Source organism: Actinomyces sp., assembly GCF_030530635.1.
GTDB lineage: Bacteria > Actinomycetota > Actinomycetes > Actinomycetales > Actinomycetaceae > Actinomyces.
This window is the reverse complement of sequence record NZ_JAUMUL010000002.1, coordinates 11488-69158: the sequence shown is the minus strand read 5'-3', so window position 1 is coordinate 69158 and position 57671 is coordinate 11488. Positions and strand designations below refer to the sequence as shown.

Annotated in this window: 46 protein-coding genes and 1 pseudogene (1 of these 47 running past the window's edge); 15 read left to right on the top strand and 32 right to left on the bottom strand. The window is 65.1% G+C overall.

Translation table 11 applies throughout. The features are described from left to right. The 7 genes from Q4A20_RS01030 to Q4A20_RS01000 all read right to left on the bottom strand — a co-directional run. On the bottom strand, nt 1-15 hold the 5' portion of the coding sequence (locus Q4A20_RS01030; RefSeq protein WP_303119175.1) for an ABC transporter ATP-binding protein. 1044 nt of this gene lie to the left of the window's left edge; only the first 15 of its 1059 coding nucleotides appear in the window; it begins with the start codon at nt 13-15; its stop codon lies off the left edge, out of view. Further along, nucleotides 12-1052: an ABC transporter ATP-binding protein gene (locus tag Q4A20_RS01025; RefSeq protein ID WP_303119173.1), complete on the bottom strand. Its 1041-nt coding sequence runs from the start codon at nt 1050-1052 to the stop codon at nt 12-14. Before Q4A20_RS01025 ends, Q4A20_RS01030 begins: the two co-directional genes overlap by 4 nt. 1 nt (nt 1053) lies before the next feature. Then, on the bottom strand, nt 1054-1986 hold the full coding sequence (locus Q4A20_RS01020; protein ID WP_303119171.1) for an ABC transporter permease: 933 nt from the start codon (nt 1984-1986) through the stop codon (nt 1054-1056). Nucleotides 1987-1999: 13 nt separating this feature from the next. Continuing rightward, nucleotides 2000-2980: an ABC transporter permease gene (locus tag Q4A20_RS01015; RefSeq protein WP_303119169.1), complete on the bottom strand. Its 981-nt coding sequence runs from the start codon at nt 2978-2980 to the stop codon at nt 2000-2002. 51 nt (nt 2981-3031) lie between these two features. After that, nucleotides 3032-4687: an ABC transporter substrate-binding protein gene (locus Q4A20_RS01010; RefSeq protein WP_303119166.1), complete on the bottom strand. Its 1656-nt coding sequence runs from the start codon at nt 4685-4687 to the stop codon at nt 3032-3034. Nucleotides 4688-4785: 98 nt separating this feature from the next. Next, nucleotides 4786-5796 (bottom strand): LacI family DNA-binding transcriptional regulator, encoded by a 1011-nt coding sequence (locus Q4A20_RS01005; protein WP_303119163.1) that lies wholly within the window; start codon nt 5794-5796, stop codon nt 4786-4788. Between the two features lie 250 nt (nt 5797-6046). Continuing rightward, nucleotides 6047-6898, bottom strand: a complete 852-nt coding sequence (locus Q4A20_RS01000) for a class I SAM-dependent methyltransferase (RefSeq protein ID WP_303119161.1) — start codon at nt 6896-6898, stop codon at nt 6047-6049. Nucleotides 6899-7132: 234 nt separating this feature from the next. On the opposite strand from Q4A20_RS01000, the gene Q4A20_RS00995 reads away from it, so the two are divergent. Then, entirely contained in the window at nt 7133-7903 is a 771-nt protein-coding gene (locus Q4A20_RS00995; RefSeq protein ID WP_303119160.1) for an SDR family NAD(P)-dependent oxidoreductase, read from the top strand. A 21-nt stretch (nt 7904-7924) separates the two neighbouring features. Here Q4A20_RS00995 and Q4A20_RS00990 read toward each other — a convergent pair whose 3' ends face one another. The 6 genes from Q4A20_RS00990 to Q4A20_RS00965 all read right to left on the bottom strand — a co-directional run bounded on the left by Q4A20_RS00990 (nt 7925) and on the right by Q4A20_RS00965 (nt 16405). Continuing rightward, nucleotides 7925-8701, bottom strand: a complete 777-nt coding sequence (locus Q4A20_RS00990) for an SDR family oxidoreductase (RefSeq protein WP_303119158.1) — start codon at nt 8699-8701, stop codon at nt 7925-7927. A 128-nt stretch (nt 8702-8829) separates the two neighbouring features. Continuing rightward, nucleotides 8830-10146, bottom strand: a complete 1317-nt coding sequence (locus Q4A20_RS00985; protein ID WP_303119155.1) for a DUF3322 domain-containing protein — start codon at nt 10144-10146, stop codon at nt 8830-8832. Between the two features lies 1 nt (nt 10147). After that, on the bottom strand, nt 10148-13618 hold the full coding sequence (locus Q4A20_RS00980) for an ATP-binding protein (protein WP_303119153.1): 3471 nt from the start codon (nt 13616-13618) through the stop codon (nt 10148-10150). Next, nucleotides 13611-14387 carry a DUF4194 domain-containing protein gene (locus Q4A20_RS00975; protein WP_303119150.1) on the bottom strand — a complete coding sequence of 259 codons (777 nt, stop codon included), beginning with the start codon at nt 14385-14387 and terminating at the stop codon, nt 13611-13613. Before Q4A20_RS00975 ends, Q4A20_RS00980 begins: the two co-directional genes overlap by 8 nt. Further along, nucleotides 14387-15850: a DUF3375 domain-containing protein gene (locus Q4A20_RS00970; RefSeq protein ID WP_303119149.1), complete on the bottom strand. Its 1464-nt coding sequence runs from the start codon at nt 15848-15850 to the stop codon at nt 14387-14389. The genes Q4A20_RS00975 and Q4A20_RS00970 overlap by 1 nt, the downstream gene beginning before the upstream one ends. A 72-nt stretch (nt 15851-15922) precedes the next feature. Next, a complete protein-coding gene (locus tag Q4A20_RS00965) occupies nt 15923-16405 on the bottom strand; it encodes a MerR family transcriptional regulator (protein ID WP_303119146.1) in 483 nt (160 codons plus the stop codon). Between the two features lie 188 nt (nt 16406-16593). On the opposite strand from Q4A20_RS00965, the gene Q4A20_RS00960 reads away from it, so the two are divergent. Next, nucleotides 16594-16890 (top strand): YciI family protein, encoded by a 297-nt coding sequence (locus Q4A20_RS00960; protein ID WP_303119143.1) that lies wholly within the window; start codon nt 16594-16596, stop codon nt 16888-16890. 155 nt (nt 16891-17045) lie between these two features. After that, nucleotides 17046-17606 (top strand): NAD(P)H-dependent oxidoreductase, encoded by a 561-nt coding sequence (locus Q4A20_RS00955; RefSeq protein WP_303119140.1) that lies wholly within the window; start codon nt 17046-17048, stop codon nt 17604-17606. 70 nt (nt 17607-17676) lie between these two features. Here the strand turns inward: Q4A20_RS00955 and Q4A20_RS00950 are convergent, their stop codons facing one another. The 3 genes from Q4A20_RS00950 to Q4A20_RS00940 are packed head-to-tail and all read right to left on the bottom strand — an operon-like array spanning nt 17677 to nt 19441. Continuing rightward, on the bottom strand, nt 17677-18315 hold the full coding sequence (locus tag Q4A20_RS00950; RefSeq protein WP_303119138.1) for a response regulator transcription factor: 639 nt from the start codon (nt 18313-18315) through the stop codon (nt 17677-17679). Further along, on the bottom strand, nt 18312-19151 hold the full coding sequence (locus tag Q4A20_RS00945) for a sensor histidine kinase (protein WP_303119135.1): 840 nt from the start codon (nt 19149-19151) through the stop codon (nt 18312-18314). The genes Q4A20_RS00950 and Q4A20_RS00945 overlap by 4 nt, the downstream gene beginning before the upstream one ends. Nucleotides 19152-19156: 5 nt before the next feature. Next, nucleotides 19157-19441: a hypothetical protein gene (locus Q4A20_RS00940; RefSeq protein WP_303119132.1), complete on the bottom strand. Its 285-nt coding sequence runs from the start codon at nt 19439-19441 to the stop codon at nt 19157-19159. A gap of 160 nt (nt 19442-19601) precedes the next feature. Between Q4A20_RS00940 and Q4A20_RS00935 the strand changes: the two genes are divergently transcribed. From Q4A20_RS00935 to Q4A20_RS00925, 3 genes are read left to right on the top strand one after another with little or no spacing between them, the layout of a single operon-like run. Next, nucleotides 19602-20561, top strand: a complete 960-nt coding sequence (locus Q4A20_RS00935; protein ID WP_303119130.1) for an ABC transporter ATP-binding protein — start codon at nt 19602-19604, stop codon at nt 20559-20561. A gap of 1 nt (nt 20562) precedes the next feature. Beyond that, the gene (locus Q4A20_RS00930) at nt 20563-21711 is read left to right on the top strand and encodes an ABC transporter permease (RefSeq protein WP_303119127.1); all 1149 of its coding nucleotides are present in this window, start codon (nt 20563-20565) and stop codon (nt 21709-21711) included. Beyond that, complete coding sequence (locus Q4A20_RS00925) at nt 21698-22912, top strand: ABC transporter permease (protein ID WP_303119124.1); 1215 nt, start codon at nt 21698-21700, stop codon at nt 22910-22912. The genes Q4A20_RS00930 and Q4A20_RS00925 overlap by 14 nt, the downstream gene beginning before the upstream one ends. A 724-nt stretch (nt 22913-23636) precedes the next feature. Here Q4A20_RS00925 and Q4A20_RS00920 read toward each other — a convergent pair. Beyond that, nucleotides 23637-24620: an alpha/beta hydrolase gene (locus Q4A20_RS00920; RefSeq protein WP_303119122.1), complete on the bottom strand. Its 984-nt coding sequence runs from the start codon at nt 24618-24620 to the stop codon at nt 23637-23639. A 174-nt stretch (nt 24621-24794) separates the two neighbouring features. Here Q4A20_RS00920 and Q4A20_RS00915 point away from each other — a divergent pair, with 174 nt between their 5' ends. Further along, nucleotides 24795-25703, top strand: a complete 909-nt coding sequence (locus tag Q4A20_RS00915; protein ID WP_303119120.1) for a LysR family transcriptional regulator — start codon at nt 24795-24797, stop codon at nt 25701-25703. A 92-nt stretch (nt 25704-25795) separates the two neighbouring features. Here the strand turns inward: Q4A20_RS00915 and Q4A20_RS00910 are convergent, their stop codons facing one another. Continuing rightward, nucleotides 25796-26848 (bottom strand): LacI family DNA-binding transcriptional regulator, encoded by a 1053-nt coding sequence (locus Q4A20_RS00910; protein WP_303119118.1) that lies wholly within the window; start codon nt 26846-26848, stop codon nt 25796-25798. A 201-nt stretch (nt 26849-27049) separates the two neighbouring features. On the opposite strand from Q4A20_RS00910, the gene Q4A20_RS00905 reads away from it, so the two are divergent. Genes Q4A20_RS00905 through Q4A20_RS00895 form a run of 3 tightly spaced genes read left to right on the top strand, consistent with a single transcriptional unit; the run spans nt 27050 to nt 30708 of the window. Beyond that, a complete protein-coding gene (locus Q4A20_RS00905; RefSeq protein WP_303119116.1) occupies nt 27050-28564 on the top strand; it encodes a sugar ABC transporter ATP-binding protein in 1515 nt (504 codons plus the stop codon). Continuing rightward, complete coding sequence (locus Q4A20_RS00900) at nt 28561-29544, top strand: ABC transporter permease (RefSeq protein ID WP_303119113.1); 984 nt, start codon at nt 28561-28563, stop codon at nt 29542-29544. The genes Q4A20_RS00905 and Q4A20_RS00900 overlap by 4 nt, the downstream gene beginning before the upstream one ends. 48 nt (nt 29545-29592) lie before the next feature. Beyond that, nucleotides 29593-30708, top strand: a complete 1116-nt coding sequence (locus tag Q4A20_RS00895; RefSeq protein WP_303119110.1) for a substrate-binding domain-containing protein — start codon at nt 29593-29595, stop codon at nt 30706-30708. Between the two features lie 110 nt (nt 30709-30818). On the opposite strand, the gene Q4A20_RS00890 is transcribed toward Q4A20_RS00895, so the two are convergent. Continuing rightward, nucleotides 30819-32399 (bottom strand): ATP-binding cassette domain-containing protein, encoded by a 1581-nt coding sequence (locus Q4A20_RS00890; protein WP_303119107.1) that lies wholly within the window; start codon nt 32397-32399, stop codon nt 30819-30821. A gap of 332 nt (nt 32400-32731) precedes the next feature. Beyond that, the gene (locus Q4A20_RS00885; protein ID WP_303119105.1) at nt 32732-33742 is read right to left on the bottom strand and encodes an aldo/keto reductase; all 1011 of its coding nucleotides are present in this window, start codon (nt 33740-33742) and stop codon (nt 32732-32734) included. A gap of 368 nt (nt 33743-34110) precedes the next feature. Here Q4A20_RS00885 and Q4A20_RS00880 point away from each other — a divergent pair, with 368 nt between their 5' ends. Continuing rightward, entirely contained in the window at nt 34111-34686 is a 576-nt protein-coding gene (locus tag Q4A20_RS00880; RefSeq protein ID WP_303119102.1) for a DUF4143 domain-containing protein, read from the top strand. A gap of 21 nt (nt 34687-34707) precedes the next feature. Here Q4A20_RS00880 and Q4A20_RS00875 read toward each other — a convergent pair whose 3' ends face one another. Further along, nucleotides 34708-35967, bottom strand: a complete 1260-nt coding sequence (locus Q4A20_RS00875; RefSeq protein WP_303119099.1) for an ATP-binding protein — start codon at nt 35965-35967, stop codon at nt 34708-34710. Nucleotides 35968-36463: 496 nt separating this feature from the next. Between Q4A20_RS00875 and Q4A20_RS00870 the strand changes: the two genes are divergently transcribed. After that, on the top strand, nt 36464-37303 hold the full coding sequence (locus tag Q4A20_RS00870) for a hypothetical protein (RefSeq protein ID WP_303119096.1): 840 nt from the start codon (nt 36464-36466) through the stop codon (nt 37301-37303). A 200-nt stretch (nt 37304-37503) separates the two neighbouring features. Here the strand turns inward: Q4A20_RS00870 and Q4A20_RS00865 are convergent, their stop codons facing one another. Both Q4A20_RS00865 and Q4A20_RS00860 read right to left on the bottom strand, forming a co-directional pair. Then, a complete protein-coding gene (locus Q4A20_RS00865) occupies nt 37504-37956 on the bottom strand; it encodes a zinc ribbon domain-containing protein (protein ID WP_303119093.1) in 453 nt (150 codons plus the stop codon). Nucleotides 37957-38065: 109 nt separating this feature from the next. Next, a complete protein-coding gene (locus tag Q4A20_RS00860) occupies nt 38066-39328 on the bottom strand; it encodes an ATP-binding protein (RefSeq protein ID WP_303119089.1) in 1263 nt (420 codons plus the stop codon). A gap of 347 nt (nt 39329-39675) precedes the next feature. Between Q4A20_RS00860 and Q4A20_RS00855 the strand changes: the two genes are divergently transcribed. Both Q4A20_RS00855 and Q4A20_RS00850 read left to right on the top strand, forming a co-directional pair. Continuing rightward, nucleotides 39676-40551, top strand: coding sequence for an aldo/keto reductase (locus tag Q4A20_RS00855; protein WP_303119087.1), 876 nt, complete (start codon nt 39676-39678; stop codon nt 40549-40551). 49 nt (nt 40552-40600) lie between these two features. Then, a complete protein-coding gene (locus Q4A20_RS00850; RefSeq protein ID WP_303119084.1) occupies nt 40601-41449 on the top strand; it encodes an SDR family oxidoreductase in 849 nt (282 codons plus the stop codon). Between the two features lie 87 nt (nt 41450-41536). Here Q4A20_RS00850 and Q4A20_RS00845 read toward each other — a convergent pair whose 3' ends face one another. Continuing rightward, the gene (locus Q4A20_RS00845) at nt 41537-42061 is read right to left on the bottom strand and encodes a GNAT family N-acetyltransferase (RefSeq protein WP_303119081.1); all 525 of its coding nucleotides are present in this window, start codon (nt 42059-42061) and stop codon (nt 41537-41539) included. A 313-nt stretch (nt 42062-42374) separates the two neighbouring features. Here Q4A20_RS00845 and Q4A20_RS00840 point away from each other — a divergent pair, with 313 nt between their 5' ends. Continuing rightward, complete coding sequence (locus Q4A20_RS00840) at nt 42375-42995, top strand: aldo/keto reductase (protein WP_303119078.1); 621 nt, start codon at nt 42375-42377, stop codon at nt 42993-42995. Nucleotides 42996-43945: 950 nt separating this feature from the next. On the opposite strand, the gene guaA is transcribed toward Q4A20_RS00840, so the two are convergent. From guaA to Q4A20_RS00800, 8 genes and pseudogenes are all read right to left on the bottom strand, one after another. Continuing rightward, nucleotides 43946-45034 carry a glutamine-hydrolyzing GMP synthase gene (guaA, locus tag Q4A20_RS00835; protein ID WP_303119075.1) on the bottom strand — a complete coding sequence of 363 codons (1089 nt, stop codon included), beginning with the start codon at nt 45032-45034 and terminating at the stop codon, nt 43946-43948. Nucleotides 45035-45326: 292 nt separating this feature from the next. After that, a pseudogene (locus Q4A20_RS00830) lies at nt 45327-45464 on the bottom strand (GMP synthase); the annotation flags it as partial. Between the two features lie 9 nt (nt 45465-45473). Next, on the bottom strand, nt 45474-48602 hold the full coding sequence (locus Q4A20_RS00825) for a DEAD/DEAH box helicase family protein (protein ID WP_303119072.1): 3129 nt from the start codon (nt 48600-48602) through the stop codon (nt 45474-45476). Nucleotides 48603-48612: 10 nt separating this feature from the next. Further along, nucleotides 48613-50655, bottom strand: a complete 2043-nt coding sequence (locus Q4A20_RS00820; protein WP_303119069.1) for a site-specific DNA-methyltransferase — start codon at nt 50653-50655, stop codon at nt 48613-48615. 2 nt (nt 50656-50657) lie between these two features. After that, entirely contained in the window at nt 50658-52439 is a 1782-nt protein-coding gene (locus Q4A20_RS00815) for an ATP-binding protein (RefSeq protein ID WP_303119067.1), read from the bottom strand. Further along, nucleotides 52436-53371 carry an SIR2 family protein gene (locus Q4A20_RS00810; RefSeq protein WP_303119064.1) on the bottom strand — a complete coding sequence of 312 codons (936 nt, stop codon included), beginning with the start codon at nt 53369-53371 and terminating at the stop codon, nt 52436-52438. Before Q4A20_RS00810 ends, Q4A20_RS00815 begins: the two co-directional genes overlap by 4 nt. Further along, nucleotides 53372-53950 (bottom strand): DUF4391 domain-containing protein, encoded by a 579-nt coding sequence (locus tag Q4A20_RS00805; RefSeq protein WP_303119062.1) that lies wholly within the window; start codon nt 53948-53950, stop codon nt 53372-53374. A 20-nt stretch (nt 53951-53970) separates the two neighbouring features. Continuing rightward, entirely contained in the window at nt 53971-57153 is a 3183-nt protein-coding gene (locus Q4A20_RS00800; RefSeq protein ID WP_303119059.1) for a helicase-related protein, read from the bottom strand. Between the last annotated feature and the right edge of the window lie 518 nt (nt 57154-57671).

Here is a 57671-nt window from a genome sequence, read left to right as displayed (position 1 = left end):
CAGCTGCTCACTCATGACAATTCCTTGTTGGCGTGGTCGGTCTGCGAAGGCTCATCACGACGGCGGGGGGAGGCGGACGGCGACTGCTCTGCGTGCACCGGTGCCATCCACCGCCCGGGGGCGGCCTCCACCAGGTCCGCGATGGCACGGGCCCAGGGACGATCCGCGCCGTCGCGGGAATCGGACAGTCCGGTGCGGCGCACCCGCGGGCCGCTGATGGGAGGGAAGGCCCCCATGAGGGCGCGGGTGTAGGGGTGGAGCGGATCGGAGAAGATCTCCTTCGACGGCCCCATCTCCACCAGACGCCCGCCATACATGACTCCCATACGGTCCGATATATCAACCATCAGGGAGATGTCATGGGTGATGAACAGGATCGAGAATCCCAGGCGGTCCTTGAGCTCAATCACCTGCTCCATGATCTCCTGCTGGACCACCACATCGAGTGCGGTAGTCGGCTCGTCCATGATGAGCAGCGACGGATTGAGCGCAAGCCCGATGGCGATCACCGCGCGCTGCCGCATACCGCCGGACAGCTGGTGGGGGTAGCTTCTGAGACGATCCGTCGGGATGCCCACGACCCCCAGTAGTTCGGCGGCCCGGTCCCGTGCCTCCCGCTTGGAGATGTGCTCATGGGTGGTCAGGACGTCAATGATCTGATCGCCAACCGTCATCACCGGGTTGAGCGCATTCATCGCGGATTGGAATACCATCGCCACCTCACGCCACCGGAACTGTCGGAGCTCCTCGGCGGACATGGCCAGTACGTCACGCCCGTCGAAGGTGATGGTCCCATGGGTGATCTCAGCGGGAGGCTTGAGCAGCCGCATGATCGCATTGGCGGTGGTGGACTTCCCGCAGCCGGACTCGCCGGCCAGCCCCAGGACCTCTCCCCTGCCGATGGTGAAGCTCACCCGGTCTGCTCCGATCACGGAGCGGGCCTCACCGCTGTACTCGACTCTGAGGCCGTCCACGATCAGCAGCGGGTTCTCGCCCCCGTGCCGACGGCGGGCCATCCTGGAGTCCGTCGAGGCGCCTTTTATTTCACTCATCTCAGACCTCCACCGCGGTCGCGCCCTCGCGCAGCGCCTTGCGGGCTCGCTTGGAGGGCTTGCGCAGGCGGGGGTTGGTGACCTCGTCCACGCCGAAGTTGATCATTGCCAGTGCGAACGCCACCAGGGCGATGCACAGACCGGACGGCAGGAAGGTCCACCAGCGACCGGTCATGAGGGCGCCGTCGTTAGATGCCCAGTAGAGGTTCGTTCCCCAGGAGACCACCGAGGAGTCACCCAGACCGAGGAACTCCAGTCCGGCCTGGCTGCCGATGGCGGCGTTCACGCAACCGAGGATCGTCGACATCACTATCGATGCCATGTTGGGCAGGATTTCGCCGAACATGATTCGCAGGGGTCGTTCACCCGTGACCAGGGCGGCGGCCACGAAGTCCTTGCCCCTAACCGACATGGCCTGGCTACGCATCACCCGGGCGGCGCCCGCCCAGCCGGTGACCACCAGGACGATGATGATCGTCCCCTGCCCCGGAGGCATGAAGCCGGCCAGGACCACCAGGAGCGGAAGCCCCGGGAGCAGCAGGAACACATTGGTGACGACGGCGAGGATGCCGTCCACTGCTCGGCCGAAGTAGGCCGAGGCCAGGCCGATCAGCAGCGCCACGAAGGTGGCGACGACGCCGACGCTGAGTCCTACCGCCAACGACGAGCGCGCTCCCCACAGGGTCATCGCGAACACGTCCTGCCCCTTCGGGGTGACGCCCAGCCAGTGCGCGCCACTGGGCGGCGCCGCCGTGGAGGAGGTGATCCGGGCCGGGTCACCAGGACTGATAACAGGCGCCAGCAGCGCCAGGGCGATGAAGACGAGTAGCACGACCACCCCGAACAGCGCCTTACGGGAGTTCAGAAGGCTGCGCACAAGCCCGGTCTGGCGCCGACTGCGTGCAGAAGGCATGGCTACCAGCGGATTTCCCATGAGTGATCTCCTTTCAGGCGGTCCGCACGCGCGGGTCGAGACGGACGTAGACAATGTCAACCAGGAAGTTGGCGGCCAGAACCGCCGCGGTGATCGTGAAGAAGATCCCCTGCATCAGCGGGTAGTCGAGCGCGTTGACGGCGCTGAGCAGCTGATATCCGACGCCCGGATAGGCGAAGACCGCCTCGGTGAGCATGGAGCCGCCGACAATGAATCCCAGGGACATGCCGAAGCTGGTCACCGAGGGGAGCATTGCATTGCGGGCGGCGTACCGGAGCATGATGCGGGAGCGTTTGAGCCCCTTCGCCTCGGCCATGATGATGTAGTCCTCGGAATTGGTCGAGATCATCGTGTTGCGCATTCCCAGCGCCCAACCGCCGAGTGACACCAGGACAATGGTGGTGGCCGGCAGCACCAGGTGGTAGGCGACATCCCCGAGGAAGGCGATGCTCCCCCAGTCCGCGACGACGCCCGCGGTGAAGGCGTGACGCAACGGGAACCAGCCCAGGCCCGTGCCGAAGACGTACAGCCCCGCCATGGCCAGCCAGAAGTAGGGGAACGATCCCAGAAACACCAGGAGCGGCGGAAAGACGGAGTCGACGATGCCTCCGCGGTACCAGGCGGCTATGATCCCCAGGAGATTGCCGAGCAGCACGGCAATTATGAGGGAGACGGCGCCCAGGAGGATGGTCCATCCGATCTGACTGCCGATGACCTCGGAGACCGGAGTCGGGAACCGCGATATGGACACTCCCATGTCACCGGTGAGCATCGCCTTGATGTAGGAGATGTACTGCTGCCACATGGGGCGGTCATCCAGCCCGAACAGCTGTTGGAGCTGGAGGGCCTGTTCCTCGGTGAGTTTGGCGCCGCCCTTGGAGAACATGCGGGACACCGGATCCCCGGGCATCAGTCGGGGCAGCAGGAAATTGAGGGTGATGGAGGCCCAGAAGGCGAGCAGGTAGAACCCCAGCCGCTTCAAGACGTAAGACATGAATCAGTCTCCTTGCACGAGCATCGCGTGTACGAGTCCACCGGCTGCGCTTCAGGCACGCGGTTCGAGGCTCGTCAGGATCAGTACCGTGGTCGTCGACCTGGTGGCCAGGGAGGCGTAGTCGTTATCCTCAGTGGGCCAGCCGATGAAGTTGACATCGGTGTAGGCACCCCATTCCGGCCCGGGGAACAGTGGGATGACGGGCCAGGTCTCGAGGAAACGCGCCTGGATCCGCTTGCAGATCTCCTTCTGCTCGGCCTCGTCGAAGGTCGCCGCGAACTCGGCCAGCAGCGCGGTGGCCTCGGCGTCGCCGAAACGGTGGTAGTTCTCAAATGCCTGCTCGCCGACCGGCCTCACCTTCTCCTCAGACAGGGCGGACTGGTAGTAGGTGTAGGGCGTGGCGCCGACGGAGGACCAGCACACGGCGGTGTCGAAGGAGCCGTTCTCCAGCACGGAGGTGACCTCGGACCAGTCCGGGGAATCGACCGTGGCCGTGATACCGACATCGGCGAGGTTCTGCACGATGATCTGCGCGACGCTCAGCCAGTCGGAGGAGGTCGAGCCGACGGAGATGGAGAAGCTGAGCTCACTGCCGTCCGGATTACTGCGCCTGCCATCGGCGCCCTTCACATAGCCGGCCGCATCAAGTGCCTTCTCGGCGGCGGACACGTCGTATGTGCAAAGCGGAGAGGCGAGGCTTTCCGGGTCCTTCCAGTCGGCGAATCCATCACCCATTCCGGTGGGGTCTATGGGGCTGGCGTAGCCGCTCATCCCCGTCTGGCACACCGCCTCCCGATCGACGGCCTGACTCACGGCCTTGCGGAATGCCGGGTCGTTGAAGGGCGCCTTGGTGGTGTTCAGCGTCCACTGAATGGTCGAACCGATGCCGGGGAACCAGTAGTGACGGTGTTCGGGGTCCTTGTCCACGTAGGCCGTCTGGATGTCGGCCATGTACTGGGGCGCCCAGTCGACGTCACCGTTGACGGCGGCGAGGTTGGCACCGTCATTGCCGGCGAAGGCGAGCATGCGGATGCCGGGGATCTTGACCTTTTCCTTCTGCCAGTAGTTCGGGTTGGGCATCAGATCGTAGGACTGGGCCTGGAAATTGGCTATCTCCGTGAACGGACCGGTGCCGACCGGGTTCTCGTTGGTGTCCTTGGCGGGGTCGGCGATCTTCGACCAGACATGATCGGGGGTGACAAGCTGCTGGCCGAGTTCGTACAGTGCCACAGAGTACGGGCGGGAGAACTTGAATACGACGGTGTGGTCATCCCCGGCCGAGACCGTGTCCAGGTAGTCGTAGCCGCCGAGCGTCTTGAGCTGTACGTCGAAGGTGGTGACCACATCCTGGGCGATCAGAGGGTTCCCATCGGACCAGGTGACGTCCTGGCGCAGATGGAAGGTGATGGACATGCCGTCTTCGGCGGTCTCCCACGACTCGGCGAGCCAGGGCACGGTGTCGCCCCGGACCGGGTTGAAGATCAGCATCGGCTCATAGACGGCCTGTGCGGTCATGGGGGCGTTGTTCGGGGAGAAGGGATTGAAGTTACGGGTAAAGGTACCCATGTCCTCACGAGGGATCGTGAGGAGACGGCCGGAGGCATCGGCGGAGTCGGTTGAGCAGCCGGCCAGCGCTAACAGCGCGGCGACGGAGCCGATCGCTCCTCCAGCCAGAGCCTGACGACGGGAAAGGGAAATAGGGGACATGGCAATAGTCCTTTCATCTTTGAAGGGGACGGTCGAGTGTTCAGAGCGGATGCGGCCGCGGCGCAGGTGCGACCGAGAAGCCGGCGTAAGAGGTTCAATCAGATGGATTGGCGCGTCACGAGCGTGCAGTCCAGGACCTGGCGGCGAGGCACCTCCTTCCCGCGGGCGATGGTGTCCAGGGCGTCCACGCCGTACCTGCCCAGAGCGTCGAAGGGAAGCGCCACCGTGGTTAGTCCGGGATGCAGCCCTCCGGCGACGATCTCCTGGTTGTCGACACCCACCACCGCGATGTCTTCGCCAATGCTCAGGCCGCGCTCCTTGACCGCGTCATAGGCACCCATTGCCATACGGTCGTTGGCGCAGAACACGGCGGTGGGCGGCTCACCGTGATCCAGCAGCCGGCAGGCGGCGTCGTATCCGCCCTGGGAGGTAGCGCCGCCCACGACGATGAGCGACTCGTCCATCTCCACTCCGCACTCCGACAGGACCCGCTCATAGCCCCGGCGGCGTCCCACGGCCGCGGGAATGGTGGGATCGAGACCGATAAGACCAATGCGACGATGCCCCGCATCGGTCAGGGCCCGGGTGGCCAGCACTCCGGCCTGCTCTTCATCTGGGAGCACGGCAGGAAGCTCGGTATCGGCATCGAAGCAGTGCACCAGCACCGTCGGCAGCTCCGCCGCCTCGTCAGGAAGACGCACCGCCCGGTGTGATCCGGTGGCGTAAATGACTCCCTCGACCCGATGCTCGAGCATAGTGGCGAATGCCTGCTGGTCAACTTCCGGCTCACCGGTGGAGGCCATTATGAAGATGGTCATCCCGAGTTCGGATGCGCGCCGCTGCGCCCCGACCACGGTCTCGACGGCGAAGGGGCCGGTGACGATCTCGGTGACCATGCCCAGGATGCCGGTGCGCCGTTTCGCGAGGGCGCGCGCACCGGCGTTCGGCCGATAGCCGACCGCCTTCGCCGCGGCGAGCACCTTGCGACGGGTCTCGTCCGGAATGGCACTGCCGGGCCGGTCGTTCAACACGAAGGACACCGTCGTGCGCGAGACTTCAGCAACCCGCGCAACATCGGCCATCGTCGCGCTACGCCGCCCTGCAGCCATGAGTCTCCCTCGATTCTCGGCGAACAACATTGTCACCACCTCCAGTTACTCGCGTTACTAACGCGCGTAACTGGAATGCACGCAAATGTTATTAGTCAGTACGGGAGGCCTGTCAAGGCGCTATGTGCACAACTAATGTGACTCTCGCCACATATCTCTCCGGCCGGACGAATCCCTTTGAAGCAGCCCGGCTCGCGCTCGCCCGGGTTCGCGGCTGACAACGGTTCCGGTCGAGACGCGACGAGGCGTTCTACTCGGGCTTGTGAGCCACCAGGGCGATCCCCACCATGTCCTTCTCGTAGCGTTTGAAGGTGCGACGCATGAGCATTATGCGGCGGCGCAGTTCCTTGTCGGAGATGACATTGCGGGCGATGCGCACGAAGCCGCCCAGACCCTCATCGCGGAGGTTCCTACCGAGTTTGAGCAGGGCCATGGGAGCGGTCTCCACCCAGTCGACCACAAGTCCGGCGTCCTGGAGCAGTTGCCGCCAGGCGGCCGCCGTCATGGGGCGGGCATTGACGTGGATGGCGCGCGCCAGGTCCTTACGCAGATCGGTGTAGTGGGCGTCGTCAATGTCGTCCGGGACCACAGCCAGCTCATGGATGGCGTAACGCCCGCCCGGACGCAGCACTCTGGTCGCCTCCGCGGCGATCGCGGCCTTCACCTTGTCGCCCTGCATGGTGAGCATGGCCTCACCGATAACCACGTCCGCACTCGCGTCCGACAGGCCGGTGTGCGCAGCCTCCCCCTGGCGGACGCTACCGCGCTCACCCACCACCGCGGCCACCCGACGGGCGGCGTCGGGATCCCGATCGATGGCGATGTAGGAGGCCGGGGCCGCGGCAATCACCTCCGCCGCCGTGCGCCCCAGCCCGGGAGCGAGTTCGACGACGTCGGCGCCTGCCAGATGGGCGCGGTCCAGCATGGCAGTGGACAGCGCGGCGCCGCCGGGGCGTAGAACGCGCTTACCGGCGCGGGCCAGCACCCAGTGGCCGGGGGCGGCGTCCATGGGGCGATCGGCGTAGGGCAGGGGCGGTTCGGAGGAGTCGGTGGGCGCGGCCACCGACTTGCCGCCGTCAGAAGTATGACGTTGGTCTGTCATGTATCACAGTTTATCCTCTCCTCACACTGTCCTCAGAGTGGGGCACTACACACACGGCTCGTAAACATCTCCGGCACAGGTCCGATGGGTCTTCCACTCACCCACCGGGGAGCACTCCCAGGGCCATGCAGTATTCGCCCCATGCCGCCTACCATCGATCCTGATGCCGGGCATTCGGCTAACCCTTAGGCGAGACACGCCAGCCGCACCCGGCGCGAAGGAGACAGAGCAGTCATGGACGCACAGATGCTCAAAGGGCAGGTCGCGCTGATAACCGGGGCCAGCTACGGGATGGGCCGCACGATGGCCGAGCTGTTCGCCGACGAGGGGGCCGCCGTCGCTATAACCGCCCGCCACGCCGAGCAGCTCGATGAGGTCGTCGACGCCATCCGCGCCAAGGGCGGTCGAGCCATCGGCATCGTCGCTGACGTCACCAGCCTGGAGGACACCGAGCGGGTCTTCGCCCGCGTGCTGGAGGAGTTCGGCGACCTGGACGTCCTGATCAACAACGCCGGCATCGGTGAGCAGAAGACGATCGATGAGACCGATGACGACTGGATGCTCTACGTCATGAACACCAACCTGGCCGGCCCCATGCGCTACATCCGCGAGGCGCTGAAGATCTTCCGGCCCAAGAACGAGGGCTGCATCATCAATATCTCCTCGGTCAACGGGGAGCGTCCCTTCTGCGGCGCCGCCTACACCTCCACCAAGGGCGGACTTAACACGCTGACGAAGAACGTCGCCATGCTACTGAACGACACGAACATCCGCTGCAACGCCGTCGCCCCCGGAGCCACTGTCACTCCGGCCCACCTGGCCAACAAGGCCGGCGAGCAGCCCGGGGGGCAGAAGATGCTGGAGCACTCCCAGCACTACGTCTACTTCCCGGGGCCGGAGTGCGACCCCATGGATCAGGCCTATGCCTGCCTGTATCTGGCCTCGAAGATGGGGCGGGCCGTACGCGGCCAGGTGCTCCAGGTGTGCAACGGCGCCTTCCTCTGACCCTCACCCACTTCAGCACGGTCAGATGGCGGTGTATCCGCCGTCCACGGGGAGGGCCGTGCCGGTCACGTACGCGGAGGCGGGCGAGGCCAGGAACAGGGCGGCAGTATCAAGCTCACCCTCCGCGCCGTAGCGGCCCAGCGGGATGCTGCGCCGGGCGTGCTCCTGGAAGAAGTCGGAGTCCAGAGTCTGCGTGGTCAGCTCCGTGTAGAAATAGCCCGGGCAGATCGCGTTGACGGTGATGCCGTACTTTCCCCACTCGGCGGCCAGCGCCCGCGTCAGGTTGACCACCCCGCCCTTGGCGGCGTGATACGGGGCGGAGCCGGCCACCATGTTTCCCACCAGCCCGTACATGGAGGAGATGTTGATGATGCGGCCGTAGCCGGCGGGGATCATGGCCTTCTTCGCCGCGGCCCGCGCCACCCGGAATGATCCCAATAGGTCGATGTCGAACTCCTGCTGAAACTGGTCATCGGTGATGTCCTCCGCCGGGCCGATGGCGCCGGTGCCCGCATTGTTGACCACGACGTCCAGACGACCGAAGCTCTCCAGGACGGCATCAACGACCGCTTCGACGTTAGCGGTGTCGGTGATGTCGCAGCGGATCGCCCGGGTCTGTACGCCGAACTCCTCGGAGACTTCGGCGGCCACCGCCTCGATACGCTCCACGCGGCGGGCGACGGCGACGATGCCGGCACCGGCGGACGCGAGCGCCTTGGCCATCTGTACCCCCAGTCCGGAGGAGCATCCGGTGATGAGGGCTACCTGTCCGGTCAGATCGAAGTAGTTGCGGTCCATGGCGTCCGAAAGGCCTTTCTATCGGGAATCGGCAGGTGTGGATCTTCTTGGTGGGTGCGGTGAGCATCCTCGACATCACCGGCTCGGTCGACGCCGACCGGTCCGGGTGATGCGGTGAGCCTATGTGCTCAAGGCGCCGTCCGGGAAGACATGTCGCAACCATCCGCTCGGCCGGCGCGCGCCGTCGCACCCGCGGCGGCGTGTACGGCGGCGCGCAGCCGCGGCTCAGCCCAGTCCCAGGCGATGCGCTCCTGCTCCAGACGCACTCCTCCGCCATCGAGCAGAGCGGTCCGGGTATCCTCCTCCGCCGCCGTGAGCAATGTCAGCCGTCCCACCTGCGGGTGCGGATCGGGAACACACAGGGTGCGGTGGCGCTCCAGGGTGGCGGCATCCATGAGTACGGAGGTCACATTGCCGTGGTGGTGGCGCAGCCGGTCGAGGATGGCGAAGCCGTCCTGGTCCAGGTCGCCCCAGTACACCAGTGGCAGCCCGCGCGCCCAGGGCAGCATGCCCAGAGCGTCGACGGCGTAGCCGCCTCCGTGGATGGCGATCACGCCGTCCAGGTCGGGCAGCGACAGCAGTGACTGCCGGTTCTCGCATACGACGACCACACCGGGGGCCGGGCGGGTGCCCGCCGTCCACATGGTGGTCAGTTGCTTGGTGTCCAGGCGCAAATGCCGGATGCCAGCGGTGATAGGCACGCCTGGGGCGCGCGGGCGCAACACCGGGTCGAGTACAACCACGTCACGTGGCCGTTCCTCCCGGCGCAGGCCCAGCTCCCGCCCGCCGGGCAGGTCGCCCAGATGCCGGCGCGCCTCCAGGAGCGTCTGCACCAGGGCGCGGTGATGCTCCAGCCATTTGGTGTCCATACCCTCTACCGGAACCTGCCGCAGCAACAGGCCGGAATCGGGGTTGTCAGCCAGCCAGTTGACGGCGCGCAGGGCACGATCGAAATCCTCCGCGTCGCACTGGCGCACCGCCGCCAGTACCCGGCCAATGGCGCTGGCACAGACTTGCCGCGCGGCCTCGGCGCCCGCGCCCCAGCGGCGAGTCAGGTGGTCCACACGGCCGTCGAGCAGGTTCCAGTCCTCCAGGTTCCCGGTCAACCGGGCCACCGCGCGGGGGCCGTCGACCACCACCCGCACCGGCACGCGCTGCCGACCGAAGCCGGACCAGGCGCGCTCCTCGATGCTCACGCGCCACGGCAGGGCGCCGGAGGCGACCCTCTCCCAGGCGGCGATCCAGTCGGCGACGTCGGCCGGACCCCTGCGGGCCTGCGCCGCGGTGGGCGGGTGCAGCGGCAGCGTCAACGGCCACTCGAAGTCGGCCCCGGCCAGCCAGTTCACGACGCCACGCCGGTAGCGCACGGCGAGCAACTCGCGCACCTGCTGCGGGGAGCGCATACGGCTGCCGGTCGTCCCGGCTGAGCCGGCTGTGCGAGCCACCTCAGCCCGCCTCGCCGTCGGCAATCCCGGCCGACTCGCTGGAGCCCGCGTCCCCTGCATCCGACGCGGCGTCCGCGGGCACCGCGGCGCCGTCGTCGGCGACTCCGCGCCCGTCCTCAATGAGGATCTGCCCGATCTGTGAATCCTGCCCCGTCGGGTTGGAGACGGTGGCCGCGCCACCCACATACGGGCCGATCACCTGCAGCATCTTCAGCGGGGTGGCCAGCACCAGCTGGAAGCGGAAGGAGTCGAAGACCTCCAGGCTCGCCCGGGTGAAGTTCACGTCGGTCTTGTCAAACGCCTCATCCAGGGCAACGGTCCCGTAGCGGGGCACCTCGGTGCCGGCGTCAGCGAGCTGGTAGCGCAGCGCCGCCGCCAGACAGAAGGTGACGAGCTTCTGCCCCTGCCCGCCGGAGCGGCCGCCGCTGCCCTCGTAGACGTCGATCATGGCGTCGGAGGCGTCGTACTCGACGGCCACGAAGGTGATGTGCAGGCGCGTGTCCAGTACGCGGCGCCGCCAGCTGCGGTCCGTGGTCTCGGCGGAGCCGAGCCGCTCAAGCAGGGCGTTCATCCTTTCGAAGCGCGCCTCGGCTCCGGCGGCGTCATCCCGGTTGAATGCGCCCTCGGTGATGGCCTTGATGTCAGTCAGGAAGTCCGTCACCTCTCCGGACCGGCACGAGCGCGTCTCGATGCGCAGCCAGTGCTGCTTCTCGTGGTCGAAGGGTGTGGCGGCCAGCGACTCGTTGACCGCCATGATGCGCTTGCGCACCTGCCGGTCGGCCCCCTGGATTCGGAAGGCCAGCTGCCCCAGGTTGTTTTGCGACTGCTCCGCCAGCAGCTTGTGGAAGCGCTCCTCGAACTCCGGCAGCCGGTCGGAGCGCAGCTGGTCAAGCAGCAGTAGAAAGTCGGGCGCCGAAGCCACGTCGTCGGGCACCAGGTTGACGGCACGGCCGGGCCACTGCTGGGCGTACAGACGCTGCTGGCGCAACAGCCGATTCTCGGCGGCGCCGAGGGCGCCTTGCGCGCGCCTCTCCTCGGTTTGCAGCTCCTGGCGGACGAGGCCGACGAGCCTACCGATGCTCGCCCGGTTCAGGGTGCGTCCGTGTGCGCGCAGTCGCTCCTGCAGCTCCTGCGCCTCCGTCTCGGTCAGCTCGCGCCCGGCCAGCAGCTGCTCGGCGTCAGCGATGGTCTGCTCACAGCGGCGGGCCGCCTCTTCCAGGCGGCCCCGCTCCGCCTGGCTGCTGTCCAGTTGGGCGCGCAGGATCCGCCCCTGCTCACGCAACTCCTCGTGGCGTCGACGCAGTGGTGTCAGATCCGCATGTGTCGTCTCCAGGGCCTGCCGGAGTATGTCCAGTTCGGCTCGCAGGCGGGCAGTGCGCTCCTGGGCAAAGGCTACGTCGATCTCCTCCCAGGTGACCGCGGCCACGCGCGTGTAGGCGTTGGCGCGCCGCACCCGTTCACGGCGCTCGCCCTCCAGGGCGTCGATCTGCCGCTGGGCCTGTTCCCGGTCCCGCTCGGTCCCTTTCAGACGCTCGCGCAGGGCCTCAACCAGCTCATCGTTGCGGGTGCCGATGACCCAACGGGAGGTGTCGTCGATGCGGTAGCGATCGTCCTTTACGTGCCGGGCGCCGCCCTTGACGAGCCCCTGCATGGTCAGGGCCCGGCCATGTTCGGAGAGTTCGGCGACGTCGTCTACACATACATGCGGGAAGCGCCGAGACAGCTCGGCGCGCATCCAGTCCTCGAAGCGTCCCGGGGCGACGGCGAGCTTGCGTGCCGCCGCCCGAGGGTCGGTCGCCTCCACACGAGTATCGGTCAGGTCGGCGCGCAGGAACTCCAGGCGCAGCCCCAGGTGCTGGTCGTTGATGAGCCGCGCGACCTGTCCGAAGAGTGCTTCGGGCACCACCAGGGTGCGGGCGAAGCCGCCCATGAGGCGTTCCAGGGCTCCGGCCCATTCCGGCGCGGTGATGTCGGCTAGCTCACCGGCATAAGGCAGGGCAGCGGGCGGCTGCCCGACGGCGTCGGCGAGACGGTCGCGCAGTTCGCTGCGGCGGGAGTCGATTCGGGAGCGGCGGCGGGCCAAAGAGGCGAGTTCCTGCCTGAGTGCGGTCAGCCTGGCGTCGGCCTCGGTGCGCCGGGCAATGGGTTCGGCCAGGCGGTCCGCGTCCTGTACGGCGGCCAGCCGCTCGGCCTCCTCCTGCAGGGCCCGGGTGACGCGGGCATGCTCGGCACGGCCGGTGGGCGGGGCCACGTCCAGCTGGGCCAGTTCCTTGAGGTACTCCCGGTGGGCGCGCCGGGTGTGCTCGCCGGCACTCTCCGCTTCCCGCAGCGCCTTCTCCGCATCGGTGAGCCGCCCACCGCCGCCCTGGATGATCGCGTCCCGGACGGCCTGCCGGTCCGCCTCATTAGCCTCCAGGGACGTGTGCAACTGCGCCTGCTGGGCGTCCAGGTCGATGCGCCGGTTGCCGATGCGCTCCAGCTCACGCTGCGCCTCATCCCGGTTGACGCGGGCCTCGTAGACGGGCAGCAGGTCCTGGTGACGGCGGGCCAGGTCACGGGTGCGCTGGGCGGCCTCACGCCGCTTCCAGTCCTGGCGCAGCGGATCAAGCACCTCCACCTGCTCGCGGGCGTCGACGACGGCGGCGTGGGCCGCCCGCAGCTGCACGAACTGCTCCACGGCGGTGTCTGCGAGCTGGAAGGTGTCGGGCTCGTCCAGCATGAAGGTGCGCAGCAGCGCATCCAGTGAATTCAAGGACTTGGCGGCCAGGGTGCGGTGAAGGAGCCGCTGGGCGGTGAGCGTGCCGATGCCCAGCCGGCGGCGCAGTGCGTTGCCGAAGTTGGGGTAGCGGCCGTACACCTGGGCGCCGGGGAAGGCACCGGTGATGCGCCGGGCGTTGATGCCCCGGTGAATCAGCGGCACCCACTCGGTCAGGTCTACCGGGCCGTCCATCAGCACGAAGGCGCTGGATAAGTCCTGAGCGGCCAGGGAGTTGCCCTTTACATGGAAGACGCGTACGGCGCTGACAGTGGTGACGGGCGCACGCACGCCGCCGTCGGCATCGCGGCCCGGTACACCGTTGGTCCAGGTCATTGAGATGGCCGAGCTGGTGGGGCCCGTGCGCAGGTGGGCGGTGCGGATCTCCTGGGTCTCGTCGTCGGACTGCTTGCGGTAGGCGCCGCGCACGTAGGACATGAGGCTGCGTTCGCGGTCACCGGCGGTGGTGCCGGAAGCGGCGGCGTTGAAGCGGGCCTCGCCGGGCGGCACCATGATCGCGGTCATGGCGTCGAGGACGGAGGACTTGCCCGATCCGGACTCGCCGGTCAGCAGCAGGCCGCGGCGTGGCACGGTGATCGGGTGACGTTCGGTGAAGGTGCCCCAATTGACCAGCTGTATTTCAGCGAGTCGGAACTGGCCGGGCGCCGGGTCTCCGGCCGCACCGGCGGTCTCGAGGGAGTCGAAGAGGTCAGGCATCGGGCAACCTCTTCTCGGCGTCGGCACCCACGACGGCTTCGGGGGCCCCGGGCTCCTCCACCTCTGCGAGATCCTCGACGTCCTCGGAGTTGTCGCCGCGGGCCGCCCTGTACTCGGCCTCCAGGCCGGCCACGACGTCCGAGGTGACGATCAGGGCGAGGATGGGCATGATCTCGTAGCGGTCGTCCGCCTCCAGCGGGGTGAGGATCTTGTAGTCGACCATGCGTTTGACGGCGGCACGGGCGCGCCTGGCCACCAGGGCCAGGTCGGTGTCGCCCGGGTCGCGGTACTGGGACAGGTTGTCGACCATCTCCTCCAGGCCGACGTAGGCGCGCTCCCCCGCGGCCGCGGCGCGAAGCAGCAAGTGACGCAGGTGCAACAGCAGGGCGGTGTCGGCAAAACTGAGCGTCACCTTGCGCATGAGCCCGGGTCCGGCGCCGTCGGTGTCGGCATTGCGGGCAAAGGCGATCTCCTCATCCAGATCCACGGCGAGGTCCAGGAAGAGGTCGGCCAGACGGGAGCGGATGATGCGCTCATGGGCTACCAGGGCGGCCCACAGGTTCGGGGCTGTAGTCTGGGAGACGTAGGGCCCCTGCACCAGGCGCACCAGCACGGCACGAACCTCGGCCGGAAGAGTTCCCGTGTCCCCGGGCCACAGCGCATCAGCGCTCTGGTCTGCGGCCGTCGCAGGCACATCGGGGATGCTGGTGTCAGGCGCCGCAGCGTATGCGGTTGCCGGGGCGTCGGCGGCGTCCGGGAACGTGGTCATCACGGCTCCTCGAAGGGGTCGGGCTGCTCGAAACGGTAGGTGCTGGTTACCCGGGCCGCAACGGTCACGTCCCCCTGCTCCCAAGAGACGCGCTCGGACTGACCGGTCGGCCGCCCGTGGCGGGTACCGAGCACGTACAGGCCGACGACGGAGGCGAGCCCCTGGGTGGCGGGACGGTGCCCCAGCACTTGGGCGATGGTGACCGGACCCAGGTCGCGCACGGTCCGGGCCACGTTGGTGCGCAGCTCCTCGAAGTCGATCTCGGACTCGCGTACCAGGGCGTGCAGCGTCTGCCAGTCCACGGCGGTCCCGCGGCGGGTGGTGACCTGCCGGGGCGCCTCCACCTCGGAGGGCACGTGCAGGGCCAGGCGCCCCACGGAGCGCAGGCTCGCCGTCGTCAGCTCCATCTGCCATTCCATGCGGTCCAGCAGCCGCAGGGCGCCGGCCGCCTCCACGCCGGCGTGCTGGGCGGCGCGCAGCTTCTCCCCCAGCTCCCGGTAGGCCTCGAATTGACGGGACTGGACGAACTGGCGCAGGGAGCGAGAGAAGTCACCCATGGTGCGGGACACGTCCAGGGACTCCTCCTGCAGCCGCAGCAGGTAGTCACTCAGGTAGGCCATGGTGCCTGCGGGCACGTGCTCCGTCAGCTCCCGCGCCGCCAGGGCGTCGACGGCGTCGGTGAAGCGGCTGCCCGATTCGGTGTCCATGACCAGGGCGTGGAAGGCGTCGAAGGAACGACCCTCGGGACTGTCGTGGATGCGGTCCACGCCCAGGAAGACATCCTCGAGGACGTCTCCCTGGGGGGAATCGTCCTCAATGAGGTCCTGACGCAAGCGCCGGTTGAGGGAGGCCATCGACTGACGCACACGTGCGAAATCAGCGGGGACGTCGCGGGCATCGCGCATGACATCCATCAGCCGGGCGGCGGCGACCTGCGGGTCGGCGGGATGGATGTCGCCGGCCCGAGTGCGGGCGATGCGTTCTTCAATGCGTTCACGCTCCGCCTCCAGGGCGGCGATCCGGGAGCCGAGGGAGTCGTCGGTGTCGTGTGCGAGGCGCTCCAGCTCGTTCATGATCATGGTCAGGCGCGACTCGGTGACGGTGGTGCGCGGCTCGGCCAGCTTCTCCAGGAAGCGGATGGCGTCGTGTCCGGCAGGCGACAGTTCGAAGACCTCTCCGCGTCCGGCCGGTGCCGGGTGCCGTACCAGCAGGCCTGCGCGTAGCCAGTCGGCGCAGTAGGCGCGGGCTGTGCGATCAAGTTCGAAGCCCTGGCGGCGCAGCTCGTCCAGATCGGCATCTATGAGTTCATAGAGTTCGGCGGCGGGCAGGCTGCGGTCGTCGCCACCCAGATGAGCGGCCAACTCCGCAGCGACGAAGGGCATGGTCTCCTGCCGCATGAGGGCCAGAATCGGGGACTCCTCACGCAGACGTCGCAGCGCCAGCGCCATGGTCACCGCCGACATCGGTCCCCTCCCCTCGGTACGCGGCCGCCGAGTTCGGCCGGAACCGCCTTCAGGATAACGACGCCCGCAACATCAGTAACGGTGAATCCCACAGCTCTCCTTGATGCGCCGGATCCGCGGTGGGAGCTGCTCCAACGGCATGGTGCGCGGGGCGTCGCAGGAGCCCGCCGCCGCGGCAACCTCGTAGAACCAGCACTTGTAGTCTATGAAGTCGAGAGTCGTCTGCAGCTCCTCAAGCTGGCGCAGCACTTCGCGGCGGCGGGCCTGGACCATGCGACGGCGCGCTTCGATCGTGGAGTCCCCCTCGAAGTACAGCCGCACATATTCCCGGATCTCCTTGATGGGCATGCCGGACATCTTCAATCGCTCCACATAACGGACCCACTCCAGATCGTCCTCGGTGAAACGCCGCGTTCCCCCGCCCGTGCGGGCAACGCCCGGAATGAGGCCTTCCCGGTCGTAGAAGCGCAGGGCCGACGTCGTCAGGCCGGTCTCCCGGGCGGCCTCCCCGATCGTGTAGGTCCGTTCCGCGGCGGCTGTGGCCGGAGCACTCATGACGATGCATCCCTTCAAGTGTGACAACGGTCTCTGAGCGATCGCTTGATCTGAAGTTCACTTCAACTTAAAGACTATCCCCATCGGCGATGTGCGCGGCTGCGGCTCCGCCGGGCCGAGCGCGACCGCCGCTCTGGCGCAGTCCCGTGAAAACGGGCCTGCCGACTCATGTTGTTCAAGGAGCACTCGTGTTCGTCATTGATCTGACCATCACCGAAAAGGTCGACGACGCCGTCGCGGCCGAGCACCTGGCCGCCCACCGGCGCTGGTTCACCTCCCACGTCGAGTCCGGGGACTTCCTCCTGCTCGGCCCGCGCCGGGACCGCTCCGGAGCCGGGATCATCCTCGCCCGCGCCGAGTCCCGGGCGGAGTTCGAAGAGATCCTCGCCGGCGACGTCTACCACCCGGAAGGCGCCACCTACGAGGTCGCCGAGTTCAAGGCGACCATGGGAGCACCGGCCCTGGCCGACCTGCTTGAATCCTGAGACCACGCCGGGCTCCGCCGGTACCTGGCAGTCAGTGCCAGACCCGCCTATGTTCGGGACCGGGTCATCCGAGCCTGCCGTCCCGAGCAGACCTGCCCCGCCCGGGAAGCTTCCGCCTAACCAACCAAACTCATCCGCTCTTCGAAGGAGTCCTCTTGAAGACAACCGTCCTCGTCTTCCACCCCCGCCTCGCCTCCGGCTCGCGCGTCAACGCACGTCTGGTGCAGGCCGCCCGGGCTGTCGGCACCCCCGATGCGCCCGTCGAGGTCCGGGACCTGTACGCCCTGTACCCGGACTTCCACATCGACGTCGAAACCGAGAAGGCCGTCCTGACCGCCGCGGACCGCATAGTATGGCAGTTCCCCATGTATTGGTACTCAACCCCCGCATTGCTCAAACAGTGGGAGGACGATGTCCTGGAGCACGGCTGGGCCTACGGCTCCACCGGCACCGCCCTGCACGGCAAGGAGCTCGGCGTGGCCGTCTCCCCCGGCGCCCCCGCCGAGCGCTACGACCACGACGGCACCTTCCACTACACGGTCACCGACCTGCTGCGCCCGCTGCAGGCGACCAGCAACCTGATCGGCACCCGCTTCCTGCAGCCCTTCGTCACCACCGGCGCCATGTCCATCTCCGACGCCGACCTGGAGACGCAGGCCGATGCCTACGCGGCTTGGCTGACCGGCGAGGTACCCGCGCTCGGCGACTTCGAGTAGATCCGCCCATTCCCCTGCTGAAAGGCCCTGGCCGACGTCCGCCACAACTGCTCACCGTCGGTCAGGGCCCTTAGGAACCGCGGTAGTACAGCACCGCGATCTGGGTGCGGTTGCGCAGCCCGAGCTTGGCCAGAATGGCGCTGATGTGGTTGCGCACGGTGCCCTCACTCAGGTGCAGCCGACCCGCTGTCTCGGCGTTGTCCAGCCCCTCGCTTACGGCCTGAACCACCTCGTATTCGCGCTCCGTCAGGGCGGCAAAGGCGGGCGGGCGCACCTCCCCCGACCTGGCCATGCCCGCCGCACCCCCTATCGCGGCGGTGCGCTCGAGTACTCGTCCCTCCAGGACGCTCATCCCGGTCATGACGCTGCGCAGCGCCGGGGCTATCTGTGCCACGTCCTGTTTGATCAGATACCCGCACGCCCCCATGCGCAGCGCCCGTGCAATGTACTCGTCGTCAGCGAAGGTGGTCAGGAAGACCACCCGCGCATCCGGGTCCAGGGCAAGAATCCGTTCGGCCGCATCCAGGCCGTCATCTCCGGGCATCTGTATGTCCAGCAGCACCACGTCGGGGTGTGCGTGTGCGAAACCGGATACCGCCTCACTGCCGTCGGCTCCCACACCGACCACCTCGATATCCGGCTCCGCCGCCAGGATTGTGGCCAGGGAGCGGGCGAGTAGGCGATCGTCGTCGACAATCAGTACCTTCACGGGGTCTCCTTCGGGATGGTGGCCAGCACCGTTAGTCTCGGTCGAGTCACTACGCGCAGCGTCCCGTCCAGGGCCTCGACCCTATCGGTCATAGAGCGCATGCCGAGCCCGCCTCCAAGCCCATTCGCGGCCGGCGCCTGCGCCGGGAGCCCGGACCGCCCCCATTCGGGAACGACGCCGTCATTGGCCACCGTCAGCCGCCAGAATCCGGGGAAGTCGGTAACCGTCACCCAGGCGGCGCCCGCCCTGCCGTGGCGGGCGGCATTAGTCAGGGCCTCACGTGCCACCGCCACCAGGCAGCGCGTCACCGGCGCCGGTGGCGACGCGGCCGGGGCGCAGTCGACCCGCACCTGCTTGATGCCGCAACCGGCGGCCAGCCGGTTCAGTGCCACGGCCAGGTCCTCACCCGCGTCGTCCAGGGCATGGACCCCGGCGCGCATCGCCGACATGGCCTCGTCCGCAGTATGCGATATCTGCTGCAGGGCGCCCACCACCTCCGAGTCATCTCCGTGAGCGACCTGGGCGGCGTGTACCTGGAACAGCAGCCGGGTGAGCAGGTGCCCGACGCCGTCGTGGATCTCCCGCGCTATCCGGGTGCGCTCAGACAGCGCAGCGGCCCGCGTCTCGTACTCCTGGGCCTGCTCCAGTCGCATCTGCGTCTCCTGCAACACGCCGACCCGGTACTGCAGATCATCCCGGACGGCATGCAATGCGCTACGGGCACGGCCCACCTGCCCGGTGCGCACCGCCAGCAGGCCCGCCAGTACAGACAGGACCACGGCCACCACCGCACCGCTACTCGGATCTCGCCGCAGCGCCAACGCCAGCGGCGCCATGCACGCTACCGCCCCACCCCAGACCCAGCGGCGCTGATCCAGACCGCTCCGGCCAACTCATAGACGGCGAGCGGCACCCCCACGACCGCCGTCGAGTCCACACATCCCACCAGCAGGTAGGCGGCCGGCAGGACACCCCCGGCCGGCCAACGGCCCCAGGCGGCACAGGTCCCGCTGCAGACGACGGCAACCAGGAGCCACACAACCGTCGGTGTGGTGGGCATACCGGAACCCAGCGCCAGAAACACGCAGGCGCCCAGCACCGCGGCCCGGTCCGTCAGTTCCCTCACGGCTTGATTATCGACTACGTCGGCACGGCCAACAGGTCAACTTTGCTCCCCTGACTTTTGTCATGTCCGATCCGCCACTTGATGACAGCAGGCACTTCCGACGCCGCCCGCTTGCCGGAACCATGGCACCAAACGCAACAAACAGGCGGAAGGAGCCGGCGTGGCCGATACGGCGGTGGTCGTTGATGACCTGGTCAAACGTTACGGGGAGTTGGTAGCTGTGGACGGGCTGTCGCTTGAGGTCGCCTCGGGCGAGGTCCTCGGCCTGCTCGGCCCCAACGGCTCGGGCAAGACCACAGTCATCAACTGCATCCTGCAGCTGCTGACGTACAACCGCGGCGAGATCCGCGTATTCGGCGAGCCGATGTCTGCCACCGCCTACGAACTCAAGCGGCGAATTGGGGTGGTACCGCAGGATGTGGCCGTATTCGAGGAACTCACTGTTCGGGAGAACATCGACGCCTTCTGCGCCCTGTACGTCTCCGACCGCGCTCGCCGCCGCGAGCTGGTGCAGGAGGCGATCGACTTCGTAGACCTGGAGAAATTCGCGAAGTTCCGTCCCAAGAAGCTCTCCGGCGGCCTGCTGCGCCGCCTGAACATCGCCTGCGGCATCGTCCATCGGCCTGAACTGGTCATCCTTGACGAGCCCACCGTAGCCGTGGACCCGCAGAGTCGCAGCGCCATCCTCGACGGCATCAAACGTCTCAACGCCCGCGGTGCCACCATCGTCTACACCAGTCACTACATGGAGGAGGTGGAGCAGCTTTGCACGCGGATCATCATCATGGATCGGGGCAAGCAGATAGCCTCCGGCACCGCGAGTGAGCTGAAGGCGATGATCGGCACCGGCGAACGCATCCGCGCCGAGATTCTGTCCCCCGCCGAACTCGGCGACCGCGAGTTGGAGCAGCTGCGCCGAGCAGAGCACGTCCGTTCCGCCACCTACGAGGCGCCCGAGCTGGTCATCGAGTGCAGGCCGGGGGCGCACAACCTCGCCGACGTGCTGGCGGCGCTCGCAGCCGCGGAGGTGACCTGCGGCCGGGTGACCTCCGAGCCGCCGACCCTGAACGACGTGTTCCTGGAGATCACCGGCCGGGCGCTGCGCGACGAGGCGGCCTGATATGCGCACCGTCTTCCGTTACCAGGTCCTACGACTCCTGCGCGACAAGATTCTGCTGCTGTGGACGCTGGGCCTGCCGATCGCGCTCTCGCTGATTTTCATGACCATGTTCGCCGGGCTGGAGGCGGGTTACGCCGTCGACCCCATCCGGGTCGGGATCGTTCATGATGATGCCTACGCTTCCGAAGCGGGCCTCGAAGCCGCGCTTGATGCCGTCTCGGCCGCCGAGTCCGAGCCGCAGCTACTCGATCCGGTGGCCTACGACACCGCGGAACAGGCCGAGGCGGCCGTTCGCGACGGAGAAGCCGTCGGCTACATCGCGGTACAGGACGGCACGCCCGTGCTGCACCTATCCCCGGAGGGAAATGAGCTGTCCACCACCCCGGTACTGCGCGCCATGCTGGACACCTACGTGCACAGCCGCGAAGAGATCACCTCGCTGATCGCCGCGGGAATGCCGCCCGCAGAAGCCGCCGTGGCGGTCCAGGACCACCACGCATTCACCACCGAGATTCAAGTCACCCGCGTGCCCGGAAAACCCGAAGTGCCGTACTACTTCGCACTACTGGCCTTCACCAGCGGCATGGGCATGACAATCGCCGTCCTTGCCGTACAGGAGATCATCGCCCCCTGGGGGCCCTTGGCGGCGCGCCGAAATCTGGGTGCGCTGCCGCGGTGGAGGCTGCTGCTCGGGACGCTGTCCGCAGCCTGGGTGTGTACCTGGGCATGTCTGATTATCGCCTTCGCCTTCATGAGATTCGTGGTGGGTGTTGACTTCGGCCCGCACGCAGCGCTGTGCCTGGTGGCCATCGGCGTCTCCAGCCTGATGTCCTGTGCCGCCGGCTCTGCCCTGGGAACCTTCCCCCGGATGCCGTTGGGCGGAGTGTCGGCAATCAGCTGCCTGCTGGCGCTGTTCTGCGGCCTGTACGGAACCGCCTCCCAGGAGCTGGCCAACAGCATCGAGCTCAGCGCTCCGCTGCTGGCTCAGCTCAACCCGCTATGGCAGGCGACCCGGTGCTTCTACGCGCTGCTGTACTACGACACCCTGAGCCCGTTCGTCCGTAGTTGCGCCGTACTCACCGGCATGACCGTCGTGTTCTTCATTATCGCCATGATCCGGATGCGGAGGACCAACCATGAGCACCTTTAGAACCTCGCTGCGTATCCTGACCGCGCACCGCCTCTACATCCTGGTTTATTTGGTACTGATGAGCACGGGGGCCTTGTTCATCGGAGTCGGCTCCGGCAATGACACCACCGACGGCGTCACTCAGGTGACGGCGAAGGTGGCCGTGATCGACCGCGATGACTCCGCGGCGTCCCGGGCGCTGGCCGAGTACGTGAACTCCGTGGGCGAGCCCCAACAACTGGATGACACCCGGCAGGCCCTCCAGGACGCCACCGCCAAGGACCGTATCCAGTACATCCTGATCATCCCCGCCGATTTCGGCCAGGATCTGTTGGCGGCCGCCCAGGACGGAACCGCGCCTCCCACGGTGCAGACCGTCATCAGTTACCGGTCCTACATCGGCTCGCTCATGGATGTGCGCACCAATGCCTACCTGAACCAGGTCTACGATTATCTGCGCGCTCCGAGCACAAAGGCCACTGGAACCGCGTCCCCGGAAGAATCCGTGGAATTGGCTGTGCGCCTGGCCGATAGGTCGATGGAAGGCGGCGCCGCTGCAAAACTCATCACCGACGGCGCCCTCCCCCTGCCGGATTCCCTGAGGCTGTACGTGCTCTTCTCGGTGTTCCCGCTGCTGGCGTTCTGCGTAGTGGCGATCGCAGTGCTCATGGCCTCCCTCAACCGGTCTGCCGTGCACTCACGCGTATCGGCTGCACCCGTGACCGCCCGCTCGCGCGGCCTGGGGCTGCTGGGGGCCTGTCTTGTGGTGGGTCTGGTCGCGTGGACGTGGTTCTTCTGCCTGGGTACTGGGGCCTTCGCCGCCGATCGCATCGTGGATGCAGCACCACGGCTGGGGGTGATCGGTCTCGCGCTGGCCGCCTATACCCTGAATGGGGTAGCCGCGGGCTTCCTCGTGGGGCAGCTGCATCTGGGAGAGAACGCCGCTAACGCCATCGCGGTAATCGGCGGCATGGCGCTTTCCGCCCTGGCAGGTGCGTGGGCGCCCCTGGACATGCTGCCCAGCGAGGTGGTCGCAGTATCTCGGCTCACTCCCGGTTACTGGGCGGCACAGGCCATCAGCGGCGCATTCAACGCCGGCTCCACCTCTATGCAGGCGCTGATGCCACTTCTAGGGTATTGCGGGGTGTGCGCCCTGTTCGCCATCGCCATCGGAGCCGTCGGCCTGGGCGTCGGCCGCTCACGGGCACGTGCGGCACTTTAGCCAGACATCGAGTCATCGGCAGAAATGTCCATCGGTGCCCACTTTCACCGCAACCAGCCCATAGTTTCATTATGAAACCGAAACAAAATGGCGTAACCATGCGGGCCTCCGCAACGAACCTCCGACCCTCCACCGTCAAAGTGGCTACGGATGGACACTTTTCCGGCTCCTTCGGTTTGAGGGTGTGGTGGTTGCGACGTGGTGGCTTAGGCCCGGGCTGCGGTGTGGGGATCGCGTTCGGGGCGGATGAGGTCGTGCTCAGGCTGACGAGGTCGTACTCGGGCGGATAGGGACGTGCTCGGTAGGTGCTGGTTTGCCGACAACGTCCTCGTGCGCCCCAAAGCCTCCACATTCGGTAGGGTTTCAGGCTCATGAGGACGTGTTCGACCAGCGCAGGTCGTTCTCGGGCGTATAAGGACGTGTTCGGGCCGACCACCCCGGTGCCCGGAAGCGGGTCCGTCTGCAACGCCGCTTCCCGGTCTGCTACGCCACTTCGGGGTTAACAACGCCGGTTAACCGTCTGCTGAAGGCCCCCGAGGAATACAGCAGAACGTTAAGTAGCGTTGTTAACGCCCAACCGGACGAGCCACTTTTCCCCTCGGCACATCACCCCGGACAAGCTCCGCTACGGCATCGGCGGCCGAAACCAGCCTTCGGGGCGGCCCACCAACGGCGGGCCGCCCCAAACGCCATGTCGCTCCCGACCCCGGGCCGCGAGCGTCGCTCAGCCGAGGTTCGCGTGCAGGAACTCGGTGATCTTCTCCCACGGGATGGCGCCGTTCTCGCCGCCGTCGTACAGATCGGTGTGGGAGGCGCCGGGGATGGAGACGAATTCCTTGTTGTCCCCCTGCAGCCGGACGAAGGCGTCCTTACCCATGTAGTAGGAGTGAGCCGCCTCCCCGTGGACGATCATGACGGCGTTCTCAATCTCCTCGATGTATCCGAGCAGGGTCGCGTTCATCAGCGAGGAGCCGCCGATGACGGTCCACCCGTCGTTGGAGTTCACGGAGCGGGGGTGGTAGCCGCGGGGCGTCTTGTAGTAGGCGTAGTAGTCCTTGACGAAACCGGGGGCGTCGTCGGGCAGCGGGTCCACCACCCCGCCGGCCAGGGCGTAGGTGCCGGAGCGATAGTCGGCGGTGCGCTGGGCAGCCACGGAGGCGCGCGTCTGGTTGCGGGCCTCGGCGGAGTCGGCGGAGTCGAAGTAGCCGTTGGCGGCCACCCGGCTCAGGTCGTACATGGTGGAGACCACGGCGGCCTTGATCCGCGGGTCGGCGGCCGCGGCGGCCAGCGCCATGCCGCCCCAGCCGCAGATGCCGATGATGCCGACGCACTCGGGGTCGACGTCCTCGCGCACGGACAGGAAGTCGACGGCGGCCTGGAAGTCCTCGATGTTGATGTCCGGGGAGTTCATGTAGCGGGGCGTGCCGCCGGACTCACCGGTGAAGCTGGGGTCGAAGGCGATCGCGAGGAAGCCGCGCTCGGCCACGGTCTGGGCGTACAGGCCGGAAGACTGCTCCTTGACGGCGCCGAAGGGCCCGGCCACGGCCAGCGCCGGGAGTGGCCCACCGGCATCCTTGGGCTTGTACAGGTCAGCGGCCAGGGTGATGCCGAAGCGGGTGCGGAAGGTGACCTTCTCATGGTCCACGGCGTCGGACTGAGGGAAGACCTTGTCCCACTCCTGGGTCAGTTCTAGGTTCTCGGTGCTCATTTTCTGATGATCCGTTTCTCCGTGTCTGCGGATATCTGCGGGTGCCTGTGGCTATGTCTGGCGTCCTGGCACGGTGCCGCGGCGCCCCTGACAGCTAAATTAACCGTCCGGACGACATAACGCTAATGACCGTTTGGCATACATGACATGCGATTCTGGCATATCATGTTGGGCATGGAGATCCGCACGCTGCGCTACTTCGCCGCCGTCGCCCGAGAGGAGAACATGACCCGCGCCGCCGCACAGCTGCACGTCTCACAGCCGACGCTTTCAAAGCAGATGAAGGCGTTGGAGCGGGAGCTGGGGCACAAATTGTTCGTCAGGCGCTCCTTCAGCATCGAACTCACGGAGGAGGGCCGGCTGCTGCGAGAACGAGCCGAGGACCTCATCGGCCTGGCGGACCGGATTGAGAACGACTTCCTCGCCCTGGGGGACGTCACCGGCGGCGAGCTCTATCTGGGTCTGGCCGAGTCCTACCAGGTGGGTCTGCTCGCACGGCATCTCAAGCTGCTCAAGCAGGAGTGCCCCGGGCTGCACTACCACGTCACCAGTGGCGACACCGAGCAGGTCACGGAGAAGCTGGACCGGGGCCTGCTCGACTTCGCGGCGATCGTCGAGGAGCCCGACGGCGACCGCTTCAGCCGGTACGAGACGCTGCCCCTGCCCGCGGCGGACAGGTGGGGCGTGGTGCTGCGGCGCGACGACGCCCTGGCCGGCAAGGAGACCGTCACCGTGGACGACCTGGCGGGACTGCCGCTGTTCTGCTCGGAGCAGTCCTGGGCACGGGACATCCCGGCCTGGGCAGGCAGCCGCATGGGTGAGCTGCGACTTGAAGGCACCTTCCGCCTGCCTTACAACGGCGCGGTGTTCGCCCGCGAGGGCCTGGGCTACCTGCTCACCTTCGACCGCCTGGTGGACACCAGCCCCTCCAGCGGACTGGCCTTCCGCCCACTGGAGCCGGAACTCGAGTCGCGGATGTACCTCATCTGGCGCCGCCAGCAGACCCTGTCCCCCATCGCGGAGCGCTTCCTGGACCGGCTGCGCGCTTCGCTGGCCGCCGACGACGCTCCCGTAACCCGCTAGTAGCCCCCTGCTTTGAGACCGGTACCGCCGACATTCTCCGACACCCCTTGGAACTCCCCGAGCGTCCACAGCCGACGACTCAAATGACCACCCTAGGCGCCGGGCTCGATCTCCCCACTGCCGCGAGCAATGAACTGCGTGGGGATCACAATGTGTTCCGATTGCAGGGCCTCACCCTCCAGACGGCGGAACAGCCGCTGCGCAGCCACCCTTCCCATGCGCCGGGGGTCCTGCCGCACCACGGTGAGCGCGGGCGTAAGCATGTCCGCCAACGGCAGGTCGTCGAAGCCGACATGCGCTATCCGCCTCCGCAGTTCCAACTTGTGTAGCGCTTGCAGCGCCCCCTCGGTGAGCAGATTCTGCCCGCTGAAGATCGCCGTCGGGGGCTGCGGCCCGCCGACGAGTTCGACTACGGCGCGTTCGGCCGCCGTCGGCCCCACCAGTCCGGATACCACGATCGCGCCTTCGACGTCGGCACCGCGGGACGCGAATGCGGCAGCGAATCCTTCTCGCCGCTCCACCGCGGTGGCCACATTCAAGCGCTCAGTGAGCAGGGCAATACGGCGGTGGCCACGGGCAAGCAGGTGCAGTGTGGCGAGCTCGGCCGCCGCCCGGGTATCACTGGTCACACAGTCGGCCTCGATGCCATGCGGGGCCCGGTCCACGAAGATGATCGGCACGCCCAGATGCAGTACCCGCTCCAGTGCGACCCCGTCCACCGTGGTGGTGTTGACGATGATCCCGTCCACGTGGCGGCGGATGGAGTCCTCCACCGCCGCCACCTCCCGGTCCGGCTCCTCGTCCAGGCTGGAGGCCAGCACCGCCACATCGTGCTCCCGGGCCACATCCTCCACGCCCCGGTGGAGTTCTCCGGCGAAGGGATTGTCGACACTGGCTACCAGTAGCGCGATGGTGCGTGTGGCTCCACCCGGGCGGCGCAGGCTGCCGGCGCGCAGGTCCACGTGGTAGTCGAGTTCACGCACCGCCTCCCAGACGCGCTCGGCGGTGGCGTCGGAGACGTTCGGCTCGCCGTTGACCACGCGCGAAACAGTCTTCACGCCGACTCCCGCCAGGCGGGCGACCTGCTTCATGGTGGCTCGACGCTGCGCCCCCGGCGCCGCGTCGGCAGTCGAGTATGACGCCACGCTCTCCTCCCCGATTCTTGAAACGCACTTGACCCAAGTGGCATCCAACCGTACCATCGGAACCGCGATTGACATCGTTGTCAGTACTGGAACGCCGCCATTTGGAGGCGTTCTGGTATCCCCTACCGGCGACCGCATAGGCGGCCGTCCCAACCCGCCCGCGCCGCCGAGTGCGGCTCACCTCATAGCAATGGAGCAGATATGGCACCACCACAACCACCCCGGCTGAGACTGAGGGACGTCTCCAAGTCCTTTCCCGGAGTCCAGGCGCTCAGCGGCGTCTCCTTCGACCTGCTCCCCGGCGAGGTGCACGCCCTTGTCGGCGAGAACGGCGCCGGCAAGTCCACCCTCGTCAAGATCCTCACCGGCATCCACCCGAACTTCGGGGGCAGCTACGAGTACGACGGCACCCCGGCGGCCTTCCGCTCCATTCGCGACGCCCAGCGGGCCGGGATCGCCATCGTCCATCAGGAGCTGAACATGATGGCCGATCTGACAGTCGCGCAGAACATCTTCATCGGCCGGGAGTCCTCCTCCCTGTTGCTCTCCGACCGGGTGCTGAATCGGCGCGCCCAGGAGCTGCTCGACGAGCATGAGGTCGACGTCGCCCCACAGGCCCTGCTGCGGAACCTCTCGGTCTCCAAGGCGCAACTGGTGGAGATCGTGCGCGCCATGTCCTTCGAGGCGACCAAGGTGCTGATCCTGGACGAGCCGACGGCAGCATTGTCGGAGGCCGAGAGCGCCGAACTGCTCCAACGCGTGCGGCGCCTGCGGGACCGTGGTGTCTCGGTCGTCTATATCTCCCACCGCATGCACGAAGTCATGGCCATAGCCGACCGCATCACGGTCCTGCGCGACGGCGCGCACGTGGGCACACTCAAGGCATCCGCCACCGACCTCAACGAGATCATCGAGATGATGGTGGGCAGGCAGGTCGTCAACACCCCGAAGGCCCACTCCGAGGTGGCCCCCGACGCCCCCGTCGTCATGCGGGCCGAGCATCTGGCCTCCGCCGACGTCAAGGATGTGTCCTTCACCCTTCATCGCGGCGAGATCCTCGGCTTCGCGGGCCTGGTCGGGGCCGGGCGCACCGAGGCGATGCGGATCGTCGCAGGCGCCGACCGCCCCACATCGGGACGGCTGGAGGTCAACGGAGCCGAGGTGTCCTTCCGTCGTCCCAAGGACGCCATTCGCGCCGGGATCGCCTACCTATCCGAGGACCGCAAGCGCTTCGGCCTGGTCACGGGCCTATCCGTCAGTGACAACACGGTCCTGGCCTCCTATGACGCCTTCACCACCGCCACGGTCGTGCACGAGCGGGCCGTACAGCGCGCAACCCGCAAGTACGTGGACATGCTGCGCATAAAGACCCCATCCACACGCCAGCGCGTGCGCAACCTCTCCGGCGGGAACCAGCAGAAGGTGGTCCTGGGCAAATGGCTGCTGCGCGACGTCGACGTCCTCATCTTCGATGAGCCGACCCGCGGCATCGATATCGGCGCCCGCGCGGAGATCTATCAACTCATGCGGGATCTGGTAGCGCAGGGGAAGTCAATCATCCTCGTCTCCTCCGACCTCGATGAGGTCCTGCACCTGTCCGATCGCGTGGTCGTCATGCGCGAGGGACGCAAGACCGGAGAGCTGGATGCCTCCGAGGCAACTCAGATCAAGATCATGGAATTGGCCACCAAGCAGGAAGAAGGTCGCGCAGCATGAGCGCAAACATCACCAAGAACAACCCACTGCGGGCACTGCCAATGCAGCAGTTGATGGCGCTGGCCGCACTGATCATCCTGTATGGGTTCTTCGCCGTATTCGGCAATCACTTCCTATCCCCCAGCACCTTCGTTTCGATCCTGGACTCCTCCTATTACATCGGCTTCCTGGCCATCGGCATGACCTTCGTCATCATCACCGCCGGCATCGACCTATCCTCCGGAACGGTCATGGTCGGCTCCGCGCTGGTTGGGGGCGTGGCCTACAACGTGTGGCACCTGCCTATCGGCGTCGCGCTGCTGATAGTGCTCGCAACCGGGGTCGCCTTCGGCATCGGTAACGGGATCCTGGTCGGCTTCCTGCACATTCCGCCATTCATCGCCACCCTGGGCATGCAGTTCGCCTCCCTGGGCCTGTGCGCGGTGATCGCCCAGGTGCAGACTCAGACCTACCCCAGTCTCACCTCCGAGGACGGCTGGTTCAAAACCGTCCTGTACAAGGCGGGGAACCTGCCCGTGGGCATCATCTGGCTGGCCGCCTTCTTCGTGATCGCCTGGTTCATCCTCACCCGCACCAAGCTGGGCCGCTACACCTACGCCATCGGCTCCAACGAGGAGGCCGTCGAGCTTTCGGGCGTGGTCGTGTCCCGTTGGAAGTTCTGGGTCTACGTACTCAACGGCTTCTTCTGCGGACTGGCCGGCGTCATCTACGCCGCCACTTTCTCCTCCATCACCCCGCAGACCGGAAACGGCCAGGAGATGTACGCCATCGCCGCCTGCGTGATCGGCGGGACCTCCCTGGCGGGCGGCGTCGGCTCCCTGTGGGGAACCATCATCGGCGTCTTCGTCATCTCCGTGCTCAAGACCGGCCTGCTGTCGATGGGCCTGCCCGTGCAGTGGCAGCAGGTCCTGATCGGCGTCGTCGTGGTGCTCGCAGTTCTGCTTGATGTCATCCGCACCCGCCGCGCCGGCCGCGCGTGAGTCCAATACCAATTCACCCCCCACCCCACACAGGAAAGGAAAACAACCATGACCACCATGCTCACCCGGAGGACCGCACTGACGGCAGCACTCGCCTCCGCCTGCTCCCTGCCCTTGCTGGCCGCGTGCAGCGACGACGGCGGCTCCGCCGGTGCGGACGGGAAGATGAAGGTCATCATCATCTCCAAGAGCTACCAGAACCAGTTCTATCAGGCCGCATTCAAGGGCGCCCAGGACGCCGCCGATGAGCTCGGCGTCGACCTGGAGACCAACGGACCGGATGCGGAGAGCAACGTCTCCCAACAGGTGGAGCAGCTCGCTTCGGCGGTGAACCAGCGACCGGCTGCGATCGCCCTGGCGGCCTGCCAGCCAGACGCCGTCCAAGACGCCCTGGTGAACGCCAAGAACCAGAACATTCCAGTGATCGGCTTCGACTCGGGGGTGCCCGATGACGCCTCCGGTGCGGTGCTGGCCACCGCCACCACCGATAATGAGGTCGCCGGTGGAAACGTCGCCACCAACCTTGCCTCGAATGCCGCTCTGCAATCCGCCCTGGCCTCCGCCAGCGCAGCCTCCCCCGCCGTCATCGGGGTACTGGCCCAGGACTCCACCTCCGGTTCAATCGTCCAGCGCGTGGACGGATTCACTGCCACCCTCGTGACCGAGCTGGAGAAACTCGACGGTCTCGCCGGTGCGGTGGACCTATCCGGACAGCAGCGTTGGACCACGCCCTCGTCCAATCCCGCGAAGGTGAAGATCGTGGTGACCGTGCCGCCCACCACCAGCCAGGCGGACATCCAGTCCGCCGCCACCTCGATCCTGTCCACGGATGGACTGGTGGCCCTGTTCGCCGCCAACCAGGACGCGGTCAACGGTGTCATCAGCGCCACCGCAGACGCCTCCCAGCTGGATCGCGACTCCGGCCGCTACAAGGACCTGCTGGTGGTCGGTTTCGACGCCGGCACGTCGCAGAAGGACGCCGTGAGCTCCGGGGCCTTCCTCGGCTCGGTGACTCAGGACCCCTACCAGATGGGATACCAGGCGGTGTCACTGGCCGTGCAGGCGGCCAATGGTGAGACCGTTGCGGACGTGGACACCGGTTCACACTGGTACGACGCCTCCAACATCGATGATGAGGACATCTCCGTGCTGCTGTACGACTGACCCGAGACGGGGCAGCCCGGCGGCCGGGCGGGGTCTGCTCCCCACCCGGCCGCCACGGGCGTATCTCACGGCGTCGGACCCGTCAAGTGACCGGGCCGACGGCTCCGGCGCTATTCCACTCGCAGTCGCAGTTCGCCCGCATCCTGCCAATGAATCCGCCAGGTGGTGGAGGTGCTCGCCTCCACCAGGGCGGCGTCGTGGGAGACGAGCAGCAGCGCCCCGGGATAGCCGGCTAGCATCCCCTCCAGCGCCCGGATGGAGCCGATGTCCAGGTGATTGGTGGGCTCGTCCATGACAATCAGCTCCGGTCGGTCGAGGACGCCGAGTGCGAGCATGAGTTTGCGCATCTCCCCGGGGCTGACCTCCTCCCCCGCCAGGACCCGGTCCGGGACGGAGTTGAGCCCGGCCACGATCGACAGCACGCGGCCCAGTCGTTCGGCCTCCAGCCCGGACAGGCGTGCCAGTGCCGCTTCCCGCGCCGCTCGATCGGGCTCCTGGGGCACGTGCAGGCAGGCCGTATCCTCCGGCAGCTGCGCCAGCAGGGCGCGGACGAGCGTGGTCTTGCCGGTACCGTTGTCCCCCAGCAGTGCCACGTGGTCGCGATTGTCCAGAGCGAGCACCGGTGTGCGCAGCACTGTGGCCTCCCCCAGGGGCAGGGTGAGCGGCTGTGTACGCAGCAGTACGGGCCGTCGGCTCGGGGCGGAGTCGACCCACAGGTCGGTGTCGTAGCGCTTGTCGATGTGCAAGGCCTCCACCTGGGCGTTCGCGCGGGCGAGCCGGGCCTCCATGCGGGAGGCGAGCCGACCCGTCTTGCCGTCCTGTCCACTCACCACGGCTAAGCGTCGGCGGAAGCGTGCGTCGTTATCGTGCTTGGCGATGTTGCGGGCGGAGCGGCGGGAGGCGGCGCGAGAGGCCTCCTCGCGGCGTCGTTGGGTCTCCCGGGCCAGGCGCCGCCGCTCCCGTTTGGCCGCCTCGCGGCGCCGGAGGGCTCCCTTCCGCTCCAACTCGGCCTGGGCGAAGCCCTGTGTGTAACCGCCCGGCCGCATGGCAGCGGTTCCGGCGTTCATGAACAGGCACTGAGTGCACAGGGCGTCCAGCAGGGCGCGGTCGTGGGAGATGAGGATGCCGATGCCGGTGAAACGCGCCAGGACGGCACGGATGGCTGTGCGGGCCGAGGTGTCGGCGTGGTTGGTCGGCTCGTCAACCACCAGCAGGTCCGGCCGCTCCCACAGCGCACAGGCGACCTGGACCAGTTTGCGTTGTCCGCCCGAGAGCGTGTCGTAGCGCCAGGCCCACTCGTCGGCGAGACGCAGGTCGCGGCGCAGCCGCATGGCGACCTCGTCATAGGCGCAGGCGAAGTCCATCAGCGTCAGCGGTGGCGCGGCGGCGTCCTGGGCACAGTAGTAGGCCACCAGCCGCGGAGCCACTGCGCCGACGTCGGGCGTCAGCTCCCCGCAGGCGATGCGGGCGAGGGTGGTCTTGCCACAGCCGTTGTCGCCGACGACGCCGGTCCAGCCGGCCGGGAAGGTGGCGGTTACGCCGGCCAGCGCCGGAGAGGCGGCACCGGGGTAGGTGTGGTGGATATCGGACAGGGTGAGCTGCATGCGGGCCTCCTCGGGGTAGGAGGCCGTGCGGCGGTGCAGGCTGTTCGCGGAAACTCCGATCCAGTGGGGCCGCGCAGTGATGACCATTGCATTGGGGCTGCGCTCACGTCCTGCAGCAACCGGACAGGCTCAAACAACGCGGCTGATCGGTATGGGAGGTCAACGATGCTGCACCCCGGACACGGCTCCATGGGTTAGTCATGGTCGGTTCGGATTCCGTGTGCCCGTGGGGCATCGCTACTTCCTCATGCTTCTGACATTACCGGCTCGGTGTGCCCCCGTCCAGCCCTGCCGCCACCTGCTTCTTGTCCGACGCCACTGCGACGCCGCACTTGCCCACTCCGTGTACGAAACGCAAGTCCGCCCCGGCAAAGGCAGCGAGCCATGGCCGGGGCGGAGCGATTCTGATCGTGATCCGGTTATTTGCTCACGGCAGTGCCGGCCAGCGGCTTGTCGCCGGGACGGGCGAGGGGGCCAACCAGCTCGTGAGGCTGGTAGGGCTCCTCCAGGTAGGAGATCTCCTCGGCGGTGAGCTTCAGGTCCAGGGCGCGCACGGCGTCGTCGACCCGGCTGGGCCGCGAGCAGCCGACCAGCGGCGCGGCCACGCCCCGCGCCCAGTGCCAGGCCAGCGCGACATCCGCCATCGGCACACCGTGCTTGTCCGCCGTCTCGGCCACGCGCTCGATGATGGGCATGTCGATCTCACGGTCGCGGTCGTACTTGCTGCTCATGACCTTGTCGGTGGTCGAACGCACGGAGTCGGAGTCCCAGGTACGGCGGGTCAGATGTCCGGAGGCCAGTGGACTGTAGGGGGTCAGGGACATGCCGTACTGCTGGCACACAGGAATCAACTCGCGCTCGTCCTCGCGGTAGAGCAGGTTGTAGTGGTTCTGCATGGAGGCGAAGCGGGTCCAACCGTTTGCATCCGCGGCCAACTGCAGGTTGTGCAGCTGGTAGCCGTACATGGCCGAGGCGCCCAGCGCCCGTACCTTACCCGCCTTCACCAGGCCGTCCAGAGCCTCCAGGGTCTCCTCGATCGGCGTGCCGTAATCGAAGCGGTGAATGATGTACAGATCCAGATAGTCGGTGCCCAGGCGCTTCAGGGAGCCCTCGATCTCCCGGTTGATCGCCTCCCGGGACAGGTTCCCCTCATTGAAGTAGACCTTAGAGGCCAGCACCACGTCCTCCCGCTTGACCCCCAGGTTCTTCAGCGACTGACCAATGAACTCCTCGCTGGTGCCGCGGGCGTAAGCATTGGCGGTGTCGATGAAGTTCACGCCCAGCTCCAGCGCCCGGGCGATCACCTCCTGAGTGGCGCTCTGGTCGATGGACCACTGGTGGGAGTCGGGGAAGACCTCCCCGAAGCTCATGCCGCCGATGCACAGGCGGGGGATGGTGATGTCCGTGGTTCCGAGCTTGGTGTACTCCATTGTCCGAATCTCCTAGGGTTCGCGAGTCGGTTTGTGCGCGTCGGGCGCGCGGGGCAGCGACGCCGTCGCCCCGGCCTTAGCATGCCCCGAGCGGCGCCCGCACCGCCAGGTTCTGACAGTGCCCCTCGTGGCGGCCCGACAATCGCAGACCCCGGCGGCTCGGACAGACCCCATCCCACGGCCGCAGCACACCCGAGGCTTCTTCCAGGAGAGGAGCGCTGCCGTGTACATACCGCGCGAGGTCGAGGACACCGTTGACTCGATGCTGTCTCAGGGCAAGGTGGTCCTGGTGACGGGAGTTCGTCGGCCTCACCGGGAAGGGGACTTACGTTCCGAGAAGGCTTAAGAAGGCAGAGGTACCGGACACCATGGTCGCCTGCGCGGCACGCTCAGGGCAGCTGTTCAATGCGTCCGATGTCGCCGGAGTGGCCGAGGTCGACCGCAAGACCGCAAGAGCGTGGCTGTCCGTACTGCAGGCGTCGGAAGTCGTCCGCGTCCTGCAGCCATTCTGGTCCAACGTCGACAAGCGGCTCACCAAGACCCCGAAGCTGTATTTCATGGACACGGGTTTGGTCTGCCATCTCACCCGTTGGACGACGCCGGACGCGTTGCGCAGCGGCGCCGCGGGCGGACACGTCTTCGAGGCCTTCGTCGTATCCGAGGTGCTGAAGAGCTACATGAACGCCGGGGCGAACCTTCATGATGTGCGGTTCCACCGCGACCAGAAGAAACATGAGATCGACCTGGTGATCCAGGAAGGGCATGTCCTGCACCCGGTGGAGGTCAAGATGGGCGTCCATATAGGCGTGGAAGCGATCAAGGACTTCTTGCGCCTCGAGCGCATTACGGGCTGCGAGCTTGGATTCGGGCACGTGATCTGCCAGACGAGGGAGCCCTACCCCATTACGCGCGACATTCAGGCGGTACCCGTCTGGGCGATCTAGCGGTTGTGGTCCATGGCGCCGTTAGTTGCGCAGGCAGGCCAGGGGGATGACGAAGACGCCGTCGTCGCGGCGGTAGGCGGTGGCGCCCGCGGTGATCACGGCGAGGAAGGAGGGCTCCCCCATGCGGGCCGTATCCACGCGGTCGCGCAGCCGCCGCAGGTGGGCGGCGGCGGCGTCGAGTTGGCGCGAGCCGAGCTTCACCTCCAGCGGCGCCCACCGTCCGTCGGCGAGGACGACGACGGCGTCGGCCTCCAGGCCGGTCTTGTCACGGTAGTGGAAGAGCGCCCCGTCGTTGGCCTCGGCGTAGACGCGCAGGTCGCGCACGCACAGCGACTCGAACTGCAGCCCGAAGGCTTCGAAGTCGCGCAGCAGGTCGGCCGGCGCCCAGCGCATGACGGCCGCACCGATCGACGGGTCCACGAAGTGACGCGTCGGACTGGTTCTTATCGCGGTCCTAGAGCGCAGCGCCGGGTTCCAGGCGGGCAGGTCCTCGATCACGTAGGCGCGCGACAATGCGTCGAGGTAGTCGCTGACGGTGTTGGGCGCCATGGCGGCATCGTCAACCGTGAGATCGGCCGCGATCGTGGCCTGCGCGGCCTGGGTGGAGACGTGGCGGGCGTAGGCGCGCATGAGTGCGCGCATGCGCGTCGAGTTGCGGGAGACGCCGTCCATGCGGGCGACATCGGAGTCGATCAGGCCCTCTACGTAGTTGCGCGCCAGGCCTCCGGGCGATGCCGTCGCACCTGCGGTGACAGCGGCGGGCCAGCCGCCGCGGCACAGAATCCGCGCCATGTCCTCCACATCGAGCGCACTGATGCCCGCGACCTCCGCCTCCCCGTCGAAGAGCGCCCGCAGGGACACCTGCCCGGTGGACTCCTCCGACTCGAAGAGCGTCATGGTCCGCATGACCAGGGTGGCGATCCGCCCAACGCCGGAGTGCGCCCCCTGGACGGTTGGTGTGGACGAGCCGGTGAGTATGAACTGCCCGGGCTCCCCGCGGCGGTCTACGGCGAAGCGGACGGCGTCCCACAACTGTGGTGCCATCTGCCACTCGTCGATGAGCCGCGGCGTGGCCCCCTCCAGCAGCGCGGAAGGCTTGGCATCCGCGAGCGCAAGGTAGGACCGGCTGCGATCGGGATCCTGCATGTAGACGACGCTGCCGGCCTGCTGCAGGGATGTGGCGGTCTTGCCGCACCACTTCGGGCCCCTGACCTGCACAGCGCCACTGGTTGCGAGGGCGACGGCGAGTAGGTCATCTGCCACACGCGGCAAATAGTGCATAAGTTCCTCCTCCGGCTTGGAAAACCCGCATGTCTCCGCCGCTCAGCCTAGCCGATTGCGTGAGTTGGACGGGTTTCATTGCGTGAGTTGGACCGATTCTGTTGCGTCAGTCGGCGCGATGCAGACTCTTCGTGTTTGCGGATGTGCCGGTGCAGTAGACGATCAAATGGCGTGGCAGACACCCAGGGTCCCGCCGTCGACAAGTACGGCACGATCAACGGATGCCCACGCGCGAGCCGAGCCGAAGCGTCCGGCGCGCTCAACAGCCATGATCAGACCCCAGACACCCCGGGCAAGGGACGCCCGGTTCGCACACACATGCATCAAACACTCGCAGGCGATGAGCACGCCTGGTTCTACCCAGGCCTTTGTTGATATAGCTCCCACAACCAAAACATAACGAATTAACCAAGTCGCTAGTAAGGTCATGTCTAGCAAGTATCATCATATGACGGCAACTTGCCACCGCCGCGTTCCCGACACCCCAGGAGCCGTCATGACCTATCCCGCCCAGAACCCGCCCCCCACACCGGCACCAGTCCAGATGAGCGCCCAGCGCAACACCATTGGACTAATCGCGCTGATCTGCGCAATCGCGGGTTTCATCCTCGCGTGCATCCCCGGCGCCCTCATCGCCGGGTGGATTCTGCTTCCAATATCCTTCATTCTCGGGCTGGTATCACTGTTCCAGAAGGGCCACACCCGCTGGCAGGGCATCACCGCCATCGTCCTGTCAATCGTGGGAACCGCGGTCGCCGTACTGGTGTTCCTCGTCGTGGCCTCTAACGCCCTGGACGACGCCTTGGGCACCAGCTCCGACACCGTCGTCTCAAGCACCACCGACTCGGCCTCGACCGACGGGGCAGGCTCGAACAGCAACGGCAAGGCGCCCACAGGCACAGACACCGGCACGCGCGAGAACCCTGCCGCGCTGGGCAGCGAGATCAGCAGCGACGAGTGGAAGGTGGTAGTAAACTCAGTGACATTCGACGCCACGGCCGAAGTCATCGCGGAAAACCCCTTCAATGACTCACCTGCGGATGGTGACGAGTACATTCTCATCAACTACACGGTCACCTACGTGGGGGACGATCCGGATGGCGGCATGCCCGCATTCGTCACCGTCAATTACGTGACCGCTGACGGCGTGACCATCGACGGCAGCGACACGCTCGCCGTGGCCCCCGACGAGATCGACACGTTGACCACCCTGTACAACGGCGGCAGCGTCACGGGCAACGAAGCCATTGCTGTCCCCTCCGCATCCGCCCAGGACGGCGTGCTCGCGGTGCAGCCCGGCCTGCTCGCTAACAAGGCCTTCGTCGCGGTCAAGTGACCCACTGACCGCATCCAACGAGTCAGCGCCCCGCCGCCCATTCGACGCGGATCGGAGCGCTGACTCGTTTTTGGCTTTCGTGCCTGACAGCACGAAGGCGCACCCGATGAGTTTCCGTCAGACTCAGCAGCCTGCCTGCGGCCTGGAACAGACCAATCCTGCCCTGCGCAAACGCGCCCGACCGGGCCGGAACCGAGGGGCTACTGCTCCCTCCAGCGGCGCAGCTGAGGCAGCACCGCGCTCATGTAAGAGACGGCCTCATCCTCGGTAATATGCACGCCTTCGGACATGTAAGGAGCGCTGTGCTCAATCACCTCTTCCAGTGTCTCCGGGCCGACGAAGGCGCCGTCCTGGTAGCACCAGGCGCAGTAGTCCTCGGACTTGGTCCCGTCCATCTCCTTGCCGTGCTGCTCCTCCTTCGGAATGGGCATGCCGCAGCTCTGGCAGTGTGGGCCGGGCGGCGCCTCAAGGAGGCGCGTGACCGGCACATCCAGCGCGGCGGCCAGCAGCTTGCACATGTCAATGCCAGGCGTGGTGGCGCCGGTCTCCCAGCGTGAGACCGCCTGCCGGGTCACCATGACCCGCTGTGCCAGTTCATCCTGCGTCATCCCCTGCGACGCCCTAACCTCGGCGATTACTTCTCCGATTGCCATGTCGGTCTCCTTTTCCGCGGCTCCCGGTGATGCCGCCACATAAGAACAGCACAGCCGGCACACGCCGTCGAGCAACGGGCTGTTGCATCACAGCCTCCCCAATCACCGCTCACGGGCGCAGGGCGCTCAGGGGAAAGGTCAGGACGCCGTCGGCCAGCTTCATGGTGGGCCCGTCGGCGGTCACGACGGCGGTGAAGACCGGCGCGGGCGTACGTCGCGTGTCAATGTCCGCCACGAACGCGGCTAGGGAGTCCTGGGCCTTCACTATCTGCCGTTGCCCTAATTTGACTTCAAAAGCAGCCCAACGTCCGTCATCGAACTCGACGACGGCGTCGGCCTCCTTTCCCGACTTGTCCCGATAGTGGTAGACGTGCCCGCCCCGCAACTCGCCGAAGGTGCGCAGGTGCTGCACAACTTGCGACTCGAACCACAACCCGGCGGTCTCCAAGTCCTGCATCAGGCGCTCCGCCGAGGTCCCGGTGATGGCTGCGGCCAGGGCAGGATCCACGAAATGGAGCTTGGACGAGGTACGCACGGCGTAGCATGAACGCAAGTGCGGTGCCCATGCAGGCTGCTCCTCGACAATGAAGAGCCGCCTAAGGGCATTGATGTAGCTCGCTGCCGTCTCCGCGCTGAGCGCCTGAGTCGTCACGTCCTTCGCGATGGTGGTGAACGAAGCCTCGGTGGCGATATGGCGCGCAAGCGAGCGTATAAGCGCTCGCAACCTGATCGGATCGCGGCGCGGCTCCCCATCGAGCCGCCCCATGTCGATGTTGACAACGTCCTCCACATAGTCGCGCAGATGCCGCTGTGCCTGTGCGGTCGTGGCATCGACGTCGCCCGGCCAGCCGCCGTGAACCAGCGCATCCAGCGCCTCCCGGACACTCGTGCCGGAGTCAAGCGCGGGTGGCGGCTCCTCGCCGTCGAACAGTGCCGCCAACGAAACGCTCCCTGCACCCAGGCCGCGCTCGAACAGAGTCATCGGACGCAGACGCACCCTGGAGATCCGGTGGGCGCCAGAGTGCCGCGTAGCATCCTCGGCGGGAACCGAGGAACCGGCGAGTATGAACTGTCCGGGGCGTTGCCTGGCGTCAACCTCCCGCCGTACCGCGTTCCACAGGTCTGGCGCAAGCTGCCACTCGTCGATCAGCCTGGGAGTATCCCCTTCCAGCAGCAGCGCAGGATCAAGGTCAAGCGCAGCGTGAATCTGCGGCAGGCCCGAGTCCAGAGCGACCTCGGATGCGGCATGCTGCCGTCCGGTCATGGTCTTGCCGCAGTCGCGCACGCCTTCGATGAGAAGACCACCTGAGTAGCCCAGGATTTCGCTGATAAGCGGGTCAACGACACGATGCCGGTAGCTCACGTCGGCCATCGACTTCCTCCTGAGATCCTGCGCGAAACCCACCCCAGTCCTAGAGTTGGCTTTATTCTAACCGGGCAGTTGGCGTCGCTTCAACCAGGCACATGGCGTCATTACAGTCGGTGTTCTGGCGTCGTGACGGGCAGATGCAGTCAGTCGAGCCGCATCACCAGAGCGGATGATCTCCTCCTCGGCCGCGTGTCCCTGCTCGCCCCGAGACCGGGCCGCGGCAGTTAACGGCACCAAATTGCCTCCCGAGTTGCTTATCCACCCATTCGTACCGAAAGAGACCATCGACGCCACGCCCCGCACGCCCGTAAGTTGGGCACAGCGAACCGCTGAGCAGAGAGGACTCCCGCATGGCCCCCGCATCGACCCTGAAGCACCAGACCTACCTCACCCTCAACGACGGCAACCGCATCCCCCAGTTCGGCATGGGCGTGTACCTCGTGCCCGACGGCGAACCCACCGAGACCGCCGTCGCCGAGGCCCTGCGGCTGGGCTACCGCCACATCGACACCGCGCACGCCTACCAGAACGAACGCTCCGTGGGCCGCGCGGTCAAGGCCAGCGGCATCGACCGCTCAGACATCTGGATCACCACCAAGCTGTGGCCCAGTGAGTATGGCGAGGGCGCCACCGCGGCCGCCATTGACAAGATGCTGGAGCGCCTGGACACCGACTACATCGACCTGCTGCTGCTCCATCAGCAGGTCGGGGACTACAAGGGCGCGTGGAAGGACATGGAGCGCGCCGTCGCGGCCGGCAAGGTGCGGTCCATCGGCATCTCCAACTTCGAGTCCGCCAACCTGGAGGACCTCATGGCCGCAGCCACCATCAAGCCGTCGGTCAACCAGGTGGAGTGCCATCCCTACTACCCGCAGGACGAGCTGCGCGAGCGTATGGCCCCCTATGGCACGCTCATCGAGAGCTGGTACCCGCTCGGTCACGGCGATGCCGGCCTGCTCGACGAGCCGCTCTTCGCCGAGTTCGGCACCAAGTATGGCAAGACGCCCGCCCAGGTGATTCTGCGCTGGCACATCCAGAAGGGGAACATCATCTTCCCCAAGTCCACCAACCCCGAGCATATTGCCGCCAACATGGACATCTTCGACTTCACCCTGACCGAGGCGGAGATGGAGCGCGTGGCCGCACTCGCCAACGGCAGTCGCTTCTACAACGTCTCCCTGGCCGACCAGGAGAAGAACCTCGGCGCATGGGCGCCGGCCGACTGAGCACTCCGCACCCAACAAGCAGTCCACCAACTACTTGAGAGGAACCCCAATGATCTTTGACCGCAATGAGAACCTCCCCGTTGTCGCGCTGCTCGGTGCCGGCGCCATGGGCACCGCCATCGTCCGACGCATCGCCAACGGCAAGCAGATTCTGCTCGGCGACATCTCCGAGAAGAACCTTCAGACCGTCGCCCACGATCTGGCCGCCTCCGGATACGAGGTGGACACCCAGCCGGTGGACGCACTGGACCGGGCCAGCGTCGAGGCCTTCGCCGCCAAGGCCGCCTCCCTGGGCGAGGTCCGCTACTTCATCGACACGGCCGGAGCCTCCCCCAACCAGTCCTCGGCCGAGCACATCGTGGCCCTGGATCTGGTGGCCACCGCCATGGCGATCGACGTCTTCGGCGGCGTCATCGCGCGCGGAGGTGCCGGCCTGGTCATCTCCAGTCAGGCGGGCCACATGATGCGCCTGAGCGAGAAGGTGGAGCGTCAGCTGGCGCTGACCCCCACCGAGGAGCTCGCCGAACTCGACTTCGTCAAGCACGACGCCGTGGCCAACTCCGGAGTCGCCTACATGGTTGCCAAGCGCGCCAACCACCTGCGGGTGCGCACGGCGGCCGCCACCTCCTGGGGCGATCGGGGCGCCCGCATCAACACGATCAGCCCCGGCATCATCGTCACGCCACTCGCCTACGACGAGTTCCGTGCCGCCGGAGAGGGCTACCAGGCGATGATCGACGCCTCCCCCGCCCGCCGCGTGGGCACCTCCGATGAGATCGCCGCGGCCGGGGCCTTCCTGCTCGGCGAGCAGGCGGCTTTCATCACCGGCACGGACCTGCTGATCGACGGCGGCGTGATTGCAGCGATCAACGCCGACCGCTTCACGATGGGCGGCTGACGCCGGGCTCCCGGACGCGGGGTCCCGGCCCGGCGCCGGCTGCTGACCGTTCACCGTTGGGACGGTTGGCCGCCGGCAGTCTGGTCTCTACCGGGGATCTACGGGCACATCTTGGAGTTCACACACCATCAACCATTCGGTGTCGTCAAAGCCGTCGCCCACAATCCGGAAACCCATCCGCTCATACAGGTGCGCGGCCCGGTTGGCCTTGGCGACGCCGAGCGAGGCACGCGCGTAGCCGGCCTGACGCAGTTGCTCAAGCATGCGCTGCAGCATCCGGGTGCCGATTCCCCGGCCCCGAAACTCCCGGTACAAGGAAATGGAGAAGGCCGGCGTGGAATCGTCCAGGTGACCGTAGCCCTCGGTGGTGCGTACCCAGCAGGCACCGACCACGCGACCGTCAACTTCCGCAACCAGCGCCCGGTCATCCGGCAGCGTCCCGAAACCCTCGAAGTGGGCGCGGCACAGGGGGTCGTCGTAGATGACGCTGCGCGGCACCTGCCCGGTGAAGTCCTCGGGCACATAGACGGCCTCCAGCAGGAAGTCCTCCAGTAGAGGCGTCTCCTCGGGGCGCAGTGGCCGGATCAGCACGGCCTCGTCGTCGATCGACATGGGGTGTGATTGTAGGCCAAGCCCCCGCTTTGCGATGCGTGGTCACTCAGTCGACGAACGGGTTGCGAGTAGTCGAGGCCTTCGTTGAGACAATCCTGGGCGGCGAGGCAGGAGTCCAGGGGGATTCCGGTTGCGAGTCCCATTCGTATACGCTCAAAGAGCCACAACCGAACCTTCCGCATACGTCACGCATGCATAAGCGATAGAATACGGGTGTTCGACTCGGACCGAAGATCAGAGTTATATTTGTATTGCGAGACGCCGAGGATGTCGGTACCTGACACGCATCCGGTCGGCGCAGAAGAGAGGCGTAATGAGCAAGCGCAGGCTCGGCGGAAGCGGGTTCGAGGTCGCACCTATCGGCTACGGCTGCATGGGCATCAGCCATGCGCACGGGTACGCGATGGAGTTCGACGACGGCGTGCGCACCGTATGCGAGGCGGTCGAGGCCGGCTACACCTACTTCGACACGGCCACCACCTACACCGGCACCACCCGGTCAGGCAAGTCCTCAATCAACGAGGAGGTCGTGGGCACGGCCTTGGCCCCGTATCGCAAGCAGGTGGTCGTGGCCACCAAGTTCGGAGTGACCATCAACGCCGATCACAGCCTCACCCTCGACTCCTCCGCGGCGGCCATTCGCGCCACGGTGGAGAGATCGCTCCGCCAGCTGGGGTTCGACCACCTCGACCTGGTGTATCAGGCCCGCATCGATCCCAACACCGAGCCGGAGGCCGTGGCCCAGACCATGGCCGAACTCATGGCCGAGGGGAAGGTGCTCAACTGGGGAATCTCCGAGACCGGCGAGGACTACCTGCGCCGCGCACACGCCGTGACGCCCGTCGTCGCCATCCAGAACGTGATCAACATGTCCCGCCGCGGACATTGCGCTCACCGCCGCGGAGCTGGCCGACATCGATTGCCGCCTCGCTGAGATGAAGCCCGAGAACTTCGGCAAGGAGTGAGTGGCCACCGGCGATTCGTATTAGCTCCCGAAGATGAGACGAGTCTGGTCCTCGGAGAGCCGACTGCCCTCGATCCGGTTCGAGGAGTAGGTGAGGTCGATCTGGAGGCGGTGGCAGATCCCGCTCTTGATCCCTCTCCGCTTTCTCCGCTCGCAGCCGGGAAAGTAGCGGCGCGCCGGGCACGTTGACGTGCTCCGCGGCATCCTTCAGCAAGGGCGAATCGTCATCGGGCGCAATTGTAGGTTCTGGCCGAGTCCACGCCGCCGGCGGCGTCAGCGAGCGGGATACTCCTCCAGAAGTGCCACCATCTTGAGGCAGTCGGTGTCGTTAACGGACTCTTCGCGTTTGTGGGTGTGGTGGGTGCCGGCGTGTTCGCCAGCGCGCAGGTGTGCGCGGGGTCTGGGTCCGGATTGCCTTCAGGGTGAACTGGGCCGGCATAGGGGGTCGCTGCCGGGGGGCTGGGGTTCCGGGAGCGTGTCGGGCCGCGGGGGCTGGGCGGCTGGGCAACACCCCTGGTCCCGACGCGTGGCCAGCAGCGTCATTGGGGCCCGGGGCCGTGCCCGGGGGCCGTCTACTACGCCGGTTCGACCTCTACTACTCCGGTTAGGTGTTTGTTGAAGGGCTGCGCAGCCTTCAGCAAAGGCCTAACCGGCGTAGTAGACACCGAAGGGGCGTACCCAACACACCCCGCAGCCCCAGCGCCCCGAAGACCGCGGCGCCACGAAGGCCCGCACCACCAACCACCACACCCCCAAACACGAGCAGCCGCGAATCTCCATACCGCTATCCCAAACAAGTGCAGCATGCTGCACTTGTTTGGGATAAGTCGTTATGCACTCCGTGTTTGTGGCGCCGCGCTCAGAGCATCCCCGCTGCACGACACGGTGCGCGGGAGCAGGGACGGCGGGAATCCGACCGACTACTCCCACTCGATGGTGCCGACGGGCTTGGGGGTGAGGTCGTAGGCCACACGGCACACGCCGGGAACTTCCGCCAGGATGCGGGCGGTGATCCGCCGCAGCAGCGCCCAGTCGAGCTCGGGCACCTCGGCGGTCATGGCGTCGACGGTGTTGACGCAGCGGATGATGACGGGCCAGTCGAAGGCGCGCCTGCCGTCGCGCACGCCGGTGGCGCGCATATCCGGCACCACGCAGAAGTACTGCCAGATGTCCTGGCCGGCGGCCTCGATCTCCTCACGGACGACGGCGTCGGCCTCGCGCAGCGCCTCCAGGCGGTCGCGGGTGATGGCCCCCAGGCAGCGCACCCCCAGCCCCGGGCCGGGGAAGGGCTGACGCTCCACCATGGACTCCGGCAGGCCGAGCCGGCGGCCGACGACGCGCACCTCGTCCTTGTACAGGAGCTTTACGGGCTCAACCAGTTCGAAGTCCATGTCCTCGGGCAGGCCGCCGACGTTGTGGTGGGCCTTGACGCCCTTCTCGGACTCGAGGATGTCGGGGTAGATGGTGCCCTGCCCCAGGAAGCCGACGCCCTCGAGCTTCGCCGCCTCCTCGGCGAACACGTTGATGAACTCCACGCCGATGAGCTTGCGCTTGGCCTCGGGCTCGGCCACGCCCGCCAGCAGGTTCAGGAACCGGTCCGTGGCGTCGACGTACACGAGGTTGGCGTCCAGCCCGTCCCGGAAGACCTCGATCACCTGCTCGGACTCGCCCTTGCGCATCAGGCCGTGGTTGACGTGGACGCTGATCAGCTGCTTGCCGATCGCCTTGACGAGTAGTGCGGCGACGACGGAGGAGTCGACGCCGCCGGACAGGGCCAGCAGCACCTTGCCGTCGCCGACCTGCGCGCGCACGGCGTCGACGGCCCCGGCGATGAAGGCGTCCGCCAGTTCGGGGGTGGTGATGCGCTCCATGTCGGCGGGGCGTTGGTTGGAGGTGAAGTCCACGGCGGTCTCCTTCATCGTCGCGTGCGCGGGTTCGCGCCCGACTCTACTGCCATCCCCCAGGGCGGCGCGGAAGGAGCCGCCCACTCCCGATGAGTGGGCAGCCAAGATGTCAAAATCGATGACAAACGAGTCCGGGGGCGTTGGCGGCAGCGAACAAAACGTTGGAATCATGCGGGTGCCGGGTCGGCTATGGAGGGCATCGGAAGTGTTTGTCATCAAAATTGACACTTCCGCCCCGGCCACAGCCCTGCACGTGAGCTCCCACGCACCAAACCGGAAGACCCTCTTTAGGTTGTGCCTATTCCAGGCCCAAGACAACGGCGAGCTGCCGCGAAACCTCTGCCATGTCATCGTCTCCTCAAGGGGCTCTCCCTGGCTAACAGGGTGACGTCGCCCGCTACTCCCACTCGATGGTGGCGGGGGGCTTGCTGGTCACGTCCAGCACCACGCGGTTGACCTCGGGGACGGCGTTGGTGATGCGCGTGGAGATGCGGGCCAGCACATCGTAGGGAAGACGCGTCCAGTCCGCCGTCATAGCCTCGCTCTACTCCATTCCACCGCTGACCAGCTCCAACAGATCGGTGTAGCTCGTTACTTCGTGATACCGCACGTCAGTCGTATTAGCTTGATTGAACAGCTTTTTCGCACAGGCAATCTTCGCCTCTTCCACGCCGCGGAACTCAAGCGAGTCGAGCGACCCCTTGGTCTCCGCCACGAAGTAGACGTGCTGCACGACACCCTTCTTGAAGGCGATCGCCCAGTCCGGAGAATAGTTCCCTACAGGCGTCGGTATAGCAAAAGCCCTCGGCAGCTTGGCATAGACTTCTACCTCATCTGCGGCATCCAAATCACGCGCGAAACCGGCCTCTCCATCCGAGTCTGGGAAGACGTAGTCCTGGATGCCCTTCTTCACGCTCATGGCGCTGCTCGCGTTTCGGGGCATGCGCTCGGTGAAGATCGTCGTGCCGTACTCGTCGTCGATGGCGTGGTACTCCACGTGATCAACGACCATCGTGGCCTTCTCGCTCACGATGAGCTTGGCCACCTTGGCGATGAACTCCTCGGGGTTCTTGGCATACAGGGCGAATTTGGCAGGGTGGATCTTCGCGAGGATCGCGGCGGCCGTCCGTCTGGTGATGCTCGCCTGGGCGGCCACCTCACCGAGAAGGTCGTAAGTCACGCCGGTAACGGCACCGCTGTCGACCTTCTCCTGCGCGGTGCGCCTCACCTTGAACTGCCCCTGGACGTCAAGGTCGTCGCGGCTCAGGCTGTCGTGCTGAGTGCCCACGGTCATTGCGTAGGCGAGCTCGCTCACCATCAGGTCCTTGTCGATGCGGGCCACTGCGTGCTCGACGAGCTCCGCGCTGTCGAACTCCACCGTGTAGGCGTACTTGCCGTGGATGCGGCCCCACAGCTCCTGGAAGGCCGTGCGCTCGAAGTTGTCGTTGAGCTTATTGGCGGGGATCTTCGTCTCCAGGCCGTTGCTCACCATGCCGTCGAGGGCGTGCGGGTCGTACACGCTCTTTACCAGAGCCTCGATGGCCGGCGCCTTAGCCTGCATGTCCTCGGGCAACCGCTCCACGGCAACCACGTTGAAGCCTTCCTCGCGGAAGCGATCGGTCGGCGTGCCCTCGTAGTCGATGTAGTTGTTCCGCAGCAGCCACGCGTAGGCGATCTTGGACTCCTTTTCGGAGAACGTGACCTCGGTGGAGTCCGGCATCGTGACAACCTTGCCCTTGAGGAAGCCGTCGGTGACGTGCGTGGGCCTCGCATGCAGGCCGCTCCTGATGTCGCTCTGCAGGGACAAGGTGAAGTCGCTGTAGCTCTCCGAGGCCACCACGGTCAGCACGTTGACGGAGTGCACCTCCTCCTCGCCGAGCGCGGCGAGGTCCTGCCGCTCGCCGGTCGAGTCGACGCACAGACGCAGGCCGCGCCCGACCTCCTGGCGCTTGCCGGTCTCGTTGTCCGAGTGCTTGAGCGCGCAGATCTGGAAGATGTTCGGGTTGTCCCAGCCCTCGCGCAGCGCCGAGTGCGAAAAGATGAACCTCGTCGGCTCATCGAAAGAAAGCAGCCGCTCTTTGTTGCGCAGGATCAGGTCGTAGGCGCTCTTGTCGTCGGACTCATCGCTGCCGCGCTTAGTAGTCGAGTCGATGGCCCGGCCCTTCTTGTCGATGGAGAAGTAGCCCTTGTGGGTCTCGTGCGCGGAGATGCCGGCCAGGTAGGCGCGATACGGCTCGTTGAGCGGCAGCTGCGCCAGGTACTCCTCGACGCAGCGGGCGTATTCCTCCTCGAACACCTTTCCGTAGCCTACAGTCAGCTCCTCGCCGTCATCGCCGTAGGCGCGGTAGCGGGCCACCTCGTCGATGAAGAAGAGCGATAGGCACTTGATACCCCGCGCGAAGAGGGCTTCCTCCTTCTCCAGGTGCGAACGGATGGTCTCGCGGATCTGGACGCGGCGCATGTCCTCCTCGGCGGAGTCGCCGTACACCTCGCCCTTCCAGATGACCTCGCCGTTGAGGAACCGCACGCAAGCTGATTGTCCCTCCATGTCGGGGATGATGCCGTCAGGCGCGATGGTGAAGTCGCGGTACGCCTCGAGCTTGGTGGGACCGCTCGCGTCGTAGATGGAGTCGCCCACGTTGAAGCGGTGGATCTGTTTGGTCACCTTGCCGCTGGCGCCCAGGTACTTGTGCTCGATCACGGCCACGGGAGGCGCGCTGCGGCTCACGACAACATCCTGTAGGTAGAGGTAGCTGTCGGTGCCGCGCATGTGCTTGAGCTCGAAGCCCTTCACCTCGATGCGCTTCACGAGGCGCTGGTTGTAGGCGTCGAGTGTGTCTAGCTCGAACACCAGGTTGTGCAGCAGGTCGCCCTTGCGGTCGCGCGGGATGGTCGCAGAGTAAGAGAGCGAGAAGAGCGGGTTGAACCGCTTGATGCCGTCCTGCGTGGCCTTTCCACCCATCTTCTGGGGCTCGTCCTGGATGACGATGGGGCGGTTTGCGGCGATCACATCGATGGGCTTGCGGCTCTGGAAGTCGTCCTGCGGCTCGAAGATCTTGCGGGCGTACTTGTTCTTGGCGCCTTCCTTCATGGAGGTGTTGAACGCCTGCATGTTGATGATCATGCAGCAGATGCCGTCGTCCTCTGAGTAGCGGTCGATCTCGGTCAGGCGGTAGCTGTTGTAGACGAAGTAGCGGATGCGCTTGCCGTACTGCTCGAAGAAGTGCTGCTCGGTGGTCTCAAACGTCTTGTTCACGCCCTCGCGGATAGCGATGGAGGGCACCACCACGATGAACTTGCTCCAGCAATACAGGCGGTTGAGTTCGAACATCGTCTTGATGTACACGTAGGTCTTGCCCGTGCCGGTCTCCATCTCGACGTCGAGGCATATGCCGCCGATCTCGGTGCTAAGGGACGCCGACTCCATGATTTGGTTGCCCTGCTGGATTCGCCTTACATTGCGCAGGAGCGCGTCGGGCGCTAGCGCGATTCTCGCGTTGCCGTAGCCTGTGTCGGAGTCGAGCTGCAGCAGCCGCTGCCCCTTCTTCCCGATGCCGCTGCCCATGTCGCGCAGGTATGCGAGCGGGGCCTGGTTCGGTTGGCCCTCGAAGACCTCGGTCACGGCCCGTGCCGCCTCGGTCTGGTAGTCCTGTATCTTGAACTTGAACTGCATGGCTCGACCCCTAGATCACTCGACGGATGGTGTCGGGGCTGTAGGTCTTGAACAGCTCCTCGAAGTTCGCGGCAGCAGAGTCATCGGCTAGCGATGCGTCACGGAACACGGCGTATATGGGCCGTTCCTGCGCGATTCTCTCGATTACGTTCGTGTCAGCCTCAGTATCGAAGCAGGCGATGAGCTGGCCTTCGTTCACGTTGAAGCAGGTCACGCCGTCGACGTCGAACTGCTCGATGTGAGCGGAGTATGGGATGCGGAATGCGGGCAACACCTGGAAGAGCAGATCATCTGGCGTACGATCCTCCTTTAGGTTGTCTACAAACTCGAAGAGGTTGACTTGTGTCTGCATACCTGGCTCGACGCGCGTGTCGAAGTAATTCGAGCTGTCGATGCGAAGGACCCGGAAGCCAACATCGGGCACCGGCTTCGACAGCTCACCGAGATCGAGCTGACGGTTTGCTCCATCAATCTCACGGACGACCATGGCACCAGCCCGCCGTATGCGTTCTTCGCCAATCTCACACAGACTCGCATACTCTCCGGTGGTCTCCTCCGGAATCTGCACAAGGATGAACCTACGAGTGCCGCCGTCTTCAGCGTTCTTTTGCATGACGGCGTGGGCCATGCTCGCAGATCCGGAGAAAAAGTCGAGAACGAGGGAGTCGGGATCGCTCGCTATAGTGAGAATGCGCTCCATGAGGCGAACTGGCTTAGGCGTGTCGAAGGGCGCCCTGCCGTCAAAGAGCGCTTTAAGCCCTTTCTTCGCCTCGTCAGTATGCCCAACTTCCGAACATGGCCAAAAATTAGTCGGCATTTTACCGTCAAGTCCAGCAAGATACGTCTTGCGACGGATTCCGCCCTCGCCGCCACGCGTGAAGTAGAACTTGGGCCAGGGGCCTTCGTCCATTACGGCTTGCGCTTCTTCACGCGCTTCGCCAAGGGGTTTATCTAGCATAATCGCCGGGACACCCTTGCGAATATCTGCAGCATTTACGCCGCAGATCATCGCACGCGTCTCGTCATCTCCGATGTCCTCAAGGTGGTACCCCGTCCACCCCCGCATGTGCTCGAGCATTTGCGATTGTTCAAAAGTCCAGCAACGTCCGGATGGCGGGTAAATCAGCTCGCCGGTAAACGCATGCTGTATTGCATAGACCATGCCTTGGTGGGTCTTCGCGCCGGGCGCAAATGGGTTATCGCTCGCCCACGGCGACTTATCTCCGTCCAACTGCCTGTAGCTAGAATTCATCTCATCGGTTCGAGGAAGCCTGTTAGGAATCCAGGCCGGACATTTGCCGTACGCAACTAAATGTTCAACCTCGCGCGGTAACCCCTTCGCGTCGTTGCGCGGCGAATAGGACCTCTGCCACGAAATGTCGGCGACAAAGCACGACTGTCCGAATATCTCGTCACAGATCTTTCGGACGTTCATCAATTCACCGTCATCAATACTGATGAAAATAGAACCGTCCCCGCTTAAGAGATCCCGCGCCAAGAGTAGGCGTGGATACATCATTGAACACCAGTCCGAGTGGAATCGGCCATTGCTTTCCAAGTTGGCTACTAGCCGGCCACCTTGCTCGTCATAGTCGCCGCTCTCAGCGTCATATTCCTCCCGACTACGCGCGAAGTCATCATCATACACAAAGTCATGCCCCGTGTTGTACGGCGGATCAATGTATATCAGCTTGATCCTGCCCGCGTAAGTCTCCCGCATAAGTTTGAGCGCCGCAAGGTTATCGCCCTCGATATACAGGTTCCCAGTTGTATCCCAGTTGACGCTGCGCCCGCGCTCGGGCCGCATCGTCCCATTGCAGGGAGTGCGTGCCAACGACTTCGCATCACGCTTACCCGGCCAGGTGAACTGGTAGCGCTCGCGCCCTCCCTCGGCCACGTCACCCAACAGCTCGCGCAGGGCGTCGAAGTTGATTGCCCTCTGCGTGTTGCCCTTCGCGTCAGCGACCTCGGTCGCAACCGATGGGAACAACTCGACAAGCCGCGCTACGTTCTCCTGCGTAATGTCGGGCGTGACTCGTTCAATTCTTTCCATGGTTAGTCCTCCAGCAAGCTAAAGTCGTCTTCCTGCAGTATTCCGCCTGCGCCAAATAGCTGCATGTCGCTGCTATTCGGCTGGTTGTCTTTCTCAAGTTGTTCTATATAGACATATTGGGGCATATAGAGCGAAGGTCCACTTACGATACATTCTCCCTGACCAAGTGCAGTAAGCATGGACAGGCTGCTTTCACCCATAAAGCTGACGGTCTTTCGAATACGCCCGATGTCGTTGGGATTCACCAGCTTATGGATAAAGTAGTTGTGTATCTGTGAGGTGATAGTCGGCGAAATGTCGCTTGGCCTCTGGCTAGCAAGACCAAGAAAAACGCCATACTTACGTCCTTCCTTGATAATTCGCTCAAATACTCTCAGTGTATTGTCGTGCACCAAGTCGGATTGCTCAGCATCATAGCCAAGCAGGTTGTGTGCTTCATCAACAACCAATGTTGTGACAATAGTTGGAGTGCCGTCGCCTTTGTTTTCAGCCGCATCCTTCATGACCAGTTCAGCGAGTAGCGAAGGCAACATCTCGCGACTCCCGGCATTAACATCGCCCAGCTGTACAACTGCCATGACATTATCGTTAAGAATAGAAGCGATACTGGCGTGTTCGCTATTGTCGAATAGCTTTTCAAGGTCTCCAACAACACCCTTTGCGCGAGGCAATAGCGGCTGTACGAACTCAAAATTCATACCACTCTCCGCCGCTCGTGACGCTTCGAGCACAAGCCAGAAGTAGAACTCATAAAGCCTACTTGGCTTGGATCTAAAGGCGATCTCTTCCAGGTCGGCCTCGGTGTCTACAAATGCGTGACTCTTGCCAGCCCTAAGACCAGTCGCGTAGTAGAAACAGTTATTCTTCGTATGGTAAGCGAGTTCATCGATGCCACTGAGTTCATCGGCGCAGTAGTTACGTAGGGTATAGAAGAGAGTCGTCCGCCTATCGGCGATCGACTTCCGCAGCTCTATTATGAATTGCTCAATCGCTTCATTCTTCCAACGCCGGAATGCTCGCCTCACTACTGGCATTTGCGTCTTTTGAGTAGCCCTAAGTATTGTTCCCCAACTGTCCTCGTCAAGCTCGCTGAGATCAAGCGGTATTCGATCACGACCGACATTAACCTTCCTCCGTGTGTCAAGATGGTATACCGCCTTTTCCCGTATCGGAACGATAGCATCACCGCCATACTCGTTGTTGAGATCGAAGATGATGATTCGTGCGCTGCTCGATCTCTTTGGAATTAGCTCAGTGTACTTGTGCAGTATGCTTGCGAGCGTATTTGACTTACCACTTCCGGTGTTCCCAAACACGCCAATATGGCTGGCCATGAGTTTGCCAGCATCGAGGAAGACGCTGTTTGTCTCGTCGAACAAACTCTTGCCGATACACATAGTCGTAGCTCCATGTGTGGAGTACAGCATCGCGAGTTCCTCTCCATCGAGAGTTTCGATTGTCGCCCCAACGATAGGCAGGCATCTCAATCCTCCCTTGAACTCGCCATTGCTAATGTGTCCGCGCACTTCCAGATCGACAGCAAAGGCACCAGTGGGGGCCGACTGCTCTACCCGCGTTATCTCGCTTTTCTTGTCGAACTCCGCTTCATGTTCGCCAACAATTTGACAGATAACTGTATCGAGCCCGACACCAGTCTTGACAAATGAGTTTATCCGGGGCGAGGCAATTGGTTTGCCGGCCTCTACCAGGAATGGCTGCATTCGTTCGTAGAAGGCAGCCGAGACCCGTACGCCGTCAACACGTGTTATGCGTCCTACGTTCATAAGTTCATCGCCTTCTCGAATATCGCTGCAAGGGTTTTCGTCGTATCGCAAGGCTTCCCGTCTTCTCCCAGTTCTCCTGGCGGGATCACGATGGCCCTTTCGGCAAGCCATTCCGGTATAATCGTATCCGCACTGTATTGCGGGAAAACCACGGTCAACCCACTGTCAATGGCGCTATTGATCACGCTGTTCACATGTTCGTCTGCCCAGGAGTATCCGATGACGAAGAGCGTGGCGTTCTTGCGTAGCAGCTCGCTCTTCATGGCGAACAGCGTCTCGTAGAACTCGGATATAATGCTGCCAAGCTTGTCTTGCCCGGGAAAGACGATGCCATCGCTGGCAAGCTGTCGGTCAGCACCAACCGAACCATGCAGCTTGTAGACGGCGAAGGTGGGCAAGAATGATCTGGTCTGGGTGTCGTAGCCTACGACATTGAAGGGCAGAAACGATTTCGTGTCGCGCTTTAGCACGTAGTTGAAGTAGCCGCTTGTTTCCAGGACCTCCTCGACAATGCGGTCGTAGTTCAAGGTGAACACATTTACGCGCTTGCTCTCATGGTGGCGGTTCTCAGCCCTGCTAACTGCCCGATGAGTCGCAGAGAGCAGCCTGCGGAGATTCACGATCGACTGATTTTCTAATGAGTAGGTCTTGCTGTTGAACTCATTGATAAAGGTATCGAACACTTTCTGGCGGATAGCATCGTCATCGCAGCCTTGCAGGGCCTCTTCGATGCCGTCCTCGGAAAGACCAAGCTCGTGCATCCTGTCGATCGTGTCGCGGAACTGTGCGAAGAACGGGAACGCCCTCCCATTGACACCGGCGCCAAATAGAAAACTAATATTGCAGGAGCCAAGCACCCTATGCAGTAGGGCGACAAGCTCTTCTTCAGGGGATTCTTCATCGTTCGCATGAACGAGTGTTTCTGCCGCCATCTAGATTCCCTTCTCGGCAGCCTCGAGCTGCCGTAGTTCGCGCTGTCTTGCCTTGAGTTGCGCGAACAGCTCGTTCTTTCGGTTGATCTGCCTCGCCTTCCTGCATGCCGCGTCAAGCTTCGCTATCTCTTCCTCCAAGTCAGCCCTCCGCTTTGCGTGGTCGACGCGGGCGTCCACGTCGGTGCCGTTGGCATCGCCGAAGATGACCTGCGAACAGATGGAGTCCCATGCGGTGTCGAGGTTCTTGCCTGCGAGGTCGAGGGTGTCGATCGATACCGACGACTGCATGCCCTTGCGGAGCACGTAGGTCACGCCGCCCGGCTCGGTATGGAAGACGAGCTTGTGCGGATTCGCGCTGGCTATGGCCTCGATGGCCCGCATCGGCTGTTCGTCACCCTTGAGGCGCACGTCGAGCACCATGATCTCGTGCACGGTCGCGCCGTCGTCGAGGTTCGCAGTCGAAGGCTTGATGCTGTTGGCGATGGTGATGGACTCTATGTGGTGCACGAACTCGTCGCGCGTCCTCGCGTCCAGTTTGAGGTTCCGGTAGAACGCCTCCTTGGGCAGGCGGCGTCCCACCTCGGTCGTACTCGGCAGCCCTAGCATTGCCTCACCGCCAGGAAGCACACGAGCTCGAAGTCGTCCAGCCCCTCCACGTCGTTCTCCAGGAAGCTCGTCGTACCGCCGGCGAAGAAGCTGTCGATGTCGCTCTCGGCCTTGGCCTCGATAATGGAGCCAACGGCGTCCTTGAGCAGGCGTGCCTGCCTCCGCATGTCGCGTCCGTTCTTGGTCTCGCGGTTGAACGCCTTGCAGAGCGCGGCGTCGGGCTCGCTCTTGCCACGGCAGAGCAGGCGCATGGCGTCGAGCGCGTCCTTAGGATCCAGGTGCCCGTGAAGCACCTCGCCATCGTCCTTCACGTACACGAGGTAGAACGGGTGCAGGTGGTTCCTGCCCTGGATGTTCACACCGGGGTTCACGTTCCTCAGCACGAAGATCACGCCCGGCTCGTCGCCCGCCACCACGGCGTGGATGCCGCTCGGCAGCCGGTCGACCTCTGGGTTGGCCTTGTAGTAAACCACTAGGTCCATGCGGAAGTCGTTGAGGCCCAGGTCGGTGATCGACACGCCGCCGCTCACGTCCTCCAGGTCGATGACCTCCTCCTGCATCTGGCGGAGCTGACGCTCGCGGTACTCCAGATCGCCCTTCTCCTCCTCGTTGATGTAGTCGTCGTCGCCCGTGGAGGTCATCACGGTTATGCGCATGCGTTCCTCTACACGCGCCTTGAGCTTGATGTACTCGTCCAGCTCAATGTCCGGCCAGTAGTTCACCAGCTGGATCACGTCGTTCTTCGAGCCGATGCGGTCGATGCGGCCGAAGCGCTGCACGATGCGCACGGGGTTCCAGTGGATGTCGTAGTTGATCAGGTAGTCGCAGTCCTGCAGGTTCTGGCCCTCGGATATGCAGTCGGTCGCAATCAGGATGTCGATGTCGTGTCCCTCGAGCTGCTTGGCTACAACGGCGCGCTCCTTCGACACAGGCGAGAAGCACGCGAGGATGGAGCCCATGTCGGCCGGAATCTGCTTGATGGTGCTGCTGCCCGGCCTCGTGCCGGTCACGACCGCCGTCTCCAGCCCGAGCTCCCGCTTGGCGAACGCGCTCACATGCTCGTACAGGTACTCGGCGGTGTCGGCGAACGCGGTGAAGATCATCACCTTCTTGTTGCCGGGGTTTATCGGCGCCTCGACCTTGCCACGCAGCTGGTCGCAGAGCTCCACGAGCTTGGCGTCGTGCGCCGGGTCGATGTCCTTGATCATGCTCAGCAGCACGTTGATGGTCTCTACGTCGGCCGCGATGTCGCGCTCCCAGCTCAGCCAGTCCATGTCCTCGAGGTCTATCTTGGTCTTGCCTCCAACCTCGAAGAACATCTCCTCGTCGTCCAGATCGAAGTCGAACTGTGAGCTCGTGTCCTCGACGACGATGCGCTGGCTGCGGTTCACCTTGTAGGCGTCTATCACCTCGAGCGTCGCGGACATGTAGCCGAGGATGCGCTCGAGCGTCATACGGAACGACCATACCGAGCTCTCGAGGCGCTTGAGCAGGTTGGCGTTCATGAGCTTGCGCAGGCCCGTCTCGCGGCCCGCCATGGTCAGGTTGCCGCCGTTCTCGCCGGCGTACTTGCTCACCTTCGACTGGTGCAGGTACTGAGACGGGATGTAGATCGCCAGGCTCAGGTCCTCCAGCTCCTCGTAGATCTCGTGGTAGCTGATGGCGCCCGGCATCGTCGAGAGGTGCGGGCGCTTGGATATCGGCTTGTTGCGCCTCGGGAACGGTCCGAGCGCCTGCATGTCGTAGTGGCGCTGGATGTGCTTGCGAGAACGTGCCACGGTCACCTGGTCAAGTACCTCGAAGAACTCGAAGTCCAGCATCCGCGTGAGCGCCAGCGTGGTGCGCTGGTCAGGCGGCAGCTTGCTCCACCGCGTGAACACCACCTGGGCGTTGCGGAACACGGTCTCGATGTCGTTGTCGAGCCGCAGCCGCCCCTCCCACTTGGAGCCGTCGCCCGCGTACGCCAAGGCGAGCTGATTTCTCAGGTCGCGGAAGCGGTTGTTCACCGGGGTGGCCGACAGCATTAGCACCTTCGTCCTCACGCCCTCCTGTATCACGCGAGCGAGCAGACGCTGATAGCGGTTCTCCCTGTCGTCATTCTTCGAGGCCGTGTCCGCCCCGTTACGGAAGTTGTGGCTCTCGTCGATCACGACCAGGTCGTACGCGCCCCAGTTGATGCGGTCTAGCGGTATTCCAGTCTCGCTCATGCCCCGGTCGCGCGACATGTCGGTGTGGTAGAGCACATCGTAGCGCAGCCGGTCTGCGGCGATAGGGTTGTTCACCAGATTCTGGTTGTAGGTGAGCCAGTTGTCCTTAAGCTTCTTGGGACAGAGCACCAGCACGTTACGGTTGCGGCTCTCGTAGTACTTGATAACCGCTAGTGCCGTGAACGTCTTGCCCAAGCCCACAGAGTCGGCCAGGATGCAGCCGTCGTAGGTCTCGAGCTTGTTGATGATGGCGAGCGCAGCGTCGCGCTGAAAGTCGTAGAGCTTGCCCCAGATGGCTGACTGCTGGAATCCCGTGCCCTCGTTGGGCAGCACGTCGTCCGATATGTCGTCCAGGAACTCATTGAAAATGCGGTAGAGCGCTGCATAGTAGACCAGCTCCGGTGCGTTCTCGGCGTACATGGTCGATATCGAGTCGATGACCGCGTCGGTGACGTCCTGCAGCTGTCCTGACTCCCACGCCTCGTCGAAGTTGCGCAGGCACTCACGCGACTGGCTCGCGTCCAGCCGCATGGTCGTCGAGAACCCCGACTCGCCGCGCTCGGTACCGAGCTTGCTGGTAGTGAACTCGTCAAACGGAAGGTAGGCGATGTCGTCCTCCGGCTTTCGTACCTCCAAGAAGGAGTCCATGTGGCCGTCGTTGGAGAAGGACTTGAAACGCGCCTTACGTCGTATCCAGTCGGCACACTCGGAGGCCACCGCCTTCTGCGTCAACTCGTTGCGCAGTTTGATCTCGAACTGCGTACCGAAGAGGCCTTGCTCACGAGAGAGACGCGGGATGTAGAACTCCCGCTTCTCGCGCTTGGGACGAGTTGTAGTGAACGCATCGGAGGTGAAGATGAAGCGGAACTCCTCAAGGCCCTCTAGCTGTTCGGCCAGCTCCCGGTAGGCGTACATAGAGAAGACCGAAGCGGCAACGGAGAGACGGTCACCCATCTCGATCCGCGCCACAAGATCGTCCTTAACAATTCGTGATCGATTATTGAAATAGGCTGGTTCCATAACTACCCTAAACCGGTCAGTATGCCATACGCGAGTTTACGATTAGCGCCAGAATATCTCGCCCTGCGCGACCCCACACCCTCTTCGAATGCGCGACACGGATTCCCGGAGGCGTTAGCCTTGTCGCTATTGGGCGCCTCCATCGAAGAATCGCTGACATCCCCGTGTTCTCGCTATCTCTGCCCATCAGGAACGCCCCCCACTCAACTCCATCCAGGAACTTGCCGACGCCTACCCTACCGCAACAGCGACTCCCCTTCCCACCTTTAACGTCCTCTCATTAAAACGTTACCTTCCACGGTTCCTCATGTAGTGCAAGTTACGTGCCATGAAAAACGCCGTCGCCAGAAGGACTTGCCCCAATGCCACGTAAAGGCATGACATTAGGAGTTCCACAGCATGCGGTCGTCAGCCGCTACTCCCACTCGATGGTGGCGGGGGGCTTGCTGGTCACGTCCAGCACCACG

Excerpts from the sequence above, each read along its gene's own strand:
- Q4A20_RS01025 (WP_303119173.1), bottom strand. The coding sequence starts at position 1,052 with ATGAGTGAAATAAAAGGCGCCTCGACGGACTCCAGGATGGCCCGCCGT.
- Q4A20_RS01020 (WP_303119171.1), bottom strand. The coding sequence starts at position 1,986 with ATGGGAAATCCGCTGGTAGCCATGCCTTCTGCACGCAGTCGGCGCCAG.
- Q4A20_RS01015 (WP_303119169.1), bottom strand. The coding sequence starts at position 2,980 with ATGTCTTACGTCTTGAAGCGGCTGGGGTTCTACCTGCTCGCCTTCTGG.
- Q4A20_RS01010 (WP_303119166.1), bottom strand. The coding sequence starts at position 4,687 with ATGTCCCCTATTTCCCTTTCCCGTCGTCAGGCTCTGGCTGGAGGAGCG.
- Q4A20_RS01005 (WP_303119163.1), bottom strand. The coding sequence starts at position 5,796 with ATGGCTGCAGGGCGGCGTAGCGCGACGATGGCCGATGTTGCGCGGGTT.
- Q4A20_RS01000 (WP_303119161.1), bottom strand. The coding sequence starts at position 6,898 with ATGACAGACCAACGTCATACTTCTGACGGCGGCAAGTCGGTGGCCGCG.
- Q4A20_RS00995 (WP_303119160.1), top strand. The coding sequence starts at position 7,133 with ATGGACGCACAGATGCTCAAAGGGCAGGTCGCGCTGATAACCGGGGCC.
- Q4A20_RS00990 (WP_303119158.1), bottom strand. The coding sequence starts at position 8,701 with ATGGACCGCAACTACTTCGATCTGACCGGACAGGTAGCCCTCATCACC.
- Q4A20_RS00980 (WP_303119153.1), bottom strand. The coding sequence starts at position 13,618 with ATGCCTGACCTCTTCGACTCCCTCGAGACCGCCGGTGCGGCCGGAGAC.
- Q4A20_RS00975 (WP_303119150.1), bottom strand. The coding sequence starts at position 14,387 with ATGACCACGTTCCCGGACGCCGCCGACGCCCCGGCAACCGCATACGCT.
- Q4A20_RS00970 (WP_303119149.1), bottom strand. The coding sequence starts at position 15,850 with ATGTCGGCGGTGACCATGGCGCTGGCGCTGCGACGTCTGCGTGAGGAG.
- Q4A20_RS00965 (WP_303119146.1), bottom strand. The coding sequence starts at position 16,405 with ATGAGTGCTCCGGCCACAGCCGCCGCGGAACGGACCTACACGATCGGG.
- Q4A20_RS00945 (WP_303119135.1), bottom strand. The coding sequence starts at position 19,151 with ATGGCGCCGCTGGCGTTGGCGCTGCGGCGAGATCCGAGTAGCGGTGCG.
- Q4A20_RS00930 (WP_303119127.1), top strand. The coding sequence starts at position 20,563 with ATGCGCACCGTCTTCCGTTACCAGGTCCTACGACTCCTGCGCGACAAG.
- Q4A20_RS00925 (WP_303119124.1), top strand. The coding sequence starts at position 21,698 with ATGAGCACCTTTAGAACCTCGCTGCGTATCCTGACCGCGCACCGCCTC.
- Q4A20_RS00920 (WP_303119122.1), bottom strand. The coding sequence starts at position 24,620 with ATGAGCACCGAGAACCTAGAACTGACCCAGGAGTGGGACAAGGTCTTC.
- Q4A20_RS00915 (WP_303119120.1), top strand. The coding sequence starts at position 24,795 with ATGGAGATCCGCACGCTGCGCTACTTCGCCGCCGTCGCCCGAGAGGAG.
- Q4A20_RS00905 (WP_303119116.1), top strand. The coding sequence starts at position 27,050 with ATGGCACCACCACAACCACCCCGGCTGAGACTGAGGGACGTCTCCAAG.
- Q4A20_RS00900 (WP_303119113.1), top strand. The coding sequence starts at position 28,561 with ATGAGCGCAAACATCACCAAGAACAACCCACTGCGGGCACTGCCAATG.
- Q4A20_RS00895 (WP_303119110.1), top strand. The coding sequence starts at position 29,593 with ATGACCACCATGCTCACCCGGAGGACCGCACTGACGGCAGCACTCGCC.
- Q4A20_RS00890 (WP_303119107.1), bottom strand. The coding sequence starts at position 32,399 with ATGGTCATCACTGCGCGGCCCCACTGGATCGGAGTTTCCGCGAACAGC.
- Q4A20_RS00885 (WP_303119105.1), bottom strand. The coding sequence starts at position 33,742 with ATGGAGTACACCAAGCTCGGAACCACGGACATCACCATCCCCCGCCTG.
- Q4A20_RS00880 (WP_303119102.1), top strand. The coding sequence starts at position 34,111 with ATGGTCGCCTGCGCGGCACGCTCAGGGCAGCTGTTCAATGCGTCCGAT.
- Q4A20_RS00875 (WP_303119099.1), bottom strand. The coding sequence starts at position 35,967 with ATGCACTATTTGCCGCGTGTGGCAGATGACCTACTCGCCGTCGCCCTC.
- Q4A20_RS00870 (WP_303119096.1), top strand. The coding sequence starts at position 36,464 with ATGACCTATCCCGCCCAGAACCCGCCCCCCACACCGGCACCAGTCCAG.
- Q4A20_RS00865 (WP_303119093.1), bottom strand. The coding sequence starts at position 37,956 with ATGGCAATCGGAGAAGTAATCGCCGAGGTTAGGGCGTCGCAGGGGATG.
- Q4A20_RS00860 (WP_303119089.1), bottom strand. The coding sequence starts at position 39,328 with ATGGCCGACGTGAGCTACCGGCATCGTGTCGTTGACCCGCTTATCAGC.
- Q4A20_RS00855 (WP_303119087.1), top strand. The coding sequence starts at position 39,676 with ATGGCCCCCGCATCGACCCTGAAGCACCAGACCTACCTCACCCTCAAC.
- Q4A20_RS00850 (WP_303119084.1), top strand. The coding sequence starts at position 40,601 with ATGATCTTTGACCGCAATGAGAACCTCCCCGTTGTCGCGCTGCTCGGT.
- Q4A20_RS00845 (WP_303119081.1), bottom strand. The coding sequence starts at position 42,061 with ATGTCGATCGACGACGAGGCCGTGCTGATCCGGCCACTGCGCCCCGAG.
- Q4A20_RS00840 (WP_303119078.1), top strand. The coding sequence starts at position 42,375 with ATGAGCAAGCGCAGGCTCGGCGGAAGCGGGTTCGAGGTCGCACCTATC.
- Q4A20_RS00825 (WP_303119072.1), bottom strand. The coding sequence starts at position 48,602 with ATGCAGTTCAAGTTCAAGATACAGGACTACCAGACCGAGGCGGCACGG.
- Q4A20_RS00820 (WP_303119069.1), bottom strand. The coding sequence starts at position 50,655 with ATGGAAAGAATTGAACGAGTCACGCCCGACATTACGCAGGAGAACGTA.
- Q4A20_RS00815 (WP_303119067.1), bottom strand. The coding sequence starts at position 52,439 with ATGAACGTAGGACGCATAACACGTGTTGACGGCGTACGGGTCTCGGCT.
- Q4A20_RS00810 (WP_303119064.1), bottom strand. The coding sequence starts at position 53,371 with ATGGCGGCAGAAACACTCGTTCATGCGAACGATGAAGAATCCCCTGAA.